Below are 42,168 nucleotides of genomic sequence, written 5' to 3'. Positions count from 1 at the left end.
GCACGCCGCTGCCGGCGGGTGCCGCGGCCGGGCTCCGGATATCGTGCCGCGACGTCGGCCCTCGGGCGAGGAACACGCCCGGTTGCCGCCGCCCGATCGGTCGTCGCCGCGCAGCCGGCGCGTCGTCGGCCGCGGGCTGCGCCCGTCGCACCCCGCGCCGGGCGGCGGGGGCCTTCCTTCCGCCTGCCCGTGAGGCCAGGCGCTCACCGCGGCCGTGCCTTCGGCCGCCGGGCCAGCATCTCGGACCCACCGTCATACAGGCGCGGAAATCCCAACGAGTTTGGCCAGTTGCGGGAAGACCCGGCTTGTCATAACAGTGACACGCCCGCCTCTGCTGCAACCTGGCGACGGTGCTCGCGAACCGTCATCAAGCTGTTGCACTGGCTGGCCAATAAGCGGCCCACCGCAGTCTTCTCAGAGGAAACCCCATGTCCATCCGCACGCTGATCCTGTCCGGCGCCCTCGCCGCTTCGACGGCCCTGCCGGCCTTCGCCCAGACCGAAATCCAGTGGTGGCACGCCATGACCGGTGCCAACAACGAGGTCGTCGACACGCTCGCCCGCGAGTTCAACGAGAGCCAGCAGGACTACAAGGTCGTGCCGGTCTTCAAGGGCACCTATCCCGAGACGCTCAACGCCGGCATCGCCGCGTTCCGGGCCAATCAGACGCCCGGCATCATCCAGGTCTTCGACGTCGGCACCGGCGTGATGATGGGCGCCGAAGGCGCCGTGAAGCCCGTGGCCGAGGTGCTGGAAGCCGCCGGCGAGACCTTCGACAAGTCGCGCTACCTGCCCGGCATCGTCGCCTATTATTCCAAGCCCGACGGCACCATGCTGTCGTTCCCCTACAACTCCTCCTCGCCGATCCTCTATTACAACAAGGATATCTTCGAGAAGGCCGGCCTCGACACCGCCAACCCGCCGAAGACCTGGCAGGAGGTGTTCGAGACCGCCCGCAAGATCAAGCAGTCCGGCGCCGCCGACTGCGGCTACACCTCGACCTGGCTGACCTGGATTCATCTCGAGAACTTCGCCGCCTGGAACAACGTGCCCTATGGCACGCAGGAGAACGGCCTCGCCGGCACCGACGTGACGCTCGAGCTGGATGCGCCGATCTTCGTCGAGCATTTCAACCAGCTCGCTTCTCTCGCCAAGGACGGCGTCTTCCGCTATGGCGGCCGCACCTCCGAGGCCAAGCAGCTGTTCCTCTCCGGCGAGTGCGCGATCCTGACGGAATCCTCCGGCGGCCTCGGCGACGTGGTGAAGTCCGGCATCAACTACGGCATCGGCCAGCTGCCCTATGACGAGACCGCCGAGGGCGCCCCGCAGAACACCATCCCCGGCGGCGCCAGCCTCTGGGTCTTCGGCGGCAAGTCCGACGAGGAGTACAAGGGCATCGGCGAGTTCTTCAAGTTCCTGTCGCAGACCGAGATCCAGCAGCAGCTGCACGAGAAGTCGGGCTACCTGCCGGTGACCATGGAGGCCTACGAGGCCACCAAGAAGTCGGGCTTCTACGACAAGAACCCCGGCCGCGAGACGCCGATCACCCAGATGATGGGCAAGGAGCCGACGGCGAATTCGAAGGGCGTGCGCCTGCCGAACCTGCCGCAGATCCGCGACATCGAGAACGAGCAGTTCGAGGCGCTCCTCGCCGGCCAGCAGGACGCCCAGACGACGATGGACAACATCGTCCGGCTCGGCAACGAGGCGATCGCCGAAGCGCAGTAACGCGCCCTCCCCGTGAAACCCGGTGCCGTCGCCTTCGCGGCGGCGCCGGACATCTCGCCGCAGACCCCTCCGGCCGTTCCCGTCAAGAGCCCGCAAAGCCTGTCTTCGGGGCCGGGGCTGGACATCTCACCCCCTCAAGGCCGCGCGTTGCAAAAAGCCGTCTTCCCGAACAAGCTGCTCCCCTATCTGCTGCTCGCGCCGCAGGTGGCGATCACGCTGGTGTTCTTCTACTGGCCCGCCAGCCAGGCGCTCTACCAATCGCTGCTGAAGGAGGATCCCTTCGGCCTGAAGAGCCGGTTCGTCGGCCTTGCGAATTTCTCCCAGGTGCTCGGCAATCCGGACTACCTCAATTCCGTCCGGGTGACGGTGGTCTTCTCCGTCTCGACGGCGGTGCTGGCGATGGCCCTCGCCTTGTTCCTCGCGACCGCCGCCGAGAAGGTCGTCCGCGGCAAGGGCTTCTATCGCACCATGCTGATCTGGCCCTATGCCGTCGCTCCCGCGGTGGCGGGCCTGTTGTGGCTGTTCATGTTCAACCCGTCGATGGGCACCTTCGCCTATCTCCTGCGCAACGCCGGCTACGACTGGAACCCGCTGCTCGACGGCGACCAGGCGATGCTGCTCGTCGTGGTGGCGGCCGCCTGGAAGCAGATCAGCTACAACTTCCTGTTCTTCGTCGCCGCGCTCCAGTCGATCCCGCGCTCGCTTTTGGAGGCCGCCGCCATCGATGGCGCGTCCTCGACCAAGCGCTTCTGGACGATCGTCTTCCCGCTGATCGCGCCGACCACCTTCTTCCTGCTGGTGGTCAACACCGTCTATGCCTTCTTCGACACCTTCGGCATCATCGACGCGGTCACCGGCGGCGGTCCCGCCCAGGCCACCCAGACGCTGGTCTACAAGGTCTACAACGACGGCTTCGTCAATCTCGACCTCGGCGGCTCGGCCGCCCAGTCGGTGATCCTGATGGCGATCGTCATCGCCCTGACGGCGGTCCAGTTCCGCTATGTCGAAAGGCGCGTCCACTATGGTTGAGGCCCTGATCCGCATGCTCGAGGCCCATACCCGCATGCTTAAAGTCCTGTCCCGATGATCGAGAAGCGCGGCATCGGCCGCCCCAACGCGCACCTCGTCCTGATCCTCGGCGTCCTCGTCGTCGCGTTTCCGATCTACTACACCTTCGTCGCCTCGACCCAGTCGCTGGTGACCATCCTGCGCCCGCCGCTGCCGCTGACGCCGGGCGACCAGGCGGCGGCGAACTATGCCGGGGCGATCTTCGGCGGCATCGGCCGGATCGGCGGCGTCGGCGTCGGAACCCTGCTGTTCAACACGCTGGTGATGGCCTTCGGCATCGCGCTCGGCAAGATCTTCATCTCGATCCTCTCCGCCTTCGCCGTCGTGTTCTTCCGCTTCCCGCTGCGGATGGTGTTCTTCTGGCTGATCTTCGTGACGCTGATGCTGCCCGTCGAGGTGCGCATCCTGCCGACCTACAAGGTGATGGTCGATCTCGGGATGATCGACACCTATGCCGGGCTGATCCTGCCGCTGATCGCCTCGGCGACGGCGACGCTCCTGTTCCGCCAGTTCTTCCTGACCATCCCTTCCGAGCTGGTCGAGGCGGCGCGCATCGACGGCGCCGGCCCCATGCGGTTCCTGAAGGACATCCTCCTCCCCCTGTCGAAGACGAACATCGCGGCGCTGTTCGTCATCCTGTTCATCTACGGATGGACGCAATATCTCTGGCCGCTCCTCGTGACCAACGACAACCAGATGAACACGATCGTCATCGCGCTGAGGAAGATGGTCTCCTTCGCCGATGCTGACACGCCCTGGAACATGGTGATGGTGACTTCGATCCTTGCCATCCTGCCGCCGGTGCTGGTCGTCGTCGGGATGCAGCGTTGGTTCGTGCGCGGCCTGGTCGAATCGGAAAAGTGACGTGGCGAATATCGAACTGACGGACGTGCGCAAGGTCTACCAGGGGGGCGTCGAGGCGGTGAAGGGCGTCTCCTTGTCCATCGAGGACGGCCAGTTCGTCGTCCTCGTCGGCCCGTCCGGCTGCGGCAAGTCCACGCTCCTGCGCATGGTCGCAGGCCTCGAGTCGATCTCGTCGGGCACGGTGAAGATCGGCGACCGGGTCGTCAACGAGCTGGAGCCGGCGGCGCGCGACATCGCCATGGTGTTCCAGAACTACGCGCTCTATCCCCACATGACCGTCCGCGGAAACCTCGAATACGGCCTGAAGAACCGCAAGATGGCCGCGGCCGAGATCGCCCGGCGGGTCGACGAGGCGGCGACGATGCTGGAGATCGCGCCGCTGCTCGACCGCCGCCCCGGCCAGCTCTCCGGCGGCCAGCGCCAGCGCGTCGCCATGGGCCGGGCGCTGGTGCGCGAGCCCGCCGCCTTCCTGTTCGACGAGCCCTTGTCCAATCTCGACGCGAAACTGCGCGTCCAGATGCGCGCCGAGATCCGCCGGCTGCAGCGCCGGCTTCGCACCACCAGCCTCTACGTGACCCACGACCAGCTGGAGGCGATGACGCTCGCCGACACGCTGGTGGTGTTGAACGCCGGCAGGATCGAGCAGGCCGGCTCGCCGATGGACGTCTATGAGCGCCCCGCCAGCCTGTTCGTCGCGACCTTCATCGGCTCGCCCGCCATGAACCTCCTGCCGCTGGGTGCGCGCGGCATTCCGGGCCTTGCCGCGCCGGACGCCCTCGCCGCTGCGCCGGGCGCCCGCGCCGAAACCCTCGGCGTGCGGCCCGAGCACATGCGCCTCGTCGGTGACGCCGACGCCCGCCAGGAGGACGACGCCGTCTTCGATCTCACCGTCTCCGGCGTCGAGGTCGTCGGCGCCGAAAGCTACGTCTACGGCACGCTTCCCGAAAACGGCCCCGAAGTCGCCGTCCGCGTCGCCGGCTACAGCCATCTGGAACCCGGCACACCCGTGCGCGCCGCCGCCAACGCCGCCAGCTTCCACCGCTTCGACCAGGCGACCGGCCAACGCGTGTAGCCCGCCCGGCCGACCGGCCGGAAGGCGGGTCGGCTTCGCCCCGTCTGTTTCGGTGTGATCCGGTCGCAAGACGTCTCGGCGCGGGGCGAGAACCCCGCGTCCTGCATGTCGGGATCATGCTGCCGTTCAGTTTCGGCTTGGCGACCGGTGAAGGTGAGGCGGACTGGCCCGGGCCCGCATCAGAAGTCCGGGCATTCCTCGCAATCGTCGCAGACGGCGACGCCGCCGATCACCGTGCCGTCGGCCATGCCGAAGGGGGCCTGGCAGTGGATGCAGACGCCCACCGGCCGCTGGTCGAAGAAGAACGGCCGCGGCCGCTCCCGGCGGCGCTTGCGGGCCAGCCAGCCCTGCTTCTCTTCCTCGGAAAATGCCATGCGCGGCCCTCCCCGCCTGCCGGCGTGCTCGGAAGCGGAGCCCGCCTGTCATCCGAGCGATCGACCCTGAAGCCTGGCGTGGAGGGAGACGCCGCGAACTGCCGCCTTCCGCCCCATCACCGGACGTGATGATGCCCGAGCGGCTTTAACATTTGCTGATTCGGCCCCCGTCGATGCGACACATCGGGGCTGCATGGCGGGTCTGCAGACGGCCTCACCTCGCGCAAGTCCGGCCCGCAGGCTGGCTTTCACCAATCATCGCCGACGACGGTTCACCGCGAAATCCGACGGATCGTCATTCACGGGCCCCGTCCCAACCGCATTCAGATATCTCGCGCCGGCGTTTCGGCCCGCATCTGGCGTGACGAACCCGCGTCGCAGAACCGACGTCCCAGAATGGATGGTGGCACCACCGCCTCGTCATCCCGGGCTTGACCCGGGATCCGTTCCAAACCGTCGGTTGGGAATGCCGCCGGGTCACAGTGGTCGGCGGCGTCGGCGATTTGGAATGGGTCCCGGCTCAGGGGCCGGGATGACGCCTCAGATCAGCCCGAGCGTCCAGACGACGATCTCGCCGGAGATCCGGTCGAAGGCCCGGTTTAGCGCCGCCACATAGGTGTCGTTGCCCGCCCCGCCGGTCGGGACCGCCACCGTGAAGATCTTGGTGCTGCGCACCGTGCCGTTGCGGTCGTTGAGGGCTTTCACCGAAATCTCGATGCGCGCGGTCGCAGGTCCCGCCACGTCGATTTCGAAGCGGCGGATTTCCATGACCAGCTGGTAGTCGATGGCCAGCCCCTGCCCCGGCACGCCGACGGCGCCGATCCGGCCGGTGTTCTCGAAGGCCTGCAGGAGCCGCAGCTGCACCATCCGCGGCAGCCGGTCGCTCCACTGGCTCTGGGCGAGATACTCGACCGCATAGGGCGCGGTCTTGACGACGATCTTGTCGTTGTCGAGCGTCTTGATGGCGGTCGGCTCGGGAATGAGGATCTGCGCGCGGGTCGCCCCCCGGACCGTGACATCGGCGGGCGAAGACAGCTCGAACGTATCCGGCGGAACCGCCGTGCAGCCGCCGAGCAGCGCCGCCACGAGCGCGGCCAGCAGTGATGTCCTCATGCCATTCATCGTCGCGCCGTTCCCTCGTGCGTCGACGCCAGAACGCCCCCCGCCGCCCTTGCGTCCCATCGCCGGCCGATCCGGCCGCCCGTCCCGTTGCTTGCATCCGCAACCGGGCGTGTCAATCGCGCCGAACCCCGCAGGCCCGGCCCGCGCCGACAAAGATTTTCGGCGGCACGCGATTGCCACAAGACGCCACCGGTCCGACGGGGAGACGGCGCCTCGCGGAACTGCCGCGGCGCGTGCCGTCGCCGCGGGCGGAAGCGCCCGTCAGCGCCGGTTCCGCCCGTCATACTGCTTCACCTCGTCGCCGCCGTAGATGATCCGGCTCGGATTGTTGGAGAAGTCGCTGACCGCGTCGTCGATCCGGCCGACGGTCCGGTTCACCGAGCGCATCAGCGTCTGGAACTCCTGCAGGCCCTGCCCGGAGAAGCGCTGCAGATTGGCCGAGATCGGCGTCACCTGCTCCTGGATCGAGGTGGCCGCGCCCCGCACCGACTCCAGCGCGGCGGAGAGTTCGGCGCCGAGCTTGTTGCCGTTGCCGGCGCCCGCAAAGACGTCGTCGATCGACTGGATCACGCCGTCGATCTTGCCGGATGCGCTCCTCAGGCTCTCGCTCGTCGCCTGGACGTTGGCGATGATCGCGTCGATCTCCGGCTGCTTCTCGCCAATATTGGTCGCGACGCCGGCGATCGAATCGGCCGCCTTGGCGACGTTGCCGGTCGCCGCCGAGACGTTCTCGACCGCCTCGTTGACCTTGCCCGGATCGATGCTGGCGATCAGCGTGTCGACCTGGGCCCGGGTCTCCGAGAAGCCCTTCACGGCGCCGTCGATGGTCAGCACCGCCGCGTTCACCCGGTCGACGATCGACTGAATCTCCGGCGCCTTCTCGCGCACCGCGTCGGTGATCTGCCCGACATTGGCGATCGAGCGGTTGATCGTTTCGGTGTCGATCGCATCAACGACGCCCCTGGCGCTGTCCATGGTGGTGTTCAGCTTGGCCGTCGCCTCGCTGACATTGGCGCTGATCGGGCCGAGCCGCTCGAGAAGCTGGTCGATGTCGTCGACGCGCTGCGCCACCGTGGTGGTGATCGTGTTGACGTTCTGGGCGCTGTTGGCAAAGCTGCTGATCGCCGAGGAGATCGCTTCCTTCTGCTGGTTCACCGTGTCGGTCAGCGAGGCGACGTTGGCGGCCGCCACGGACACCTGGTCCAGCGTCGTGGAGACCGTTTCGGGATTGACCGCCGCCACGACGCGGTTGGCCGAATCGAGCGTCTGGTTCAGCGTCGTCGCCGCCTGGCCGACCTGCTCGGACACCGGGCCGAGATTGGCGAGCAGCGTGTCGATGTCGCCGGAGCGCTGCGCCACCGTGGTGGTGATCGTGTTGACGTTCTGGGCAGAGTTGGCGAAACCGCTGATCGCCGAGGAGATCGCCTCCTTCTGCTGGTTCACCGTCTCGGTCACCGAGGCGACGTTGGCGACCGCCGAGGAGAAGGAATCGATCGCCGAGGCGACGGTCTCCGGATCGACGGAGGCGACGAGACGGTCGGCGTTCTGCAGCGTCACGTCGAGGCGATTGGCGACGCGGTTGGCCGTGTCGGTCAGCGGCGCGAGGTTGGCGATGGCCTGGTCGATCTCGGCGCGCCGGTCGGCCACGGTCTTCGTCACGGTCTCGATGTTGCCGACCGCGTTCGAGGCGCCCTGGACGATGCCGTCGATGGCGCCGGACTGCTCGTTCAGCTTCTGGCTGAGCGCCGCGACGTTGGTCGCCGTATCCGAGACGCCGTCGAGGGTCGTGGAGACCTTGGCCGGATCGACCGCGGCAATGACCCGGTCGGCGCCCTCGAGCGTCGTGCCGAGCTTCGTTGCGACGTCGGTCGCCGTCGTCGCGAAGGGTCCGAGGGCGCTGACGAACTGGTCGATGCCGTCCGAATTGCGGGTGATCACGTCGCCGATCTGGCCGACGCCGTTCGCCGCCGACTGCACCGATTCCATGACGCCGTCGATCCGCTCCGAGCCGGAGCGGACATTCGCCGTCACCGCCGAGACGTTGTCGATGATCTGGCTGACCTCGGCGGTGTCGACCGCGCCGAGGATCCCCTGCACCTGCGAGATCGTCGCCGGCAGCGCGTCGGCGACGTTGCGGGCGCTGACGGCGAGGCGCGAGATGCTGTTGACGAACTCGTCGATGTTGTCGGTGTTGCGGGCGAGCGCCGCGGTGAAGGTCTCGACGTTCTCGGACGTCTTGGCGACGTTGGCGATGGTCGTCTGGACGCCCGGCCCGGCGCCCTGCACGATGCTCTCGAACTCGCCGAGGATCGCGTTGGCCCGGTCGGCGATGTCGCGGGCGGTGGCGAGGATGTCGGTCACGTCGGAGGGATTGGCCCGGATCACCGGAGTGACGCCCTGCTCCCGGGCTTCCTGGATGAGGTTGCCGCTGGCGGCATCGCCGCCCTTCAGCTCGACGAAGGCGTAGCCGGTCAGGCCCTGGAAGCCGATATTGGCCTGGGTGTCGTCCTTGATCGGGATCGTCGGGTCGACCATCGTCGTGGCGATGACGACGCCCGGATTGTTGTTGTCGATGCGCAGCGACGTCACCTGGCCGACGGGCAGGCCGTTGAACAGCACCTGGCTGCCCTGCTGCAGCCCGGTGACCGAGCCCTCGATCCGCACCAGCAGCGGCACCCGGTTGTCGCCGCTGGAGGCGAAGACCGTCCAGTAGGTGAAGCCGACGGCGAGCGCCAGGACGAGAAGGGTGAAGATGCCGACGCGGACATAGTTGGCCTTGGTTTCCATCAGGCGGCTCCAGCGGATGCGGACGGCGAAGGCGCAGGGCGGTCGGTCTTGACGACCGTGCGCGCGCGCTTGCCGTGGAAATAGGATTTCACCCAGGGGTGGTCGTAGGCGAGCATTTTCGACAGCGGCCCCTCGACCAGCACCTTGCGGTCGCCGAGAACGGCGATCCGGTCGCAGGCCTGGAACAGGCTGTCGAGGTCGTGGGTCACCATGTAGACGCTGAGGCCGAGCGTGTCGCGCAGCGTCATGATCAGCTGGTCGAAGTCGGCGGCGCCGATCGGGTCGAGCCCGGAGGTCGGCTCGTCGAGGAACACGATCTCCGGATCGAGCGCCAGCGCCCTCGCCAGCGCGGCGCGCTTGATCATGCCGCCGGAGAGCTCGGAGGGATACTTGTCGGCGGCGTCCGGCGCGAGGCCGACGAGATCGATCTTCAGCCGGGCCAGGTCCCGCATCAGCCCGGGCGACAGGTCGAGATATTCGCGCATCGGCACTTCGATGTTCTCGGCGACGGTCAGGGCCGAGAACAGCGCGCCCTGCTGGAACAGCACCCCCCAGCGCCGCTCGACCGACAGCTTCTCGCGCTCGCTGGCCTGGTCGTAGTCGATCCCGAAGATCTCGATCGCCCCGCTCTGCTTGGGGTTCAGGCCGAGGATGGTGCGCAGAAGCACCGACTTGCCGGCGCCCGACGGCCCGACGAAGCCGAGGATCTCGCCCCGCCGCACGTCGAGGGAGAGGTTCTCGAGGATCTTCTTCGGCCCGAAGGCGACGTTCACGTCGCGGGCGCGGATGAGCACGTCGTCGTCCGCCGCGCCGAGTGCCCCGGCACTGGCGTCGGATGTGCCGGCTATGGCTGCGCCGTTCGGTTCCACCATGTCGTGCGTCACCGTGTCAGAGTCCGATCGAGGCATAGAAGATCGCAAACAATCCATCCATGACGATGACGAGGAAGATCGCTTTCACCACCGAGGCGGTGACGTGGAGTCCGAGACTCTCGGCGCTGCCGCCGACCTTCATGCCCTCGATCGCTCCGACGATGCCGATGACGATCGCCATGAAGGGCGCCTTGATCAGTCCGGAGAACACGGTGAACAGGTCGACGCTGTTCTGGATGCCCTGGAGAAAGTTGGCATAGGAGATGTCGGAATAGAGCTTCAGCGTCAGCATGCCGCCGAGAAGCGCCGACAGGTTGGCGAGCACGGTCAGGAGCGGCAGCGCGATGGTCAGCGCGACCAGCCGCGGAAACACCAGGACGCCGATCGGGTTGAGGCCGATCACATGCAGCGCGTCGATCTCCTCGCGCATCTTCATCGAGCCGAGCTCGGCGGTGATCGCGCTGCCCGAGCGGCCGGCGATCATGATCGCGGTCAGGAGCACTCCGATCTCGCGCAGCACCAGGATGCCGACGAGATTGACGGCGTAGACCTCGCCGCCGAAGCGGCGCAGCTGGAAGGCGCCCTGCTGGGCGATGATGCCACCGATCAGGAAGGTGATCAGGACGATGATCGGGATCGCCCGCACCCCCATCTGGTCGAGCTGGTTGAAGATCGCCGCCGGACGGCTGCGGGTGCGCCCGGTCAGGCGATAGCCGGCGCCGTAGATCGCTCCGCCGATGATGTTGAGGCCGGCCACCGCCTCGCCGCGCACCGCATAGACCAGCCCGCCCACGCCGGCGAGGAAACCGGTCAGCGGGTTGCCGGGCGCGGCGACCGTCTGCGGCGTCTCGCGCTGCATGGCGTCGCGCACGGCGGAAAACAGCGCCTCGTCCCGCTTCGAGACGCCTGCCAGCTCGACGTTGCGCCCCTCGCCACCGAGATCGCGCGACAGCCTCTCGAGCACGTAGGCCCCGGCGGTGTCGATGCGGCCGACCTTCGAGCAGTCGACGGTGATCCGGTCGCCGAGCTTCGACTGCGTCGTCTCGGCCAGGAGCGGCTCCATCTCGCCGACCGTGCGGGCCAGCCAGTCGCCGCTGGCCATCAGCCGAACGCCGCCGTCCCGTTTCTCGCCCTCGAGAGCGGGTTTGACCGCCGACAGGCGACCGCGCGTTCCGGCCTTGTCCGGCGTCTCAGCCTCAAGCATGGTCCCTCGATCCGCACTCGGCGCGACAGCGCCATGCCCTGCACCGTTCTTGCGGCGCAAGCCAAATTCGCTTCGCAAATTCGCTTCCCAGATTCGCTTGATGGCAAAGCAATCATGACCACCCACTTCACTGGCACAGCGCTACGTGGGAATAAACCGCAGCCGTCCCGAAGGAGATCATTTACCATGCCACGTCGTCTTTCGGTCACAGTGGAGAGATTTCCGCTCAGGGAGCCATTCCGCATCGCGCGGGGCGTCAAGACCGAAGCGGCGGTGGTCACCTGCGAGATCGCCGACGAATATGGCCGCGGCTGGGCCGAATGCGTCCCCTACCCCCGATACGGCGAGGATATCGAAAGTGTTATCAACCAGATCGAGGGCGTCCGCCCGTTGATCGAGCGGGGCGGGTCGCGCGCCAGTCTCGAACGGGCGCTGGCGGCCGGCGCGGCCCGCAATGCGCTGGACTGCGCGCTCTGGGATCTGGAGGCGAAATCCACCGGCGGCCGGGTGGCGGCCATCGTCTGCGGGGAAATGCCGCGACCGGTCGAGACCGCCTACACGATCAGCCTCGACAGCGCCGAGGCCATGGCGAGCGCCGCCAGGGCCTCCGGCCGCGGGCTGTTGAAGATCAAGCTCGGCACCGACGACGACCGCGAGCGCATCCGCGCCATCCGGGCGGCGGCGCGCGGCGCCCGGCTGATCCTCGACGCCAACGAGGGCTGGACGGCGGCCAACATCAAGGACCACCTCCTCGCCGCCGCGGCGGCGGGTGCCGTCCTCGTCGAGCAGCCGCTGCCGGCGGGAGAGGACGGGGTCCTGCGCGACATCCCCCACCCGGTCCCGATCTGCGCCGACGAATCCCTGCATGTGGGCGAGGATCTCGACCATCTCGTCGGCCTCTACGACTACGTCAACGTCAAGCTCGACAAGACCGGCGGCCTCACCGAGGCGGTCCGCCTGATCCGCGAGGCGCGCTCGCGCGGCTTCGGCCTCATGGTCGGCTGCATGGTCGGCTCCTCGCTGGCCATGGCACCGGCGCTGCTGATCGCCCAGCATGCCGATGTCGTGGACCTCGACGGCCCGCTGCTCTTGGCGAAGGACCGGCCCCATCCCCTGCACTATTACGGCTCGCTGGTTTCGCCGCCGGATCCGGTGCTTTGGGGATGAGGGGCGGCAACGCCTGCGCACCGATCCATCCGGATCCGGCGCTGCCGCGGTGCCGCCCTCCGCCCTGGCTCCGGTCTGCCCCCGAAGGCCGTCCGTTCGCCCGCCGTCAGATCGCCGCGATCGTCTCGCGCAGCCGGGCCTCGACCGCCTCGCGCTGGGTCTTCAGCGCCGCGACCTCGGCGTCGATCGCTGCCAGCCGGTCTTCCTGCTTGGCCATCGTGCCGAGATAGCCGTCGCGCAGATCGCCCGGGCCGACGGCCTTGATGTTCTCGCGGATGCGGTCCTGCGCCGCGAAGATGTCGGCCTTCTCGGCCTCCAGCCGCTCGATCTGGCGGTCGAGCGTCGCCTTCTCGCCCTGGATCGCGGCGAGGTTTTCCAGCGCCGAAGCGATCTTCGGATCGTCGGTCTGCTTGGAAAACCGCACCAGATCCGACTGGCCGGCGTCGACCAGCGCGAAGCCCTCGTCGGTGACGAAGCGGGCGGTCGCCCGGATGTCGCGGGTGCCGCCGGCCGGCACGGTCGCCTCAAGCCGGTAGGCGCTCTCCGTCTCGCCGGCGCGGTCCTCGGAGGTCAGCTCCCAGCCGCTCATCTTCGGATGCGCGATCGACAGCTTGCGGTCCTCCGTCCCGGCATTGGCGGCCGAGTAGATGGTCTGGCGCTCCTGCACCTGCTTGTAGCGCAGCACGCCGTCGACGACGCGGAGCTCGGTGATGCGGTCCTCCGGACGCTCGGTGGTGTTGACGGTGATCTTGCGGTCGAGCGCGAACTGCACCTGCCGCTCGTCGCCCGCCGGCACCGGCAGGAGCGTCGAATCGCCGACATAGCCGGAGGCGTCGTAGACGGTGACGATCCCCGCCGGCAGCGCCGAACCGGTCTCGTTGTCGAGCCGGACCGCCGCCGTCGGATGGATCTCGCCGCGGCCGGGCGTGAACACGGCGATGCGCTCGGCCGGAACGTCGGCATCGACGATCGGCACCGACAGCGTCGAGCCGGCGTCGAGGGTGACCGGCCGGGGCAGCGGATAGGTCACCGACACGTCGCCCTCGACGGCTTCACCGACCTCGCCCGCCTCGCCCATCGCGAAGGCTTCCGGCTGCGGCGCGGCGGCCATCAGGTTATCGGCGAAGGCGGCGGCGCCGCCCATGCCCCGCTGCGCCTTCGCCGCCATGGGCGGCGCACTCGGCACCTCGCCGCGATCGGCGTCCGGGATCGACTGCCGATCAACGAAGACAGGCACTTCCGGCCGTTCCCTGAAGTACGGATCGAAGAGGTTCTGGCGCAGTGTCACCGGCGAGCCGGATGACAGCGACACCTTCACGTCGCTCCAGTTCTCGCCCGTGGCGTTCTCGATCACCGCCCAGCTCTGCAGCCGGCCCTGGCCGTCCTTCGACAGCACCAGCCGATGCGACGACTTCCAGACCGGCGCGGCGACCACATAGTCGAACTCGACCTGGCGCTCGCCGCTCCCGTCGACCTTCACCGAGACCAGCCGGGTGTCGTCCGAGAGGCTCTGGGCGAGCGAGGCGGCGGTCTTCCGCAATTCGTCCGCGGTCTTCTCGTCGAGGATCTCGAGGGCCGTGTCGCTGAACACGGGCATCGAGCGGACCTCGCCGGTCTCGGCGAGGAGGGTGACGATGGCGACCGGCGTCTCGGCCTTGTCGTCGCCGGCCGCCTCGGGCGGCTGCGAGGTGCCGAGGACGGTGCCGGTGACCGAGCGGTTGCCCTCGATGCGGACCTTGGCGCCCTTCATCTTGTTGAGGAGCAGCCCCAGCGAGCCGAGATCGGCGGGCGAAAACAGCGCCGCGCGCGACAGCTCCCTGGCGTTGACCGAGCCCTCCAGCGAGACCTGGCCGACGGTGCCGCCGGGGTTGCGCACCACCAGGCTCTTGAGGACGTCGTTGACCTGATCGAGCGGCACCTCCATGCCCACCGTCGCCTCGCCGGAGACGCTGGCCGAGCGGACGATCTCGGCGACGCCGCCGGAGAACAGGACGATCGAGCGGATGTCGCCGGTGCGGGCGGGCGCTGCGGCTGGTGCGGCCGGCTCGCTCGCCTCTGCCGCTTGGGCGGTCTCGGCCGGCTGACCAGCCGGCGCGGCGCTCTGCGCCTGCGACAGCGTCGTCGTCGCCATGAGCGCCGCGAAGGTGGCAGCGGTGATCAGGTGAATTCTGTGCATGAGATCTCCAGTGGGCATGGCCTTGGGCGCCGACGAGACCGGCGACCGGCCGTCCCCCCCGCCGCAGCTTCGTAAGCCCCGCCTCCCTCCTGCCTGCGATTCATGGCAAGTTGAAGAAACCGGCCCAGTTGAAGAGACTGGCCGGCGGGCATTGCGGCGATATTTCCGCGATTGGTTACCCTGCCGGTTCCTCGAACTTCGCCCCTGCCGAACCGCGGGGGACGGGCCGTCGTCTCCTTTTGGGGGTGGATCGCCCGGAACCGCCCACCGAACCCGATGGAGCCTCAAGATGTCAGCCGAAATCCTCGCCAAGGCGGTCGCCGCAGCCCATGCCCTCAACGACGCCCTGCGGGAGGCCGCAGGCGCCAACGTCACCCTGACGGTGGCGGTCCGGTCGGAGCCCCTCCATGGTCACTCCGGTCCGCAGATCGATCTCGTCGAGGTCGCGCATCTCGGCCACCAGGAGGGCCGGCGGCCGCAGGACCTGAACTCCGCCAACGACGACTGACCGCGCCGGCGAACCGTGCCGCGCGGACGCCGCCTCGCGGCAGGGTCGGCTCGGCCGGCTGTTCGCGCCCCCCGTTCACGCCCCCCCGTTCACGCCCCCCCGTTCACGCCCAAGTGACCCGGCCGGTGCTTCCAGCGGAGAATTGCGGCGTAACTCTCTTCGTCGAGACCTTCCGGGAGACCCCAGCGATGCGATCAGCCACCCTGTTCCTGGCGGCGCTTCTTGCCTTTGCCGCCCCGCTCGCCGCCCGTGCCGACGATGCCGGCGACATCCGGGCGACGATCGCCGGCCAGCTCGATGCCTTCAATGCTGGCGACGGCGCCGCGGCCTGGTCATACGCCGCGCCGAACATCCAGGCGATCTTCCCGACGCCGGACGTCTTCATGGGCATGGTGCGCTCGGGCTACGACCCGGTCTACCGGTCGAGCAACCCGGTCTTCGGGCCGCTGAAGGCGGAGGGCCAGGGCTTTCGCCAGGAGGTCCGCATCACCGACCGCAACGGCAAGAGCTGGATCGCCAGCTACACGCTGCAGCGCCAGGCCGACGGCTCGATGAAGATCACCGGCTGCAGCCTGCGCGAGGGCGACGACGTCGCGGTCTGACGAGATCCTCGCTCCGGCTGGCGCCCGCCATCCACCGGATGATGCCGTCACATCGGCGGCAGCCGTCACAAAGCCGGCAGGTCGCCCTTCGCCCAGGCCTCGCTGACTGCGTCGCAGAAGTCCGCATAGCGCTTTGCCTCGATGGCGGCGCGGATGCCGGCCATCAGGTCCTGGTAATAGGCGAGGTTGTTCCAGGTCAAAAGCATGCCGCCGAGCGACTCGTCGGAGCGCACCAGGTGGTGCAGATAGGCCCGCGAATAGTCGCGCGCCGCCGGGCAGTCGGATTCCTCGTCGAGCGGGCGGTGGTCCTCGGCGTGGCGGGCGTTCTTCAGGTTGATCTTGCCGCGCCGCGTATAGGCGAGGCCGTGCCGCCCCGCCCGCGTCGGCATCACGCAGTCGAACATGTCGATGCCCCGCGCCACCGAGCGGATCAGGTCGTCCGGCGTGCCGACGCCCATCAGGTAGCGGGGCTTCTCCTCCGGCAGCACCGGCACGGTCTCGTCCAGTGTCGCCAGCATCACCGCCTGCGGCTCGCCGACGGCGAGGCCGCCGACGGCGTAGCCCTTGAGGTCCATCGCCGCGAGGCTTGCGGCCGAGCGCTGGCGCAGGTCGATCTGGTCGCCGCCCTGGACGATGCCGAACATCGCCTTGCCCGGCTGCTCGCCGAAGGCCACCTTGCAGCGCTCGGCCCAGCGCAGCGACAATTCCATCGCCCGTTCGATCTCGGCCCGCTCCGCCGGCAGGCGGATGCACTCGTCGAGCTGCATCTGGATGTCACTATCGAGCAGCCCCTGGATCTCGATGGAGCGCTCCGGCGACAGCGAATGCACCGAGCCGTCGACATGCGAGCGGAAGGTCACGCCCTTCTCGTCGAGCTTTCGCAGTTCGGCCAGCGACATCACCTGAAAGCCGCCGGAATCGGTGAGGATCGGATGCGGCCACCGGGCGAAGTCGTGCAGGCCGCCGAGCCGCGCCACCCGCTCCGCGCCGGGGCGCAGCATCAGGTGATAGACGTTGCCGAGGATGATGTCGGCGCCAAGCGCGCGGACCTGGTCGAGATACATCGCCTTGACGGTGCCGGCGGTGCCCACCGGCATGAAGGCCGGCGTGCGCACCGTGCCGCGCGGCATGGTGATCTCGCCGCGGCGGGCCCTGCCGTCGGTGGCGAGGAGTTGGAATGAGAAGCGTTCGGTCATGATCGCCACCCGGTAGCCCGGCGAAGCTGCGCTGGCAACTGCCGGCGTCGTCGCGCCGGCAAGGCGGCGGCCCCCGGCCCGTCCGTCCGGCCCTGCGCAGGCCACTCGGAGACCCGGTGTGCCTCGCGAAATGTGACCGATCCGCGAAAGACGTCAACGACTTGGTGGAACGGAGCGCATCGGCGGGGAGTTGTCGGACGGGACGATATCCGAAAGGACCATGACGATGAAGACCATCCTGATCGCCGCCTGCCTCGCCGCCGCGGCGCCCGCCGCCGCCCTGGCACAGACCACCACCACCACGACCACTGTGGAGCGGACCGACCCCGACTACGGCACCATCCGCACCTATGTGACCAAGGAGCGCCGCGAATCGGTGGCCGCGCCCGACGGTTACACGGTGACGATCGGAACCCCGCTGCCCGAGCCGGTGCCGCTCTACCGCCTGCCGGACGACATCGGCCCGTACGAATATGCCGTCGTCGACGGCCATACCGTCCTCGTCGACGAGAACCGCAACATCGTCGAGATCATCGACTGACCGGGCTCGCCCGGCGCAAGATCGACATGATCGAGCGGGGCCGCAAGGCTCCGCTCTTTTCGTTTCGGGAAGAGCGTGTCGCCTCCGGCAGCCCGGGCCGCCTCACACCCGCTCGAGCAGGCAGGCGTCGCCATAGGAGTAGAACCGGTAGCCAGCCTCGACGGCATGGGCATAGGCCGCCCGCATCGCCTCCAGCCCCGAAAAGGCCGAGACCAGCATGAACAGCGTCGAGCGCGGCAGGTGGAAGTTGGTGACGAGGCGGTCGACGGCCCGGAACCGGTAGCCCGGCGTGATGAAGATGTCGGTCGGCCCGGCGAAGGGCCGGATCACCCCGTCTTCACCCGTCGCGCTTTCGAGAAGCCGCAGTGACGTCGTGCCGACGGCGACCAGCCGCCCGCCGTTCTGGCGCACGGCGTTCAGCCGGGCGGCGGTGGCCTCGTCGATGACGCCGATCTCGGCATGCATCCTGTGCTCGTCGGTGTCGTCGGCCTTCACCGGCAGGAACGTTCCGGCGCCCACATGCAGCGTCAGGAATTCTCTCAGGAGACCGCGCGCCTTTATCCGCGCCATCAGTTCCGGCGTGAAATGCAGCCCCGCCGTCGGCGCCGCCACGGCGCCGCTCTCGCGCGCGAAGATCGTCTGGTAGTCGGCGAGATCGGCCGCGTCCTCGGCGCGCTTGGAGGCGATGTAGGGCGGTAGCGGCATGTGGCCGACGGCGGCGATCGCCTCGTCCAGCGCCGGGCCCTCCAGCTCGAAGCGCAGCGTCGCCTCGCCGCCCTCGCCGCGCTCCTCCACCGTCGCCGCAAGGCCCGCGAGCAGGCAGGCGGCGTCCGCCTCCGCCCCGAAGACGATCCGGTCGTCGAGCTTCACCCGCTTGGCGGGCCGCAGGAACGCCTTCCAGCGATCCGGCGCCATCCGCATGTGCAGCGTCGCCTCGATCCGCGCGACGCCCTCGCCGGCCGCGGCGCCCTCGCGGCGCCGGACACCGGAGAGCCGCGCCGGAATCACCCGCGTGTCGTTGAAGACCAGCACGTCGCCGGGCGCGAGGAGGTCCGGCAGGTCACCGACGTGATGATCCGACAATGCACCCGCCTGCCCCACATGCAGAAGCCGCGCCGCTTCACGCGGCACGGCGGGCCGGAGGGCGATGCGCTCCTCCGGCAGCTCGAAGTCGAAGAGATCGACCCGCATCTGCGGCGCTCGTCCCGGACCTCAGAGGTCGGCGGCGACCCGCATGGTGGTGATCTGGTCGGGATCGCGCACCGGCTCGCCGCGCTTGATCTGGTCGACCACGTCCATGCCCTCGATCACCTCGCCCCAGACCGAATACTGCTTGTTCAGCCACGGCGCGTCGGTGAAGCAGATGAAGAACTGGGAGTTCGCCGAGTTCGGGTTGGCGGTGCGGGCCGCCGAGACCGTGCCGCGCTTGTGCGACTCGGACGAGAACTCGGCCGCGAGGTCGGGCTTGTCCGAACCGCCCGAGCCGGTGCCCGTCGGATCGCCGGTCTGGGCCATGAAGCCCTCGATCACCCGGTGGAAGACCACGCCGTCGTAGAAGCCCTCGCGCGCGAGTTCCTTGACCCGCGCCACGTGGTTCGGCGCGAGATCGGGCCGCAGCTTGATCACGACCTGGCCCTTGGTGGTGTCCAGAACGAGCGTGTCTTCAGGGTTTTCGTAAGCCAATGGAACGTCCTCTTTGTCCGTCGTCTTGCCGGACCGCGTCCCGGTCCGGCGATGATGACGGCTGTTTGAGCGTTTTCGAAAACAGACGCAAGACCACACGGCCCTGCGGGCTGCGACTATTTTCCGTCGGCCGCGACGCGGACCTGCAACATCTTGTCCGGGTTCTTGACCGCGCCATTCTGCTGGGCGTCGCCCTTCTTGATCTTGTCGACGACGTCCATGCCGTCGATGACGTCGCCGACGATCGTGTACTGGCCGTCGAGGAAGTCGCCGTCGGCGAGCATGATGAAGAACTGCGAATTGGCCGAATTGGGGTCCTGCGAGCGGGCCATGCCGACGGTGCCCCGGTCGAAGGTCTCGCGGGAGAACTCCGCCTTGAGGTCCGGCTTGGCGGAGCCGCCCATGCCGGCGCGGTCGGGATTGTAGCCGGAGCCGCCCTCCTTGCCGAACTCGACGTCGCCGGTCTGGGCCATGAAGCCCTCGATCACCCGGTGGAACACCACGCCGTCATAGGCCTTCTCGCGGGCCAGCTCCTTGATGCGCTTCACGTGCTCCGGCGCGAGATCCGGTCGAAGCTGGATGTCGATCTCGCCGGAACTGGTGGTGATGACCAGCGTGTTCTCCGGCTCGGCCGCCGGCGCGGCGAAGGCCGGAAGCGCGGCAAATGAGATTGCGGCCGCAAGGCCGAGCGTCGCGAGGAATTTCATCGTTTGGACCCCCAAATGGATTTCTGTGCGCGTCAGCGCCCGGCGCGTTTCCCCCTGATCGCCGCGGCGACGTGGGCCGGAACGAAACGCGACACGTCCCCGCCCATGGCTGCGATCTGGCGAACCAATGTGGCGGTAATGGGCCTCGTCTCCGGTGTCGCCGGGAAAAACAGCGTCACGACCTCCGGGCGCATCGCGCCGTTCATGCCCGCCATCTGCATCTCGTAGTTAAGATCGGTGCCGTCGCGCACGCCGCGTACCAGCGCCACTGCCCCCGCCTCGCGCGCCGCCTCCACCACCAGCCCCTCGAAGGCGACGACCGTGACGGCTGCCGCGCCGGCCGTTTCGGCGACGCTCGCTCGGATCATCTCGGCCCGCTCCTCGAAGGAGAACAGCGGCGTCTTGCCGGGATGGACGCCGATGCCGACGGTCACGGCGTCGAACACCTGCATCGCCTGCTCCAGCACGGCCAGGTGGCCGTTGGTCAGGGGGTCGAAGGACCCCGGATAGAACGCCCGCTTGGTCATTGGTCCGGCCTCTTCACGCTCATATTTTAACGCTTCCGCGAAATGTGATTGGCACCGCCACTCCTCGATACACATTCTTTCAGCTGTCCACGACCCACCATGCGAGGCCATTCCGGAATCGCAAGCAGCCATGTGCGCGGCCGGTCGAATGGGAACAAATCGTCGGAGTCTCCGTTTGAGGCTCAAAATGGAGATGCGCACATGCTGATGATCGCTCTGCTGATGACCATGGTTCTGACCCTCGCGACCGCCGCCGCGATCGCTCTCAACGACGAACGCGACGACGCCCGGATCAAGGTCCTCGCCAAGAAGCGCAGCGGCTTCGGCTCGAACATCCGCTGAACCCGGTTCTGCAGACCGTGGCGGCAACCGCCGTCACGATCGCAGGGCACGACGACGGCCGCGGCAGTTGATCCCTCGATCGCCGCGGTGAAGTGAGCCGACGGGCCTACCCGGATCCGACTGGCAGGCCAGCGCGACCGGCAGCCTCGCCTGCACGTCCGCCCCTTCAGCGCCCGTCGACCTGCTTCCGGCGCAACGATGGACAGCGGCCCGCGTCGGACGTCCCTCACAGACCTCCCCACCTCGACTTGACCCTCCCGACTTGGCCTGCGAGCGGCTCGCCCGCCCGTGGCCAAGGCTGCCGATCGGCTCGCCGCAAGGGCGATCGACGCGCCTCACGGGGCTCTTGTCGTGCGGTTCGGAGGTTTCTCCGCCCTTGCGCGCTTGCGTCACCCGCCGGAAAAGCTATCTCGGGCGTTCGGCCCCCTGCAGCCGCACCGCGACAGCTCCAAACCCACGCCCCGCAATGACGCAAGGAACATCCCCGCCCATGGCCGAGAAGCGCTCGACCCCGAAGATCGAAGTCCGCACCGCGACGACCAAGGACGTGTCCGCCATCATCGCCCTCTCGGCCAAGGTCTTCAAGGACGAGGCGCCCTATACCCGCGGCATGATCATGGGCCAGCTCTCGGCGTTTCCCGAGGGCCAGTTCGTCGTCGTCTACGAGGACGAGATCGTCGGCTATGCCGCGACGATGATCCTGCCCGAGGGCAAGGTGATGAAGCAGCATTCCTGGGCCGAGGTCACCGGCGGCGGCTATGCGGCGATGCACGACCGCAAGGGGGACTGGCTCTACGGCATCGAGGTCTGCGTCGATCCGGACCGCCGCCGCCTCAGGATCGGCAAGCGCCTCTACGACGCCCGCCGGCGCCTCTGCCAGGACATGGACCTGAAGGGCATCGCCTTCGGCGGCCGCCTGCCCGGCTACAAGCGCAACATGAAGAAATACGGCACGCCCGAGGCCTATCTGGAAGCCGTGCGCAAGAACGAGCTGACCGATCCCGTCGCGTCCTTCCACCTGAAGTCCGGCTTCGAGCCGGAGTTCCTCCTGAAGAACTACTATCCCCTCGATACCGCCTCCGGCGGCAACGGCGTCTTGATGGTCTGGCGCAATCCCTATTACGACCCCGCCCATGCCAAGCAGCCGGTCAACCGCTCCAACCCGGACATCGTGCGCATCGTCACCGTCCAGATGGAAGCGCGCAAGATCGCCGCGCCGCAGGAATTTTACGACGCCGTGGAATATTTCGTCGAGGTGGCGTCGGAATATGACGGCGACTTCGTCGTCTTCCCCGAGCTCTTCACGCTCATGCTGCTCTCCTGCGAGCCCGAGGAGCTGAAGCCGGAAGCCGCCATCGCCCGCCTCACCGAGCACACGCCGGACTTCGTCGAGCGCATGACGGCGATGGCGATCCGCCGCAACATCAACATCATCGGCGGCAGCCACGCGACCCGCACCGAGGACGGCGAGATCCAGAACGTCGGCTACGCGTTCCTGCGCGACGGATCGGTCCATGCCCGCGAAAAGATCCACCCGACGCCCAACGAGCGCCAGTACTGGCACATCCAGGGCGGCGACCCGATCGACGTGATCGAGACCGACTGCGGCCCGGTCGGCATCATGATCTGCTATGATTCCGAGTTCCCGGAGATCGCCCGCCGCCTCTGCGACCAGGGCGCCCGCATCCTCTTCGTGCCCTTCAACACCGACACCCGCCACGGCTATCTGCGGGTGCGCTACTGCTGCCAGGCGCGGGCGATCGAGAACCAGTGCTACGTCGTCACCTCCGGCATGACCGGCAATCTGGCCAATGTCGACAATCTCGACATCGAATACGCCCAGTCCGGCATCTTCACCCCTTGCGACTTCCCCTTCGCCCGGGACGGCATCGCCGCCGAGACCTCGGAAAACGTCGAGATGGTCGCCGTCGCCGACCTCAATCTCACGACCCTCGCCTGGGCCCGCTACGAAGGCTCGGTCCGCAATTTCCGCGACCGCCGGCTGGATCTCTACCGGACGCGCTGGTCGGATGGGGGGTGATCAGCGGCCGGCCCCGTCGGCTGCTTGGGCGTCGGCTGCTTCGGCGTCTTCGATGACGTCACCCGCCTGCCTGCGCCGCCCCTTCACCAGCGACCACGTATAGATCGCCAGCGCCGTCCAGATGAAGGCGAAGGCGATCAGCTGCCAGTGGCTGAACGGCTCGCCGAACAGGAACACCGCGGTGAAGAACAGAAGCGTCGGCACGATATATTGCAGGATGCCGATCGTCGCATAGTGCAGCAGCCGCGCCCCGGCCGCATAGAGGATCAGCGGCACCGCCGTCAGCGGCCCGGCGGCGATCAGCAGCATCGTCTCGAAGCCTTCGCCGAGGAAATGCGTCTGCGGCACGAAGATCGCGACGACGAGCAGCGACGGCACGACGAGGATCGCCACCTCCAGGAAGAACCCCTCGCTCGCCCCCACCGGCACCATCTTGCGCAGCAGCCCGTAGGTGCCGAAGCTCATCGCCAGCACCAGCGACACCCAGGGCAGCCCGCCGGCCTTCACCGTCATCACCGCGACGCCGATGGTCGCCAGCGTGATCGCCACGCCCTGCAGCCGCGTCGGCCGCTCGCCGAGGAAGATCGCCGCCAGCGCCACGTTGACCAGCGGATTGATGTAGTAGCCGAGCGCCGCGTCGAGGGTCTGCCCCGCCCCGATGGCATAGATGTAGGTGCCCCAGTTGACCGAGATCAGCGAGGCGGTCAGCGCCGCCAGCGCCATCGTCCGCAGGCTGCGGAAATGCCCCATCGCCTGCCGGAAGGTGCCCTGCCAGAGGAGGATCGCCGCCGCCAGCGGCAGCGCCCAGACGATCCGGTGAGCCACCACCTCGACCGGCGAGACGTTGGCGAGCTGCTTCATGAAGATCGGCAGGATGAAGCCCCAGATGCCATAGGCGCCGAGGGCGTAGAAGAGACCCTGCCGGCTTTCGCCCGGGCGAGATTGCATGGTCGCGCTCTTTGGGATGAGGGAGTCGTGGCGCAGCCTTAGCAGAGGCCGGCAGGAGGTTCAGCCGGGTTTCTCGTTATCGATGCAATCACATGCACGAATGCGCTGGGTGCGGGAGAGGCAATGCGGTAGCGCGCGGCCCGGAGCATAGTGCGGCTTGCACGACACTCACTGGCAAGCGGCTCGCTGTCTTTCCGCCTGAAGCGTGTATGTATGTCTGAAACAGAATTGCTAATTCTGTTTCATATTCGAAGCGCCGGAGAACATTCCGCACCATGGATCGCGTGCATCTTCATTGCCCGCTGAGCGGGTCATGCGGTAGCCTCATGCCATGCTAGATCCATCTCAGTTTTCGCTCTTCCTCGCCGCCGCGTTTTTCCTTGCCGTCACACCGGGCCCGGGCATCTTCTACGTTGCCGCTCGCACCCTGTCGGGGGGCCGACCGGAAGGTATTGCATCCAGCTTCGGCAACGGCCTTGGCGGAATGTTCCATGTGCTGGCGGGAAGCCTAGGCGTGTCGGCAATCGTGCTGGCGAGCGCCGAACTGTTCACGGTCCTCAAATTCGTCGGCGCCGCCTATCTGGTGTGGATGGGCGTCCGAACGTTCCTTTCAGCACGCCACGACGCGTTGACCGCACTTAGCGGCAGGACCCCGCCGCCGGTCGGCACAAGCAGAGCCTTTCGCGAAGGCATGATGGTGGAAGCCTTGAACCCCAAGACGGCTGCCTTCTTCCTCGCGTTCATCCCGCAGTTCGTCGATCTGACGGGCAATGTTGCCTTGCAGTTCGTGATGTTGGGCTCGATCTCGGTCGCGCTCAACACCCTTGCCGACATCGTCGTGGCCTTCGCTGCCGGGCGCATCCGAGAAAGCGCGACGGCTCGTCCCAACCTGATCCGCCGGTTGCGGGAAGGTTCCGGGGGAGCGATGGTTCTGCTTGGTGTCGGCCTCGCGCTGGCGAAGCGTCCGACTAATTGATTGACCAACACCATGTCTCTTTTTCACGGCCTATCAGCTTTCCCCCTCACTCCGACCGATACGGCCGGGACGGTGCATGGAGCCACACTGTGCCGCTTCCTTGACCGCATTATTGCAGCAAAAGCCGATAGTATCGGGCTGCTCGGCAGCACGGGCGGTTATGCCTACCTGTCCCGAGAACAGCGGCAGGAGGCCGTACGGGTTGCGGTCGATCATGTTGGCGGACGCGTGCCGGTAATAGTGGGGGTTGGATCGCTGCGCACAGACGCAGCGGTCGCGCTTGCGCAGGACGCTAAAGCGGCAGGAGCGGACGGCCTGCTCCTGGCTCCCATGTCCTATACGCCGCTGACCGACGAGGAGGTGCATCAGCACTTCGCCGCCGTGGCGGAAGCGGGCGAGCTACCGCTATGCATTTACAACAATCCCGGCACGACGCGGTTCACCTTCACCGAGGATCTCATCGCCCGTCTTGCAAAATTGCCGCATGTCGCCGCCGTGAAAATGCCGCTTGCCGCAAACGGGGCTTATGCTGGCGAATTGGCACGCCTGCGCACCCTGACACCGGAGGGCTTTGCAATAGGCTACAGCGGCGATTGGGGCGCGGCGGACGCGCTGCTGGCGGGATGTGATACCTGGTATAGCGTGATAGCGGGATTTCTGCCTGCACCTGCCCTTGCGCTGACACGAGCGGCACAGGCCGGTCACGCAGCAGAGGTTCGGCGCATCGATGGCGCGTTCTCGCCGCTATGGGAATTGTTCAAGGCGCATGGAAGTTTCCGCGTCATGTTCATGATCGCAGAGGTGTTGGAGCTTACCACCATACAGCCGCCCCGGCCGATACTGCCGCTGCCGAAAACGGAACGTAGAGCGGTCGAAGCAGCTTTGAAAACCCTTGAGGGTATTAGGTAGCATTTGATGCCGCCAAAAGGGCCTGCGACCGGTCCGGCCGCGAGCGGAAATCACGTTTTTTTTGAAACAGAATCAATGTAGTCTGTTTCAAATGATCGGCCTCGCCGCCTCACGTACATGGCCCGCCGGTGTTGCCGCTGCTGATCGCCCCAGCCGCCTCCTCATCCCGCGCGTTCGGCTTGGCGGATCAGGATCGCCGCGGCCAACCGCCGCCACCACGCCCCTTCCCACGCCAGCCCCAGTTCACCCCGCAAACCGATCCGTCGCCCGGATCAGCGCGTCGAGGATGCCCGGCTCGTTATAGGCGTGCCCAGCGCCCTCGATGAGGTGGAACTCCGCCTCCGGCCAGGCCTTCGACAACCGCCAGGCGGTGCGGGCCGGGCACGGCATGTCGTAGCGGCCGTGGACGATGACGCCGGGAATGCCCTTGAGCTTTCCCGCCTCGCGGATCAGCTGGTCCTCCTCCAGCCAGCCGGCATGGGTGAAGAAGTGGTTCTCGATACGGGCAAAGGCGATGGCAAAATCGTCCTGGCCGAAGTCGTGGGCGAGGCCGGCGTCCGGAAGCAGCGTGATCGTCTCGCCCTCCCAGAGGCTCCAGGCCTTCGCCGCCCGCAGCTGCTCGGCCGTGTCGTCGCCGACGAGGCGCCTGCGATAGGCGGCGATCATGTCGCCGCGCTCGGCCTCCGGGATCGCCTCCACGAACCGCTCCCACTTCTCCGGAAACATCTCCGAGACGCCGAACTGGTAGTACCAGTCGAGCTCGGCCTTCGTCAGGGTGTAGATGCCCCGCACGATCAGCGCGGCGCAGCGGCCGGGATGGGTCTCGGCATAGGCGAGCGCCAGCGTCGAGCCCCAGGAACCGCCGAACACCACCCACGCCTCGACCCCCACCATCTCCCGCAGCGTCTCGATGTCGGCGACGAGATGCCAGGTGGTGTTGGCCTCGAGGCTGGCATGGGGCGTCGAGCGGCCGCAGCCGCGCTGGTCGAACAGGAGGACGTCGTATCGCGCCGGGTCGAACAGCCGCCGATGGGCGGGCGAACAGCCGCCGCCCGGCCCGCCATGCAGGAACACGGCGGGCGTCGCGCCTTTGGTGCCGCAGCGCTCCCAATAGACCCGATGGCCGTCGCCGACCTCCAGAAAGCCGCTCTCATAAGGCTCGATCTCGGGGTAGAGCCCGCGCAGGTCGTCGGTCATGCCGTCTTGTTTGCTCGCATCTTGGGTGAAACAGCGGCTTCAAGCCACTGTTCTGTCTGTCGAATAGTCCGCATCTGATCCCGGCTGCGCGAGCCGCTCAAGCCTCACTGGCTGATGGCGCATCCGGATGCTGATGGCTGACGATCGTCGCGGCCACCGCGGCGAATTCCGGATCCTCCTCCGTCACGCGGCCTAAGAGGAGATGCAGCCCGTCGACATAGGCGATCTTGCCTTCGACTCCGTCCTGCACAAGCGGCGGAACCGCGCCCGGATCGTCCAGCGCCCCGATGGCGATCGACACCGCCTCGGCGGTCTCGTAGGTCAGCGGCGTGCCGCAATCCGGGCAGAAGCCGCGGGCCGCATAGGTCGACGAGCGAAACCGCTTCGGCTCGGCCTTCGTCCAGACCAGCGTGCCGCCCCTCGTATGGACCAGCGGCGCATAGAACGAGCCGAACGCCTTCTGGCACATCCGGCAATGGCAGATGCTCGCCGTCTCCGCCTCGACCTCGCACCGAAACCGCACCGCACCGCACTGGCATCCGCCGGTCTGTGTCGTCATCTCGAAACTCTCGCGCATTTTCCCGAGCCCGCCCGTCATAGACGTGCGGCGCCGGGTTGAGAAGCATCGGCCTGTCCCGGCGACAATCGGGACGCGCCGCCGCGCTCTACCCGGCGTTTCCGCGCGGCTCGACGCGGCGTGGCTGGACGGCCTGCCGCACCGGCGCATCCTCACCGATCGCCGAGTTCCCGTGCGAACCGGTCCGTCGCCTCCATGAGCTCGTGCAGGATCGCCGGCTCGGCGAAGGCGTGGCCGGCCCCCTCGACCAGCCGGTAGTCGGCCTTCGGCCAGGCTTGCGCGATCTGCCAAGAGGTGACCACCGGCGTCACCACGTCATAGCGGCCCTGGACGATGACGCCCGGCGTGCCCGCGAGGCGCCCGACATTTGCGAGGAGCTGGCCCTCCTCCAGCCAGAGATCGTGGAAGAAATAGTGGTTCTCGATCCTGGCGAAGGCGATCTGGGCGTCGGTCGCGTGGTCGGAGGGCGGCGAATGGGCCGGGTTGGCGGCCCGCAGCATCACCGTCGCCGATTCCCATGCCGTCCAGGCCCGTGCGGCCTGCGCCCGCACCGAGCGCTCGGGATGCGTCAGGCGCCGGCGATAGGCGGCGACGAGGTCGTCCTGCTCGGCCTCGGGAATTCGCGCCACGAGGTCTTCCCAGTGGTCGGGAAACAGCCGGTTGGCGCCCCAGTCGTAGAACCAGTCGAGCTCCGAGCGCCGGCCGGAAAAGACGCCGCGCAGGATCAGCCCGCTCGCGGCGTCCGGATGCGCCTGCGCATAGGCCAGCGCCAGCGTCGCGCCCCAGGAGCCGCCGAACAGCAGCCAGCGCTCGACCGCGAGATGCCGGCGCAGCGTCTCGAGATCGTCGACGAGATGCCAGGTGGTGTTGGCCTCCAGCGATCCGAGCGGCACCGAGCGCCCGCAGCCCCGCTGGTCATAGAGGACGATCCGGTAGCGCTCAGGGTCGAACAGCCGCCGATGCGCCGCCGAGGCGCCGCTGCCGGGGCCGCCATGCAGGAACACCACGGGGATGCCCGCCGGGTTGCCGCATTCCTCGAAATAGATCTCGTGGCCGTCGCCGACCTCGAGCCGGCCCATGCGGTAGGGCTCGATCGGCGGATAGGGTTTGCGCAATGTCATCGCAGGGGATTACCGCCGATGCGCCGTCCGGCGCAATCGCCGCGGATCTCCCGCCGCACCGCCGCACCGCCGGATGCCGCAACCGCCTCTCGCCCGCCGACCATCCGGCTCAGAAACGCGGCTGGCGCTCGGCCGCGGCGTCGCGTTCGTAGTTGAAGCCCTCTTCCCAGAGGTCGCGCATCGGACTGGCATCGGGCAGATAGGGATTGAAGGCGCGAAGCCCGTGGCGCCGGAAGGCCGTGCGGCCGCGCAGCCAGATCACCTTCTCGCTCTCCGCGGCCTCGATGGCCTGCGAAAGGGTCTCGACGTTCATGCTCCCTCTCCCTCCAGCTTCCCCGTTTCCCGCAGCTTCCCCAAGGTGATGGTAATTGCTCACTCACCAGCGAGTCGAATCATATTTCGCGTCCTCGCTACGAGAATGACTCGCGGTCGCCGGCCACCCGGCGATCGCGCGGCGGCGCAGCCGTCAAAGACCGAGCGGCGATGCGCCCCAGCTTGGCGCATCGAGCCGCAAGGGCCGGAGAGAGGCGTGCCCGAAAGATCGTGCGAAGACCGGCGGATGGCGCAGCTTGCCAGCGAAGGCGATGCCGTCCCGCTCCCGGTCGTCATGCGCGAGCGCCGGAAGCTGATCTCGCTCCGACTGCGCCGCCGATTTGACATTCGGCGGCCGGCCGTGAAATTCGCGGTGACGGACGACGGACCTGGAGCCGGCTCGCCGGCATCGCCCGTTGCGGTCCGATGGGACGTTTGGCGGGCGCTTTCGCGAGGCGGCAGGCAAGGCCCGGGATGAACCACAGGCACCCCTGCCCGTTCGAAGCACGGACGAGCGGGATCCGCCGACGTCCAGGCGAATGGCACGGACGGTAGAGACGAGGCCCCATGCTCCGCGTAGCATCCTACAACATCCGCAAGGGCGTCGGCACCGACTGGCGCCGGCGGCCGATGGAAATCCTCGCCGTCCTCAACGAGATCGACGCCGACGTCGTGGCGCTGCAGGAGGTCGACCGGCGGTTCGGCACCCGGGCCTCGACGCTGCCGCAGCAGGCGATCCGCGAGACGACCCGCTACGTTCCGGTCGCGCTGGAGGCCCGGCCGGGCAGTCTCGGCTGGCACGGCAACGCGATCCTCGTGCGCGAGGGCATCGCGGTCCGGCAGATCCAGTGCCTGGAACTGCCGGCGCTGGAGCCGCGCGGCGCCGCCATCGTCGACCTTGCCGTCGGCGAGGCCGAGCTGCGCGTCGTCGGCATGCATCTGGGGCTGCTGGGCCTGTGGCGGCGGCGGCAGGCCGCGGCGATCCTCGCCCATCTGGAGACCATGCGGCCCGCCCTTCCGACGGTGATGATGGGCGACCTCAACGAGTGGAACCCCGACGGACGGTGCTTCGCCTTGTTCGGCCGCTCCCACGAGGTCGTGCTGCCGGGCCGGTCGTTCCCCTCGCGCATGCCGCTCGGGGCCCTCGACCGTTTCATCCTCAGCGAGGAGGTGAGCCTCGTCGAGACCGGGGTCCACGTCTCCAACCGGTCGCGCGGCGCCTCCGACCATCTGCCGGTCTATGCCGACATCGCCTTCCCCGGCAGCGCCGCGAAGGGCCCGCATGTCCGCCCCCTGGTCTCCCACGCCTGACCGCGGGCCGTCCGGCGTCGCGGCGCTCGCCGCCCGGCGGCGCGCCGCGTCATCGGCGCGGCTGACGTAACGCCATTGCACTTGGCGCCCCAGCCAATAAGATGACCTTCCTGCGTATACGTTAGGGAGGAGAACGGAATGGCATACGCGCACAAGACGGCAGCGGTGGGAGCGGCGCTGCTGGCCTCGGTCGCCCTGGTCCAGCCGGCGGCTGCCCAGACGGTCCTGAAATGGGCCCATGTCTACGAGACGAGCGAGCCCTACCACAGCTGCGCCGTGGCGGCGTCCGACCAGCTGAAGGCGGCGACGGAGGACCGCTATTCGATCGAGGTCTATCCGGCCTCCTCGCTCGGCAAGGAGGTCGACATCAACGAGGGTCTCGGCCTCGGCACCGTCGACATCATCTATACCGGCCAGCTGTTTGCCGGCCGGGCCTACGGGCCGGTCGCCATCGGCGGCGCGCCCTACATGTTCCGCAACTACGACCACTGGGACAAGTATCGCCAGTCCGACCTCTTCGACGAGCTCGCCAAGGGCTATCAGGACGCCACCGGCAACCACATCCTCGCCACCACCTATTACGGCCAGCGGCACGTGACCGCCAACAAGCCGGTGGAAAAGCCCGAGGACATGCAGGGCATGAAGATCCGCGTGCCGAACGCGCCGCTCTACATGATGTTCCCCCGGGCCGTCGGCGCCAATCCGTCGCCCATCGCCTTCGCCGAGGTATACCTTGCACTGCAGCAAGGGACGGTGGACGGGCAGGAGAACCCGCTGCCGACCATCCAGGCGAAGAAGTTCCACGAGGTCCAGTCGGACATCTCCCTGACCGGCCACATCAACGACGCGCTCCTGACCATCGTCGGCGGCCCGACCTGGGGCCAGATGGACGAGGCCGATCACGCGGCACTCGGCAAGGTGCTGGCGGATGCGGCCGACTGCGCGACGACCCAGGTGCGCGACAACGAGGCCAAGCTCGCCGCCTGGTTCCGCGACCAGGGCGTGAACGTCCACGAGGTCGACATCGCGCCGTTCCGCGAGATGACCATGAAGCTCCACAACGGGCCGGACGCGACCTGGGACCAGGCGATCTACGATCGCCTCCAGGCGATCGAGTAGCACGCCTGACATGAGAGAGGCGCGGCGGGTTGGGAGGCCCGCCGCGCCGACAGAGCAGGGCCGACAGAGCAGCGCCGAAGCAGCAGGGCCGAAGCAGCAGGGAGGAAGCATGTCATCCGTCGACCCCACGCCGGGCATCGGGGCCGAGGCGCCCGGAGCGCATCCGGACGAGCCCATCGACCTGTCCGACCTGCGCTGGAGCGACGGCGTCGTGCTGGTGCTGTTCTGGGTGCTGGCCGGCGTCGTCTTCCTGCAGTTCTTCACCCGCTATGTCCTGAACGATTCCCTCGGCTGGACCGAGGAGATCGCCCGCTTCCTGTTGATCGGCGTCACCTTCGTCGGCTCGATCATGGCGGCGCGCAAGGAAAGCCACATCGCGGTCGAGCTGTTCTACCGCTATTTTGCGAGGCGGGCCCGCTTCGCCCTGCAGATCGTCGTCGACCTGGTGTCGCTCGGTTTTTACGTGGCGATGACCTGGCTCTGCATCAGCCTTGCCGGCCGCACCCACCAGAAGATGGTGTCGATCGACCTGCCGAAATCGGCGGTCTACTGGATCGTGGCCGTCTCGCTCGGCCTGATGGCGATCTACGCCGCCGTCGCCCTCCTGCGCCATCTCCGCTCCGGCACCAGCCGGCTGGTCGATCCCGAACGCTTCGCCGTCTCCACCAAGGGCGTCTGATCGCAGCCCGCGCGGCGGTCGAACGCTCCCGAAGTCCGGCATGTTCAAGAAATGACCGGGCTTTGCGTGACGGCCGGGCCTACGGCCGCCACGCCCAAATCGCCGGACGGCCCCTGCCGTTCCCGTCTGCCTCGTCCCGATTGGCCCGCGATGCTTCTCGTCCTCCTCTTCGTCCTCCTGTTCGGCCTGATCGCCCTCGGCGTTCCCGTCGCGATCTCGCTTGCCGCCTCCTCGGCGATCTTTCTGCTGATCGAGGGCCGGGTGCCCGAGGTCGTCGTCATCCACCGCATGGTCAACGGCGTCGATTCCTTCCCGCTTCTGGCGATCCCGTTCTTCATCCTGGCCGGCAATCTGATGAATGCGGCCGGCATCACCGAGCGGATCTTCGATTTCGCCAAGGCGATCTTCGGCTGGATGCGCGGCGGCCTCGGCCACGTCAATGTCGGCGCCTCGGTCATCTTCGCCGGCATGTCGGGCGCCGCGGTCGCCGATGCGGGCGGCCTCGGCGCCATCGAGATCAAGGCGATGCGCGATGCCAATTACGATCCGGGCTTTGCGGTCGGCATCACCGCGGCGTCCTCGACCATCGGGCCGATCATCCCGCCGTCGCTGCCCATGGTGATCTACGGCGTCGTCGCGGGCGCTTCGATCGGTCAGCTGTTTGCCGCCGGCTTCGTCCCCGGTGTCCTGATGGCGCTGGCGCTGATGGCGATGATCGCGATCTATGCGCGCCGGCGAAACTATCCCGTCGACCAGCCCTTCCGCTTCGACGTCCTCGGCGTGACCTTCCTGCGCGCCTTCCTGTCGCTGATGACGCCGGTGATCATCGTCGGCGGCATTCTCACCGGCGCCTTCACGCCCACCGAGGCGGCGATCGCCGCCTGCGTCTGGGCGATGTTTCTCGGCCTCGTCGTCTACCGCACGCTGTCTCTGAAACGCTTCCTGCGCGTGTCCTTCGACACCATCGAGACCACCGCCGTCGTGCTCTTCATCGTCGCGGCGGCCACCATCTTCGCCTGGGTGCTGACCTCCAACCGCGCGCCGGAGCATTTCGCCGCGCTGATCCTGCAGGTCTCCGACAACCCCATCATCGTCCTCCTGCTGATCAACCTGATCCTCCTGATCGTCGGCTGCTTCATGGAGACGGTGGCGGCGATCACCATCCTCACCCCCGTGCTCCTGCCGATTGCCGTCAAGATGGGCGTCGATCCCGTGCATTTCGGCGTCATCATGGTGCTCAACCTGATGATCGGTCTTCTCACCCCGCCGATCGGCATGGTGCTCTATGTCCTGTCGCGGGTGTCGAACATCCCCTTCGAGCGCTGCGTCGCGGCGACGGCGCCGTTCTTGGTGCCGCTGTTCATCGTCCTCGGCCTCGTCACCTTCATCCCGGCCCTCACCATGTGGCTGCCGACGCTGATCTATCGCTGAGCCCTCGCCCACGGCCCGCCAGCCGAGCCGCCGCCGTTGGCCATCGCCGGCCGATTGCTTACATTGGCGAACATGAGCGATTTCAACGAATCAGTGCCCGCGAACCCGCCCCGCCAGGGCGGCATCGCCGCAAGAGCCATGGCCGCGCGGGGCGCGGCGGCGCCGGACTATCTGTCGGGCCTCAATCCCGAGCAGCGCGCCGCCGTCGAGACCACCGAGGGCCCGGTGCTGGTGCTCGCCGGCGCCGGCACCGGCAAGACCCGCGTCCTGACGACGCGCATTGCCCATATCCTGCAGACCGGCCGGGCCTGGCCTTCGCAGATCCTCGCCGTGACCTTCACCAACAAGGCCGCCCGCGAGATGAAGACCCGCATCGGCATGCTGGTCGGCGGACAGGTCGAGGGCATGCCCTGGCTCGGCACCTTCCACTCGATCGGCGTCAAGATCCTGCGCCGCCATGCCGAGCTGGTCGGGCTGAAACCCAATTTCACCATTCTCGACACCGACGATCAGATCCGGCTGATCAAGCAGCTGATCCAGGCCGAGAACCTCGACGACAAGCGCTGGCCGGCGCGCACCTTCGCCACCATGCTCGACGGCTGGAAGAACAAGGGCCTCGCCCCGAAGGACATCCCCGAGGGCGACGCCCGGGCCTTCGCCGGCAAGGGTCGGCATCTCTATGCCGCCTATCAGGCCCGGCTGATGACGCTCAATGCCTGCGACTTCGGCGATCTCCTGATGCACCCGATCGCGCTGCTCAAGGCCCATCCCGACGTCCTCGCCGAATATCACCGGCGGTTCAAATACATCCTCGTCGACGAGTACCAGGACACCAACGTCGCCCAGTACATGTGGCTGCGGCTGCTGGCCCAGCAGCCGTCGCGCTCGCACAACGCCGACGCTTCGATCTCCCCCCTTGTGGGGGAGATGCCTGGCAAGGCAGAGGGGGGTGCCTCGGCGCAAACCTCTCCGAACTCGGCGCTCGGCGCGCCCCCCTCTGGGCTGCCGCCCATCTCCCCCACGAGGGGGGAGATCGAGGCGTCACGGGCGGCTCCCGGCGCTCCGAGCGCAGCGAGGCAAGGCCGAACGGCCGTCGCGGCTGATGCCGCGCCCCCGCGGAGCGAGCCGCCGCGCAGCGGCGACAGCGTGAGCGCAAACAAACCGCAGCAGATCAACATCTGCTGCGTCGGCGACGACGACCAGTCGATCTATGGCTGGCGCGGCGCCGAAGTCGACAACATCCTGCGCTTCGACAAGGATTTCCCCGGCGCCACCGTCATCCGCCTTGAGCGCAACTACCGCTCCACCGGCCACATTCTCGGCGCCGCCTCCCATCTCATCGCCCATAACGAGGACCGGCTCGGCAAGACCCTCTTCACCGACCGCGCCGATCCCGAAGACCCCAAGGTCGAGGTCAATGCCGGCTGGGATTCGGAGGAGGAAGCGCGGGCCATCGGCGAGGCGATCGAGGATCTGCAGCGGCGCGAGAACCACGACCTCAACGACATGGCGATCCTGGTGCGCGCCTCGTTCCAGATGCGCTCCTTCGAGGATCGCTTCGTCACCATGGGGCTGAACTACCGGGTGATCGGCGGCCCGCGCTTCTATGAGCGGATGGAGATCCGCGACGCGCTCGCCTATTTCCGCTGCGTCTGCCAGCCCGCCGACGATCTCGCCTTCGAGCGCATCGTCAACACCCCGAAGCGCGGCCTCGGCGACGCCACCGTGCGCCTCCTCCACGATTACGCCCGCGAGCGCCAGATCCCGATCATCGCCGCCGCCGGCGAGATGGTCGAGACGGAGGAGCTGAAGCCCAAGCCCCGCAACACGCTGCGCGGCGTCGTCGCCGATTTCCGCCGCTGGTCGGAGCTGCTGCCGACCATGAAGCACACCGAGCTCGCCGAGCAGATCCTCGAAGAGTCCGGCTATACCGAAATGTGGCAGAACGACCGCTCGGCCGAGGCGCCGGGGCGGCTGGAAAACCTCAAGGAGCTGATCCGCTCGATGGAGGAGTACGAGTCGCTCCCCTCCTTTCTCGAGCATGTCGCCCTCGTCATGGACGCCGAGCAGAACGCCGACACCGACGCCGTCTCGATCATGACGCTGCATTCGGCCAAGGGCCTCGAATTTGAGACCGTCTTTCTGCCCGGCTGGGAGGAAGGGCTGTTTCCCCACCAGCGGGCCCTCGACGAGGGCGGTCGCTCGGGGCTCGAGGAAGAGCGCCGTCTCGCCTATGTCGGCATCACCCGCGGAAAGCGGCGGGTGAAGATCTGGTTCGTCTCCAACCGCCGCATCCACGGCCTCTGGCAGTCGACCATCCCGTCGCGCTTTCTCGACGAACTCCCCGAGGCCCATGTCGAGGTGATGGAGGCCAACACCTCCTATGGCGGCTATGGCGCGTCCGGCTTCGGCGGCTATGGCGCGTCCCGCTGGGACGGCGGCAACGCCTTCAAGGAGAGCGCCTACCAGACCCCCGGCTGGAAACGCGCCCAGGCCGCCCAGGCCGGCTTTGCCGAGACCAATCCCCGCAGCAGCGGCGGCGACGGCTGGAAGGGCGGACGCAGCCGCGAGATCACCTACGACGCCGAGCCCGGCTCGCGCGGCGCCGGCAATTCCGGCTTTGCCGGCCGCATGAGTGACGGCCCCGCCCCCGGCCGCGGCCACAACCAGCCGCCGAAAAAGGGCTTCGGCCTCTATTCCTCGGCAAAGAAGGGCGGCCCGCGCGAGATCCAGGGCGAGCTGGTGGCCAAATCCGTCGCCGACGCCGAAAGCCGCTTTGCCGCCGGCGACCGGGTGTTCCACCTGAAATTCGGCAACGGCACGGTCGCCGGCATCGACGGCAACAAGCTTACCGTCGACTTCGACAAGGCCGGCCAGAAGCGCGTGCTGGAGGGTTTCGTCGAGCCGGTGTGAGGCCGGCAACGGCAACGCCTTGGCGCGTTGCCGTCAGGCGAGGAGCGGTGTTCGACGACCGCCTCGGCGCGCCTGCGCGATGCGAGCCTACCGAATGCCGTCCGAACACTGGAAGAACACGTCGAGCGCCCGGTTGCTGCCGGAGAGGCCCGTCTCCAGGATGATGTTCTGGCCGATGAACGAGATCTGGCCGGAATTGGGGATCGCGTCGTCCAGCAGGCCGGGGCCGTCCGCGCGGCCCTCGGTGATGCGGGCCCATGTCTCGCCGTCCCGGCCCTCGATGATCTCCACATCCGCCTGGCTCGGCTCATCGCCGGGATCGAACAGGATCCGAACGGGCTTGCGCTCGCCGAGCCTGCCCATCTCGCCGCCGTCCTTGATATCGATGTAGCTGTTCTCCCGGTCGATCTCGAAGCGCAGGCCGGGCATCACCGTGTCGTAGACCTCGCAGGCGACGACGCGGTCGCCTTCGCGCAGCTCGTTGATGACCCAGGAACCGGCCTTGCCGAAACCGACGGGCATCGCCTCCCCCGGCATCGCCTCTGCCGGCGAAGGCGGCGCCATGGGCGCTGCGGCCTGGCCGCCGTCGCCGCCGGACCGACCGACGCATTCCTTGACCTTCAGGATCGCGGCGGTCGAGCCCGAGAGGCGAAAGTCGTAGTCCGCCTTGCCGACACCGAGAACCGCGGAACTCCCTTGTCGCAGCCCGTCGAGCTCGGCCTCCCCGAGCCAGGCGATCGTCCAGCCGCCGCTGGCGGTGCCGGAGATGTAATCGCCGCCGCGCCGATAGCCTTGCCCCGAGCCCGCACCGTCGATCTGCAGCGTGCCCTGCCAATCGGGCTGCGAGGTGATCGGCACGGCGAGCTGCCATTGCTGGCCGTCCCAGCCGAGGCGAAAGGCCGAACCGTCACTGCGCACCGACTCGGCGAAGCAGTAGCCGAAGCGTCCGCCGACCCGGCCGGCGAAAACCCGCCATCCCCGTGGGTCGGCGTAAAACCGTTCGCTCTGCGGCGCCGCGACGATGTCGTAGCCGCCATAGCCGTTCTGTTGCGCGATCGCCGAACCGGGAGCGGTCAGCGCGAGGCTCGCGCACACAATGAGACACCGAAACTTCGACATCGATCGCCTTTCATGGATGAGACGCTGCGTTTTGCGGGACGGGGCGGGCAGCGAGCCGACATTCGCCTGAGGGATTTTGGGAATTCCCGGTCGACCTCGGCTCCGACGCGGAAACCACGGGGTCGACCCCTGCATGCTTGAGCAAAGCTACTGTTGCATCATCCGGATCATCGCGGCCGGCGCCTCGGTGCGGGCCTTCGACTTGTCGAACCAGAAGCGGCCTTCGAGCGAGTTGAAATCGCCGAGCCAGAACTCGTAATAGGCCTTCGAGCTGGCGCTCAGGCGAAAGCTGTAGATCTCGTCTTCGATCGCATATTCGACCTCCCAGCACGAGCCGTTCATGCAGAACCGGGCGTTCCTGCCCTGGAGCAGCTCGATCGAGGCGTGATTGTCCTTGTCGACCCACTTGCGATTCTCGGGCGTCCAGATCCAGCTGCCGGACCAGCTGAGATTGTACTGGACCCTTTCAACGGTCGCCTCGCCGGCGCCGACGACGGGCGCCTCCAGCCGGTGTCCTCCCACCGGGGCGAGCGCCATCGCCAGCGCCATCCACATTGCCATCATGATCGCGTCGTCCTCATGCGTTGCTACCGTGCGGATCGGCAAGCGACGGCCTTGCCGGCCGCCGGGGCAGTGCTGGCGGTGCCTGCCGCCAGGACACCGCAACATCCTGCAGATCCCTGATGGATATCCGTGTGGAAGAGCTTCTGAGCTACTGGCCTGCCGCGTGTTTCGGCCACGCCTGCGAGCATCGCCGACCTCCTGCCGCGATGCGTTGAACAGTATTCGGATCACCGCCAAGCAGAAGATTCCCCAACGGCATGGCTAGACCGTTTTCGCCGCCGATGGCAAGCCGAAAATCGCCGGCGTTCCTCTGCAGGGTGCAGCGGTTCGGGGCCATCGCGTGGGTTTCCATTGCAGGGGCGCGGCAATTGTCGGCGACAGTCTCGTCGCCAACTTCGGCGGCGCCGACCGGATGCCGGAGGGGCTGGCTCACCCCAGCCGCCTGTCATTTGCGCACCATGCTGCTAAAAGCGGCATCCGGTTCAGCAGCAAGGCTCGCAGCATGGTTCGCCAGTCTCTTCTCCGGCTCGTCCCCGATCTCGGCCATGTCAGCGCCAGGGAGCAGGCGCGGGCGAGCCTCGGGGCGCTTCTCGGCATCGCGGTCACCGGCTTTGCGACGCTGCTGGTCCTCGGCCCGGACACCATCGTGCCGCTGCTGGTGGCGCCGATGGGCGCCTCGGCGGTGCTCCTCTTCGCGGTGCCGTCGAGCCCCCTCGCCCAGCCCTGGTCGATCCTCGGCGGCAACGTCTCGGCCGCCCTCGTCGGCATCGCCTGCCGGCTGGCGATCCCCGAGCCGCTGCTGGCCGCCGCCGCCGCGGTCTGCCTCGCCATCGCCCTCATGTTCCTCTTGCGCTGCCTGCATCCGCCAGGCGGCGCGGTGGCGGTCACGGCGGTCCTTGCCGGGCCGAGCGCCGATGCGTTGGGCTTTGTCTTCGCGCTCGTCCCGATCGGCCTCAACTCGGCGCTGCTTCTGGCCGTGGCGCTCGCCTACAACCGCGCCACCGGCCGCCGCTACCCGCATCTGCGGCCCGTCCAGGCGCCGGGCGCCCACGGCACGGCGGACCCCGCGCCGCGCGAGCGCACCGGCTTCACCCTCGCCGATCTCGACGCCGTCCTGGCGCGCCAGGACAAGGTGGTCGACATCGACCGCAGCGACCTGATGGCGATCCTGACCACCGCGGAGGACGAGGCCTATCGCCGCCGCTCCCGCGATCTCACCTGCGCCGACGTGATGACAAGCGACGTCGTGACGATTTCCCCCGCAACCACCATCGGCGAGGCCTGGCACATCATCCAGGACCGCAATTTCAGCGTCCTCCCCGTCACCACCGAGGACCGCAAGCTCGTCGCCATGCTGTCGCGGGAAAACTTCGTCGAAGCCGTCGGCCGCGGCCTCGGCCGCCCGTCGCTGCGCCCGAAGAAGCGCCTCGCCAACGGCTTTTCGCAGGGCTTTTCCACCCGGATGCCGGTCGAGCGGATCGTCACGAAGAACCCGCCGAAAGCCACCCGCGACACCGCCATCGCCGACCTCGTCCCCTTCCTCGCCACCGCCCGCCTCCACCACGTCGCCATCGTCGACGACACCGACCGCCTCGTCGGCCTCGTCACCCAGACCGACCTCGTGATGGCGCTGTTCCACGGCGATGTCGGGGGCGGGACGAGGGAGCGGGCAGCGTGAGGGGGTGGCCCGACGCGGAGACCCTGACGGGCTGGAGCAGCCACCAGCGCTCGTAAGAGAGGCGTTCCTCCGGAACAACCGCTGCCAGGTACGCAATTGCTGCTCCTGCCCAGAGCATGATGGCGGCCGTATATCAGCATCATGAACCAAGCGTGCGCGTATCCGCCACCATAAATGGACACCTTGCGCGCCACTACCTGCCTTCATATTGTCAGACTTACGATTCTCCATTCGAGGCACTGTCCGATGCCAATGAACCCAATAATTCGAGCTCAACTTAATGACTTTAAAAACGCTAACGCCAACGAAGAAGGCGACGACAGCGATTTTTTTGAGGTCATGTCGATATTTGCTGTGGAGAACGGTATTCTTGGAGAGAACATAGATCCCTTCCGGGCTCATCTTAAGGGTCAAGAATTCGGCCTCGATGGGATCGCTATTAGTGTACAGGGCATTCTCTGCACCGACGCCGACGAGGCGGCTTCCGTACTGTCTGTTGGAAAAAATCATGTCGGCTCCTTCCACATGTATCAGTCCAAGACATCAGACAGCCTCGACTATGGACAAATATCCAAATTTCTCGATGCAGTTTACGACTTCTTTACAGAATTAAACCTTCTGAGCGGCGATCAAATCGAAGACTTGGTTGGCGCTCGTGATCAAGTTTTCTCAGCTGCCACGAGATCTAATCCAGATCTAAAATGCTATTTTTGCACCACAGGATCCGGTGAAATATCTGATGCAATCGCATCGCTGGTGCTGAGCAATAAGTCTCGATTGTCTGCGTTAAATCTTTTCGGCTCTATCGACATTGTATGCTTGGGAGCTCGAGATATACAGCAAGCGTTTCGCTCTGCTACCAACGCATCATCCGCTACGATATTTTTCCCAAAAGCCATCACCCTACCGGAACACGACAACATTGACGAAGCCTACATTGGCTACGTTGGCGCCGATCAAGTCCTTGAAATGGCGCTAGTTAATCCTGATCCCACTGGAGGACGTCATGTAAACCGCGCGATCTTTTATGACAATGTTCGCGACTTCAATCCAGATTCAGAGATCAATAAATCCATCCTTACAGAATTGGAGTCTGGCGATTTTTCTTCATTTGTTTTCAAAAACAACGGCATAACTGTGGTGGCAAAAAGCATTTCTCGAAAAGGAGACACATTCACAATTGAAGACTATCAGATTGTTAATGGATGCCAAACAACAAACATACTTGCCCAAGCGAGGGAGTACGCTGAAAAAATAAGTGTGCCGTTGCGCTTAATCGGAAGCTCGAACGGGGATTTTATTTCCAAAGTGATTATCGGGACTAATAAACAGAATGAAGTCCGAGAGGACCAGTTTTGGGCCTTACTGCCGTTTATGAAAGACCTTGAAATCTACTGTTCGGGACAAGACGGGGATGAGAAAATACTCATAGAGCGGCGGGACAACCAATACAAAGATGTGGCGATTGAACGGACCCGGATCAAGAAGCCATCGGATTTGATGAAAGTGGCAGCCGCAGCTTTCTTTTTCCAGCCGAACCGTGCGGCCCGCGACCATCGGGGTATCAGAAAAGAATTTTCAGAGAAAATTTTCCTGCCTGGTCATAGTGTCGAGCTTTATCATATGGCAGCATTTGCATTGTATAAGTTTGAATACCTTGTTCGAACATCGAGAGTACCGCGAACATTTGCGATCAACAAATTTTACGTTCTCTATGCCCTAGTGCGGCAATTTTGGAATACCCCAAACATTCTTGAGGCGACACCACGAAAACGTGCTGCGGTTCACAAATCTGTTATGGGCGTTATACGAGATAATGATGCTTATGTCGCCCATATTGAAAAAGTCTCAAAGCATATTGAAGCGCTTGTTTCCAATTCATCAGCCAAGACTCGCGAGCAGATACGTGATTTTATACGAACAGAGACGTTTTCTGATAGTTTCAATCAATCCTACTTTATGGAAAACGCTGAAGAGATTTGATCGGTACGTCTTTGATCAGAGATCCCGGCGACTTCAAGCCGAGAGCTAGATTTTGTTTACTGGCGACTAGCGCACTCGTCCCTGCGCATCTCGTCCAGTGCTCGATGACCGCAAGGCATGAATAAAGAGAATGTTCGATCTAAGACCGTTCGTTCGCTAGTAATTGACTCATGCGTCCCCCACGCGGCGCCATGTGAGACGATTGCGCGTCTGAGCGGAAGAGGCGAGCGGCCCAAATCCTCGCCGGGGCTTACGGCTTCAAGGCGCCGACCTCCCCCGCGTCGTCATCCCGGCCCCCGAGCCGGGATCCATTCCAAATCGTCGACGCCCTTGCGCCCGCGGGTCGCCGACGGATTTTCGTCCTGAAGCGAAAGGCCGTGTCAACGTCGAGGAATGGATCCCGGCTCGGGGGCCGGGATGACGAAGCTTTGGGCTCTGCGACCGTTCTTCCGCGCCGACGCCGGGTGGTAGGGGCGACTGCCGACGCGGCCGCACGAGATGTGTGGATCGTGCAGGGACCGGCCGGAGATGACGCCGCGTTGGGGCTGGCGCCTCCCGCTTCTGTCCCGGCGTTCCCGGCTTCCCTCGGAACGCCCGCCCGCCATTGCCTTCGCCCCTCTCTCCCCTCGCGGCGAGAGGGCGCCGCGTCCTCCATCCCAAAAAAACTTATCCCCACCCCCGCCGCCTTGCCCCATCATCCCCTCACCGCCGGCCCACGGAACGGGCACGAATGATCACCGGGATCGTTCGG

General features: G+C 66.8%; 37 protein-coding genes. 19 read left to right on the top strand and 18 right to left on the bottom strand.

What is annotated here, in order from left to right; translation table 11 throughout:
* Positions 1 to 428 precede the first annotated feature (428 nt).
* From ugpB to ugpC, 4 genes are all read left to right on the top strand, one after another.
* On the top strand, positions 429 to 1,727 hold the full coding sequence (gene ugpB / locus ATO4_RS24330) for a sn-glycerol-3-phosphate ABC transporter substrate-binding protein UgpB (RefSeq protein WP_083594372.1): 1,299 nt from the start codon (positions 429 to 431) through the stop codon (positions 1,725 to 1,727).
* Positions 1,728 to 1,874: 147 nt separating this feature from the next.
* The gene (ugpA, locus tag ATO4_RS24325) at positions 1,875 to 2,756 is read left to right on the top strand and encodes a sn-glycerol-3-phosphate ABC transporter permease UgpA (protein ID WP_083594371.1); all 882 of its coding nucleotides are present in this window, start codon (positions 1,875 to 1,877) and stop codon (positions 2,754 to 2,756) included.
* 54 nt (positions 2,757 to 2,810) lie between these two features.
* A complete protein-coding gene (gene ugpE, locus ATO4_RS24320; RefSeq protein ID WP_083594370.1) occupies positions 2,811 to 3,659 on the top strand; it encodes a sn-glycerol-3-phosphate ABC transporter permease UgpE in 849 nt (282 codons plus the stop codon).
* A 1-nt stretch (position 3,660) separates the two neighbouring features.
* Positions 3,661 to 4,731, top strand: a complete 1,071-nt coding sequence (gene ugpC / locus ATO4_RS24315) for a sn-glycerol-3-phosphate ABC transporter ATP-binding protein UgpC (protein WP_083594369.1) — start codon at positions 3,661 to 3,663, stop codon at positions 4,729 to 4,731.
* 179 nt (positions 4,732 to 4,910) lie between these two features.
* Here ugpC and ATO4_RS24310 read toward each other — a convergent pair whose 3' ends face one another.
* The 5 genes from ATO4_RS24310 to ATO4_RS24290 all read right to left on the bottom strand — a co-directional run bounded on the left by ATO4_RS24310 (position 4,911) and on the right by ATO4_RS24290 (position 11,090).
* Positions 4,911 to 5,105 carry a hypothetical protein gene (locus tag ATO4_RS24310; RefSeq protein ID WP_083594368.1) on the bottom strand — a complete coding sequence of 65 codons (195 nt, stop codon included), beginning with the start codon at positions 5,103 to 5,105 and terminating at the stop codon, positions 4,911 to 4,913.
* A 540-nt stretch (positions 5,106 to 5,645) separates the two neighbouring features.
* Positions 5,646 to 6,227, bottom strand: a complete 582-nt coding sequence (locus ATO4_RS24305) for an ABC-type transport auxiliary lipoprotein family protein (protein ID WP_083594367.1) — start codon at positions 6,225 to 6,227, stop codon at positions 5,646 to 5,648.
* 261 nt (positions 6,228 to 6,488) lie between these two features.
* Positions 6,489 to 9,014 carry an MlaD family protein gene (locus ATO4_RS24300; protein WP_083594366.1) on the bottom strand — a complete coding sequence of 842 codons (2,526 nt, stop codon included), beginning with the start codon at positions 9,012 to 9,014 and terminating at the stop codon, positions 6,489 to 6,491.
* On the bottom strand, positions 9,014 to 9,886 hold the full coding sequence (locus ATO4_RS24295; protein ID WP_083594365.1) for an ABC transporter ATP-binding protein: 873 nt from the start codon (positions 9,884 to 9,886) through the stop codon (positions 9,014 to 9,016). Before ATO4_RS24295 ends, ATO4_RS24300 begins: the two co-directional genes overlap by 1 nt.
* A gap of 16 nt (positions 9,887 to 9,902) precedes the next feature.
* Positions 9,903 to 11,090 (bottom strand): MlaE family lipid ABC transporter permease subunit, encoded by a 1,188-nt coding sequence (locus tag ATO4_RS24290; RefSeq protein WP_083594364.1) that lies wholly within the window; start codon positions 11,088 to 11,090, stop codon positions 9,903 to 9,905.
* A 186-nt stretch (positions 11,091 to 11,276) separates the two neighbouring features.
* Here ATO4_RS24290 and dgcA point away from each other — a divergent pair, with 186 nt between their 5' ends.
* Entirely contained in the window at positions 11,277 to 12,257 is a 981-nt protein-coding gene (gene dgcA / locus ATO4_RS24285) for an N-acetyl-D-Glu racemase DgcA (protein WP_083594363.1), read from the top strand.
* Positions 12,258 to 12,363: 106 nt separating this feature from the next.
* Here the strand turns inward: dgcA and ATO4_RS24280 are convergent, their stop codons facing one another.
* Positions 12,364 to 14,433, bottom strand: coding sequence for a DUF4139 domain-containing protein (locus ATO4_RS24280; RefSeq protein WP_083594362.1), 2,070 nt, complete (start codon positions 14,431 to 14,433; stop codon positions 12,364 to 12,366).
* A gap of 289 nt (positions 14,434 to 14,722) precedes the next feature.
* Here ATO4_RS24280 and ATO4_RS24275 point away from each other — a divergent pair, with 289 nt between their 5' ends.
* The gene (locus ATO4_RS24275) at positions 14,723 to 14,941 is read left to right on the top strand and encodes a hypothetical protein (RefSeq protein WP_083594361.1); all 219 of its coding nucleotides are present in this window, start codon (positions 14,723 to 14,725) and stop codon (positions 14,939 to 14,941) included.
* 188 nt (positions 14,942 to 15,129) lie between these two features.
* A complete protein-coding gene (locus tag ATO4_RS24270; protein WP_083594360.1) occupies positions 15,130 to 15,543 on the top strand; it encodes a DUF4864 domain-containing protein in 414 nt (137 codons plus the stop codon).
* A gap of 65 nt (positions 15,544 to 15,608) precedes the next feature.
* Here ATO4_RS24270 and tgt read toward each other — a convergent pair whose 3' ends face one another.
* Entirely contained in the window at positions 15,609 to 16,739 is a 1,131-nt protein-coding gene (gene tgt, locus ATO4_RS24265; protein WP_083594359.1) for a tRNA guanosine(34) transglycosylase Tgt, read from the bottom strand.
* 226 nt (positions 16,740 to 16,965) lie between these two features.
* On the opposite strand from tgt, the gene ATO4_RS24260 reads away from it, so the two are divergent.
* Positions 16,966 to 17,280, top strand: coding sequence for a DUF1236 domain-containing protein (locus ATO4_RS24260; RefSeq protein WP_139802670.1), 315 nt, complete (start codon positions 16,966 to 16,968; stop codon positions 17,278 to 17,280).
* Between the two features lie 102 nt (positions 17,281 to 17,382).
* Here ATO4_RS24260 and queA read toward each other — a convergent pair whose 3' ends face one another.
* The 4 genes from queA to coaD form a co-directional block, all read right to left on the bottom strand.
* Positions 17,383 to 18,471: a tRNA preQ1(34) S-adenosylmethionine ribosyltransferase-isomerase QueA gene (queA, locus tag ATO4_RS24255; RefSeq protein ID WP_083594357.1), complete on the bottom strand. Its 1,089-nt coding sequence runs from the start codon at positions 18,469 to 18,471 to the stop codon at positions 17,383 to 17,385.
* Between the two features lie 21 nt (positions 18,472 to 18,492).
* On the bottom strand, positions 18,493 to 18,963 hold the full coding sequence (locus ATO4_RS24250; RefSeq protein WP_083594356.1) for a peptidylprolyl isomerase: 471 nt from the start codon (positions 18,961 to 18,963) through the stop codon (positions 18,493 to 18,495).
* Between the two features lie 116 nt (positions 18,964 to 19,079).
* Entirely contained in the window at positions 19,080 to 19,670 is a 591-nt protein-coding gene (locus ATO4_RS24245; RefSeq protein WP_083594355.1) for a peptidylprolyl isomerase, read from the bottom strand.
* Between the two features lie 32 nt (positions 19,671 to 19,702).
* Positions 19,703 to 20,197 (bottom strand): pantetheine-phosphate adenylyltransferase, encoded by a 495-nt coding sequence (coaD, locus tag ATO4_RS24240; RefSeq protein WP_083594354.1) that lies wholly within the window; start codon positions 20,195 to 20,197, stop codon positions 19,703 to 19,705.
* A 201-nt stretch (positions 20,198 to 20,398) separates the two neighbouring features.
* Between coaD and ATO4_RS27915 the strand changes: the two genes are divergently transcribed.
* Complete coding sequence (locus ATO4_RS27915) at positions 20,399 to 20,539, top strand: hypothetical protein (protein WP_176223149.1); 141 nt, start codon at positions 20,399 to 20,401, stop codon at positions 20,537 to 20,539.
* A 490-nt stretch (positions 20,540 to 21,029) separates the two neighbouring features.
* Positions 21,030 to 22,580: a bifunctional GNAT family N-acetyltransferase/carbon-nitrogen hydrolase family protein gene (locus tag ATO4_RS24235; RefSeq protein ID WP_083594353.1), complete on the top strand. Its 1,551-nt coding sequence runs from the start codon at positions 21,030 to 21,032 to the stop codon at positions 22,578 to 22,580.
* Here the strand turns inward: ATO4_RS24235 and rarD are convergent, their stop codons facing one another.
* On the bottom strand, positions 22,581 to 23,528 hold the full coding sequence (gene rarD, locus ATO4_RS24230) for an EamA family transporter RarD (protein WP_083594352.1): 948 nt from the start codon (positions 23,526 to 23,528) through the stop codon (positions 22,581 to 22,583).
* A gap of 331 nt (positions 23,529 to 23,859) precedes the next feature.
* Here rarD and ATO4_RS24225 point away from each other — a divergent pair, with 331 nt between their 5' ends.
* Together ATO4_RS24225 and ATO4_RS24220 are read left to right on the top strand one after the other, a co-directional pair.
* Positions 23,860 to 24,504 (top strand): LysE family translocator, encoded by a 645-nt coding sequence (locus tag ATO4_RS24225; RefSeq protein WP_083594351.1) that lies wholly within the window; start codon positions 23,860 to 23,862, stop codon positions 24,502 to 24,504.
* Positions 24,505 to 24,516: 12 nt separating this feature from the next.
* Entirely contained in the window at positions 24,517 to 25,413 is an 897-nt protein-coding gene (locus tag ATO4_RS24220) for a dihydrodipicolinate synthase family protein (protein ID WP_083594375.1), read from the top strand.
* 243 nt (positions 25,414 to 25,656) lie between these two features.
* Here ATO4_RS24220 and pip (ATO4_RS24215) read toward each other — a convergent pair whose 3' ends face one another.
* The 4 genes from pip (ATO4_RS24215) to ATO4_RS24200 all read right to left on the bottom strand — a co-directional run bounded on the left by pip (ATO4_RS24215) (position 25,657) and on the right by ATO4_RS24200 (position 28,621).
* Entirely contained in the window at positions 25,657 to 26,610 is a 954-nt protein-coding gene (gene pip, locus ATO4_RS24215) for a prolyl aminopeptidase (RefSeq protein WP_083594350.1), read from the bottom strand.
* A gap of 97 nt (positions 26,611 to 26,707) precedes the next feature.
* Positions 26,708 to 27,169, bottom strand: coding sequence for a GFA family protein (locus tag ATO4_RS24210; protein WP_083594374.1), 462 nt, complete (start codon positions 27,167 to 27,169; stop codon positions 26,708 to 26,710).
* A gap of 170 nt (positions 27,170 to 27,339) precedes the next feature.
* Positions 27,340 to 28,308, bottom strand: coding sequence for a prolyl aminopeptidase (pip, locus tag ATO4_RS24205; protein WP_083594349.1), 969 nt, complete (start codon positions 28,306 to 28,308; stop codon positions 27,340 to 27,342).
* Between the two features lie 109 nt (positions 28,309 to 28,417).
* Positions 28,418 to 28,621 carry a hypothetical protein gene (locus ATO4_RS24200; RefSeq protein ID WP_083594348.1) on the bottom strand — a complete coding sequence of 68 codons (204 nt, stop codon included), beginning with the start codon at positions 28,619 to 28,621 and terminating at the stop codon, positions 28,418 to 28,420.
* 566 nt (positions 28,622 to 29,187) lie between these two features.
* Here ATO4_RS24200 and ATO4_RS24195 point away from each other — a divergent pair.
* From ATO4_RS24195 to ATO4_RS24175, 5 genes are all read left to right on the top strand, one after another.
* Positions 29,188 to 29,931 carry an endonuclease/exonuclease/phosphatase family protein gene (locus ATO4_RS24195; RefSeq protein WP_083594347.1) on the top strand — a complete coding sequence of 248 codons (744 nt, stop codon included), beginning with the start codon at positions 29,188 to 29,190 and terminating at the stop codon, positions 29,929 to 29,931.
* Between the two features lie 138 nt (positions 29,932 to 30,069).
* Positions 30,070 to 31,050: a sialic acid TRAP transporter substrate-binding protein SiaP gene (locus ATO4_RS24190; protein ID WP_083594346.1), complete on the top strand. Its 981-nt coding sequence runs from the start codon at positions 30,070 to 30,072 to the stop codon at positions 31,048 to 31,050.
* A gap of 109 nt (positions 31,051 to 31,159) precedes the next feature.
* Positions 31,160 to 31,729 carry a TRAP transporter small permease gene (locus ATO4_RS24185; RefSeq protein WP_083594345.1) on the top strand — a complete coding sequence of 190 codons (570 nt, stop codon included), beginning with the start codon at positions 31,160 to 31,162 and terminating at the stop codon, positions 31,727 to 31,729.
* Positions 31,730 to 31,879: 150 nt separating this feature from the next.
* Positions 31,880 to 33,160: a TRAP transporter large permease gene (locus tag ATO4_RS24180; protein ID WP_083594344.1), complete on the top strand. Its 1,281-nt coding sequence runs from the start codon at positions 31,880 to 31,882 to the stop codon at positions 33,158 to 33,160.
* A gap of 72 nt (positions 33,161 to 33,232) precedes the next feature.
* A complete protein-coding gene (locus ATO4_RS24175; RefSeq protein ID WP_083594373.1) occupies positions 33,233 to 36,073 on the top strand; it encodes a UvrD-helicase domain-containing protein in 2,841 nt (946 codons plus the stop codon).
* An 87-nt stretch (positions 36,074 to 36,160) separates the two neighbouring features.
* Here ATO4_RS24175 and ATO4_RS24170 read toward each other — a convergent pair whose 3' ends face one another.
* Positions 36,161 to 37,192 (bottom strand): hypothetical protein, encoded by a 1,032-nt coding sequence (locus tag ATO4_RS24170; protein WP_139802669.1) that lies wholly within the window; start codon positions 37,190 to 37,192, stop codon positions 36,161 to 36,163.
* 147 nt (positions 37,193 to 37,339) lie between these two features.
* Positions 37,340 to 37,756: a hypothetical protein gene (locus ATO4_RS24165; RefSeq protein ID WP_139802668.1), complete on the bottom strand. Its 417-nt coding sequence runs from the start codon at positions 37,754 to 37,756 to the stop codon at positions 37,340 to 37,342.
* A gap of 502 nt (positions 37,757 to 38,258) precedes the next feature.
* Here ATO4_RS24165 and ATO4_RS24160 point away from each other — a divergent pair.
* The gene (locus ATO4_RS24160) at positions 38,259 to 39,434 is read left to right on the top strand and encodes an HPP family protein (RefSeq protein ID WP_176223148.1); all 1,176 of its coding nucleotides are present in this window, start codon (positions 38,259 to 38,261) and stop codon (positions 39,432 to 39,434) included.
* 246 nt (positions 39,435 to 39,680) lie between these two features.
* Positions 39,681 to 41,417: an AIPR family protein gene (locus ATO4_RS24155; RefSeq protein WP_176223147.1), complete on the top strand. Its 1,737-nt coding sequence runs from the start codon at positions 39,681 to 39,683 to the stop codon at positions 41,415 to 41,417.
* The last annotated feature ends 751 nt before the right edge of the window (positions 41,418 to 42,168 follow it).

Origin of the sequence: Aurantimonas sp. 22II-16-19i (assembly GCF_002088275.1) — a bacterium.
Lineage (GTDB): Bacteria > Pseudomonadota > Alphaproteobacteria > Rhizobiales > Rhizobiaceae > Jiella.
This window is presented reverse-complemented; position numbering and strand designations above follow the sequence as displayed.

Coding starts and splice junctions, on each gene's coding strand:
- ATO4_RS24160 (WP_176223148.1), top strand. CDS start 38,259: ATGGTTCGCCAGTCTCTTCTCCGGCTCGTCCCCGATCTCGGCCATGTC.
- ATO4_RS24175 (WP_083594373.1), top strand. CDS start 33,233: ATGAGCGATTTCAACGAATCAGTGCCCGCGAACCCGCCCCGCCAGGGC.
- rarD (WP_083594352.1), bottom strand. CDS start 23,528: ATGCAATCTCGCCCGGGCGAAAGCCGGCAGGGTCTCTTCTACGCCCTC.
- ATO4_RS24305 (WP_083594367.1), bottom strand. CDS start 6,227: ATGAATGGCATGAGGACATCACTGCTGGCCGCGCTCGTGGCGGCGCTG.
- coaD (WP_083594354.1), bottom strand. CDS start 20,197: ATGACCAAGCGGGCGTTCTATCCGGGGTCCTTCGACCCCCTGACCAAC.
- queA (WP_083594357.1), bottom strand. CDS start 18,471: ATGCGGGTCGATCTCTTCGACTTCGAGCTGCCGGAGGAGCGCATCGCC.
- ATO4_RS24235 (WP_083594353.1), top strand. CDS start 21,030: ATGGCCGAGAAGCGCTCGACCCCGAAGATCGAAGTCCGCACCGCGACG.
- ATO4_RS24295 (WP_083594365.1), bottom strand. CDS start 9,886: ATGGTGGAACCGAACGGCGCAGCCATAGCCGGCACATCCGACGCCAGT.
- ATO4_RS24225 (WP_083594351.1), top strand. CDS start 23,860: ATGCTAGATCCATCTCAGTTTTCGCTCTTCCTCGCCGCCGCGTTTTTC.
- ATO4_RS24310 (WP_083594368.1), bottom strand. CDS start 5,105: ATGGCATTTTCCGAGGAAGAGAAGCAGGGCTGGCTGGCCCGCAAGCGC.
- ATO4_RS24270 (WP_083594360.1), top strand. CDS start 15,130: ATGCGATCAGCCACCCTGTTCCTGGCGGCGCTTCTTGCCTTTGCCGCC.
- ATO4_RS24155 (WP_176223147.1), top strand. CDS start 39,681: ATGCCAATGAACCCAATAATTCGAGCTCAACTTAATGACTTTAAAAAC.
- ATO4_RS24185 (WP_083594345.1), top strand. CDS start 31,160: ATGTCATCCGTCGACCCCACGCCGGGCATCGGGGCCGAGGCGCCCGGA.
- ATO4_RS24190 (WP_083594346.1), top strand. CDS start 30,070: ATGGCATACGCGCACAAGACGGCAGCGGTGGGAGCGGCGCTGCTGGCC.
- pip (WP_083594349.1), bottom strand. CDS start 28,308: ATGACATTGCGCAAACCCTATCCGCCGATCGAGCCCTACCGCATGGGC.
- ATO4_RS24195 (WP_083594347.1), top strand. CDS start 29,188: ATGCTCCGCGTAGCATCCTACAACATCCGCAAGGGCGTCGGCACCGAC.
- ATO4_RS24300 (WP_083594366.1), bottom strand. CDS start 9,014: ATGGAAACCAAGGCCAACTATGTCCGCGTCGGCATCTTCACCCTTCTC.
- ATO4_RS24220 (WP_083594375.1), top strand. CDS start 24,517: ATGTCTCTTTTTCACGGCCTATCAGCTTTCCCCCTCACTCCGACCGAT.
- ATO4_RS24260 (WP_139802670.1), top strand. CDS start 16,966: ATGAAGACCATCCTGATCGCCGCCTGCCTCGCCGCCGCGGCGCCCGCC.
- pip (WP_083594350.1), bottom strand. CDS start 26,610: ATGACCGACGACCTGCGCGGGCTCTACCCCGAGATCGAGCCTTATGAG.
- ATO4_RS24165 (WP_139802668.1), bottom strand. CDS start 37,756: ATGATGGCAATGTGGATGGCGCTGGCGATGGCGCTCGCCCCGGTGGGA.
- ATO4_RS24275 (WP_083594361.1), top strand. CDS start 14,723: ATGTCAGCCGAAATCCTCGCCAAGGCGGTCGCCGCAGCCCATGCCCTC.
- dgcA (WP_083594363.1), top strand. CDS start 11,277: ATGCCACGTCGTCTTTCGGTCACAGTGGAGAGATTTCCGCTCAGGGAG.
- ATO4_RS27915 (WP_176223149.1), top strand. CDS start 20,399: ATGCTGATGATCGCTCTGCTGATGACCATGGTTCTGACCCTCGCGACC.
- ATO4_RS24290 (WP_083594364.1), bottom strand. CDS start 11,090: ATGCTTGAGGCTGAGACGCCGGACAAGGCCGGAACGCGCGGTCGCCTG.
- ATO4_RS24210 (WP_083594374.1), bottom strand. CDS start 27,169: ATGACGACACAGACCGGCGGATGCCAGTGCGGTGCGGTGCGGTTTCGG.
- tgt (WP_083594359.1), bottom strand. CDS start 16,739: ATGACCGAACGCTTCTCATTCCAACTCCTCGCCACCGACGGCAGGGCC.
- ATO4_RS24170 (WP_139802669.1), bottom strand. CDS start 37,192: ATGTCGAAGTTTCGGTGTCTCATTGTGTGCGCGAGCCTCGCGCTGACC.
- ugpE (WP_083594370.1), top strand. CDS start 2,811: ATGATCGAGAAGCGCGGCATCGGCCGCCCCAACGCGCACCTCGTCCTG.
- ATO4_RS24280 (WP_083594362.1), bottom strand. CDS start 14,433: ATGCACAGAATTCACCTGATCACCGCTGCCACCTTCGCGGCGCTCATG.
- ugpB (WP_083594372.1), top strand. CDS start 429: ATGTCCATCCGCACGCTGATCCTGTCCGGCGCCCTCGCCGCTTCGACG.
- ATO4_RS24245 (WP_083594355.1), bottom strand. CDS start 19,670: ATGAAATTCCTCGCGACGCTCGGCCTTGCGGCCGCAATCTCATTTGCC.
- ATO4_RS24200 (WP_083594348.1), bottom strand. CDS start 28,621: ATGAACGTCGAGACCCTTTCGCAGGCCATCGAGGCCGCGGAGAGCGAG.
- ATO4_RS24180 (WP_083594344.1), top strand. CDS start 31,880: ATGCTTCTCGTCCTCCTCTTCGTCCTCCTGTTCGGCCTGATCGCCCTC.